The sequence below is a fragment of the Haloarcula laminariae genome, assembly GCF_025457605.1.
GTDB lineage: Archaea > Halobacteriota > Halobacteria > Halobacteriales > Haloarculaceae > Haloarcula > Haloarcula laminariae.
Genome location: NZ_JAMZFY010000004.1, coordinates 57,672 through 101,936, shown reverse-complemented (window position 1 = coordinate 101,936; position 44,265 = coordinate 57,672). Strand labels below are relative to the sequence as shown.

Sequence of the window (44,265 nt, the reverse complement as noted above, 5' to 3'; positions counted from 1 at the left end):
GTGGGACGCAAATTCCGAGAGAACAGCCGCTATCGACGACTACTGGTCGTCGAGTCAGTCACAACTCTTCACAATGAGGACAGTGCTGAGTACCGACTGTCGAAGACTTCGAATACATCGCGCGGGAATTAGCGCGCGTGTTCATAAGAACGGTCTGCGGACAGTTGGTGACCCCTCGATGAAAGACTTCGGAGGATGAGCCCTCGCTGGAAACCCTGCTAAGGGCTTCCTTCGCGCGAGCGTACTGTTTCCCGAGAGCCAAAGCTCGAAATGGACAGTCTTGTTGAAGTCTTATGACTTCGAGGTGGCCAAATTCGGCCGCGATAAGGGCCGGCCAGCGGCTTCCCCATTCGGGGAACCTCACTGACCGAACCGCCTCAATTACGCATATTGTCGCAAGAAGTACTTAAAAGACTGCGTATGATCGTCAGAGATGCTCTACCGGCAAAGATCAACAGGCAGCCTACTGCAGTGGCTGGTTCTCCCGCTCGAAGTATCCGATTCGTTTGAGTTCCGCTTTGACGAGTTGGGTCACGCTGTAATGATCATCATCGGAGACGCCATGCAGGGTGCAGAGATCGTTGAAATCCGAATTTTGGCTGAAGCGATCCGGAAAATCCTGCTGGCTCGCCTCCGATAGATCCACCTCTGTCGGGTCATTTCCTTGCAAAAAGTAACGTCTCCGCTCACGATTGACGACAATCCCGATCGTACAGAGGGCAACCTTCTCGATCCGTTTTTGCTGCCCGAAACGGTCGAGGTTCATCTGGCTCATCGCAGCGACGGCCCGCCGTTGCTGGTAGGTAGGAACGTCGAGGGTCGAACAGAGTGATCCAGTGATGCGTTTCTTATCGCGTGCGGCCTCGCGAGTGCTGTGATCGCCGTCGCTGTGGTGACGACCCTCGTTCAGTCGGATGAGTCGCTCGATGTTCCCGTTCGCCGTCCCGACCCCAATCCGTGTCTCTCCGAACGGATCATATCCCGTCGTGTAGGCGTCGGGCTGGTGGTCGCGCAACTGCTGTGCGGACGGGACCAGTTCCGGATCCTCATCCACCTCGTTGTCAGTCTCCGTCTCGTTCGTCGCTTCGGTAGCCTGCACGCGTTCTCCGGCCATCGGTATCTTGTCGCCGTCTGGTAGAATTACGGCAGTCCATTTAGTCTTTGAGTCAATTGACGACTTGTCCAATATGCCGTTTGACGACGACTGGGTATGAAATGTGTCGGGGATGAAATAGCGTATATGCCAGTATGTCCCGAATGTGGTCAAGAAAACTCAAGACCAAATCATAAGCAAATCGACCCAAACGACAAAGCGCACATCGATACTATAGAACCAGACAGTGGTCATAGTACTGTAGGACCAGAAGACGACTCACATATAGACATTTCAGCACCACCAATAATATGCTCCAATTGCAGCGAAACATACTACCGCTAATATTTTGTGGCTTTGTCTGACGTACTGTAATATATTCATTCTTCGAGATGTGTCACGGAGTCCGGCGAACGTCGTAGTTTGGAGTAAACCCCGACGTTCGCACAGTAACGGCTTTCCGAATAAAGCGTTGGAATAGATCGTTGACGTCGAAATAGATCGCCAATACCGCTGATTAGCGCACGCACGCGCGTGCGGGAACCTTTAGGCCCCTCAGGGCAATGGATTTGATAACAGTGGCTGAAAAGGACTATATCAAGTCGGCTGGCCTGTCACACCTCCGACTGCGTTTTCATCTTGTCACATCAGATGGAGAAGTTTCAGAGTTTTTGATACAGCTTGAATACAATCACCAACTGGTTGACACAGGCCCAGACAGTTGGTGTGCCATTGCGAGATTTGATCATAACCCACAGGCGCCAGATGGTCATGACGTGACGGAAGAGGGGTTGCATCTAGATTTACTCAATCCAGATGGCTCGAAATACGACGTGCGGCGTGGGTTCGGACCAGTCCTACTCGGAGATTGTCCGACCTTCTGTGAAAACTATCTTTTGAGCCGAGCAGAGAAGCTTCTAATCAACTACGAGAAGCGGAATGATATTTCGGACGGTCTTTTCCGGTCGTAACTACCACTCGTCTTCCGGCACGGATTCGAGCTCATCTAAATCCGGATAGTCGTATTCACCGTCAAGCTCGAAATCAGATTGAGGGCGACCAGTCATCTCAGCAAGAACAGCCGCTACTGGCTCGTCTCGCTCTTCTGGCTCGGGTTTCGGCTGGAATTTTGCCATTGCTGAGTTCCTTTTTTAGAGGGTCTGTCTGTGGATAACTCGAAGTACTCCACATGAAGCAGGCCTCTTACGCTTGTTACTGAACAGTAATAGCTTCTCATCGTACAAAAATGTGCCGTGTGGCGTGCACAGTGTAATGAAATATTCGCTGAGTGGTCAATTCCCTACGAAACTCGTATTACGACTTATCCGAAAAGTCGTAATAGATTATCCGTCTATCAGGGCCTATACCGTACAATACGGGATTAGTGGCTCTTGATAGGGTAGCGTAGTTACGGTTCCTAGACTAATCGTAATAGCCTCTTAGGGTATGGACGTTTACTTTAGAGCTATTTGATTAAATCATTCCGCGAACCGCGAACATCGTCTTCATTGAATATACTACTGCGTTGTTTGATTCGTTCAGGAGAGATGGTCTGCTTTGTGCCGTCCCACTCGATTTCCTCTTCTCGTGTGTGATCTTGGAACAGTGAGTTCTCTCGCAGTTCCTTGGGGTTAGTCGTCCACGTTCGTATCCACCCTTCAAGATGTCCTCCGTGATCGTCTTTGAGTATCACTCGGACCGGAATATCTGAGACTTCTTGATTCAGACCACCCGATTCAGAATATATCGAGTGGTCGTTGATTGTATCGGGGTATCCGGCTGGATGTATGCGTAGGCCTCGGGAATCGTTTGTCGCGGGATTCAGACAGTGTAGGATATCGGACGTATCTATCCGATCAATCAACGTCCACACAGCCATCCCACCGGCCAATTTTTCAGGACGGTCAGCACCGATCTTATCATATACCGAGTCAATCTCATACATACTGTATATCCTCTCTTCCTGATAAATTATCTTTGGGGACGGTCAAGAATACAGTTCGTGGATCCGACGACAGAAACGAAGCGCCTCGACGAACTTGAAACTGGTTGGATTGATTATGGGACAGAACTGTAGTCCTCTCCCAGATGGGAGTTAATGCAATTCTTTAAACATAGACCGGGTATGGGAGAATACATGGCCGTCGCTACCTACGTTCGTGTCTCGACGACCGACCAAAACCTCAACCGGCAACTCCAAGCCACCCACGACTACGCAGTCGACGAACTCGGTGTCGAACCCCCCGCCATCGAAGTGTATCGCGACAAGTCTACCGGGACTGATGTCGAACGGTCGGGCTACCAGGAATTGATTTCTGACGCCGAGGACGGCCGCCTCGACGCCGTCGTCGTGCATGAAGTGTCTCGCGTGGCCCGCAGTATCTCTGATCTTGAACGAACCGTACAACGGCTACGTGAGGCCGGTGTCGCCGTGCATATCGTGTCCGAACGAATGGTCTTGCGGCCCGACGAGGAAGATGAAGATCCCTACCAGCGGGCGTTGTTCCAGATGCTGGGCGTCTTCGCCGAACTGGACGCGAAAATCAAACGCCAGAACATCCGGCAGGGCATCGCCGCCCGTCAGGAAAGCGATGAGTACAACCACGGCCCCGCACCCATCGGCTTCGAAAAAGACAACGGCGAACTAGCTGAGGCCGGCGACTATCATCGCGTCTGTGAAATCCTCGAACGTGTCGCCCGTGACGAAATGAGTCAACGAGAAGCGGCGAAGGAACTTGCCTGTGCCAGAAAGACTGTTCGGACGGCCGTTCGAGATCGGCCCGAGCTGTACGGTATTGCCTAGTCGACGACCCCTTCGCTAATGCGGAACAATTCCTGCGATAGAAGTCGTCTACCGACTGAAAACGAACATTTACACTCTGCAAAAGGGGTGGTCCCCTTGTCCATTTACACTCTGCAAAAGGGGTGTCCCGCTGAAACAAGATAGAACCTCACGGCGGGTTTGTTGCGGCATTCAACGGCTCATAAGAGTCTGCGTGATAGGCAACACGCCAGAGTTTGAGAACAGCACGGGTAACGAGTGCTTCGACAGATTGCTTGATGCAAGATTCTTCAACATCATCTGGGTCAGAGGTGGCTTCAGGGGGCGGGTGATAGTGCTCGAGTCCTGGAACGTTGATGTAATCCCCGCCATGTGGATGGCTGCCCCAGCGGAAGTTCACGCCGTCAGCGTCCGTATAGTGAAATTTGTAGTCTGATCGAGTCGTCCACTGAACGTCAATTCGTGCAGATTCGGCCTCACAGAGGCCGTCATCGAGTGGGACCTCGAGGACTGTCGGATTGAGATAGTCATCAAGCGATGGCGCTGCGAGCGGCTCTTCTCTCTCGATGATGTCACGGACCGTGAGCAGAGCTGGCCGGTCGATCGAGCCCCGTAACGAGTGGAGTTCGTCTGTCTCGTTGCTCTCTCCCATCTCTTAGACGGGGACACCATCGTCAGTTGTTCGTGAGTCACCGTCGACAAATCGCTCGGCGTTCGCGATCGAGAGTGCAGCGTTCGCAAAGGCAAGATTTCGACGCGTCGTTTGCCACTCTTGGAGGGTCTCACTGTCGATTTCAGATTGATTAGATCCAGCCTCTGACAATGTCTGATTTGTCTGCTTGATCGACAGCTCCTCGGGTGAGTCGACGCCGTGTTCTGCCCGAAAGTCATTGAGTTGTTCACGCATCTCTGCGATACGTGTGCTGAGCTCGTCAGTCGAAACGTGTTCGAGGATATCTGCGGCCTGCTCAACGACGAGCGATTCTGGCGACCGCCGATATATTGTCCCACCATGTTCTCCGGTTGCGGTAACGACGAATCCCTCATCTGCGAGTAGGTTCAAGTGTTTTCGCGCTGTTTTCGGTGAGGTCTGTGCGTCTTCAGCAACAGTCTCAGCCGATACTGCCGAGTACGTGTGCGCGATAACGTGACGAACCCGCTCGTAGGGAGTTGTTTCCGATTTCCACTCGTCACTGACTGCCTCATTGATGTCTTCAAACTCGGCCGGGTGGGGTTCGTCGGTCATATCTACACCAACAGCATAAAGAAGTATAGTGCTTTGGTATAGTACCATTCTACGCTTCTGGGGGTGTATTAGTTCACCATGTGGACGCGAGGCGGGCACAGTCGATAAACCATCTACTGCTATAGGCATGTCAGCTACTCGTCTGACGCAGAGTTAAGACAATTCACCCAGATTATCTGGATAAGCTGGGATTTCCAGATATGCCAGATAAGCCAGATATCCGTTCCCCGACACGTATCGCAATCTCGAATCAGAAGGGTGGAGTCGCCAAAACAACCGACGCGATCAACATCGCTGGGGCGCTAGCGGCCCGAGGCCAGCGTGTGCTCCTCTGGGATGCTGATCCACAAGGCTACCTCACGATGGGGGTTGGCTTTGACGATGCCTATACTGCCGATGCCCCCAATCAATACACGGCACTGAAACAGCCGGGCAGTCACGATGTTGGGGATCTCATTCTCACTCATGACGAGTTTGATATCGTTCCGGCGAACATCGATATGTTCCAACTTGAACAAGAATTGGTTTCGGCAATGCGAGGGCGAGAGCGTGTTTCACAGCTCTTGGCTGATGTCGAAGGCTATGACTTCGTTATCATGGACTGTCCGCCGTCTCTGGGTCACCTCACTGACAACGCGCTGCTCGCCTGCGAGAATATCGTCATCCCGGCTGAAGCAGAGGACACCAGTATCCGGGCCCTCGATATCCTCTTCAACCAGATTGATACGCTGGAAGAGAACTTCGACGAGACGACAATTACCGAACAGGCCATTGTCGTTTCGAATATTGACTACCCGCTTGACGGAGAACAGAAATCAATGTTGGAGTGGTTCGACGATACTTTCGGCGATTATATCCCAATCTATGAGTTCCGGAATCGAGCTGCGGTGAAGCGGGCGTTCAACGACGGGGTCTCAATCTTCGGCAGTGACGAGGAGTGTGATCAAGAGGATGAACTCCTCCAATTGGCTGATCATCTCATCGAGAATCGAGGTGAGATGGTATGAGTGACAAGCGTGACGAGAAGCAGAACGATATGAGCAATCGACTCGCCAACCGGTTCGACGATGAAGCAGATAACCAAGATAATCTGGAGCATATTGTATAGAAGAACAAACACAACTATCTCCCGTCTTGCGTTTTGGTATTCTAATACTTACTAGATAACAAACATCTTGCTTACGTACTTTTAATCCTCATATTGAAACAATATTCTATACTTATTCTTGTTTCAATGGTAAAAACTTTTATTGTGACAATCAGTAATACTGAGTATGGTCAGACCTGTCAAAATTACTCTCCCGGAACAGGACGACGAGATTGGGACGAGGTTGCCAGAGCCAGACGGAGAAATGTTCGATAAGTTGAAAGAAAAGTACAACTTCCCTTACGATTCGGAAGCTGCACGATGTTTCCTGAAACTGGGTATGATGTCGGCTGTAGACAACGACCCTCGACACGTAACGGCATCTGAGACAAACGAAGACTTTTCGCCAGTCACTATCCGACAACTAGTACCTGAAGGAGCCGACAATGCTGTCGATATGACCGACGAGTTCTGGGAGCAAATTCTCCGGGATGAGATGATGGATATCGTCGCAGACGACCCGGCGATACATCGAGACGGATTCAAAATCTACAAATGACGATAGAGTTCGACTCTGACACTCGGCCCCGGCGCGACGACGAATCCTTGCTTGAGTACTATCTTCATTTTCGGGGAAAAGAACTCGAACCGAGCTCAAAGAGGGACTACAGGAGTGGCTGGAGCAACTTACAGGATTTTCTCGAAGCGGAAGGCTACACGCTATCTGATATAACTAAACAGGAAGCCCTAGAATGGTGTGAGTTTTTACGGGCGAGAGATATCAAAGAGAGCACCGCTGAGAAATCCGTGAGTGCTCTAAGCAAGATGGTAGATGATCTGAAACAAACGCCAGAGGTCAGAGGGGGGAGCCCATTTCAGGACGCACTTGATACCGACCCATTCAGTTACGACGATTCGACGAACAAACTCGAAGTCCCTCTTGACTCTCTCCGCCGGGCGATCTTTGATATCGGTCATCCAGTCACACTATTCGCGTTCGTTGTGCTGCTGAAGACCGGATTACGATGCTCGGAACTAGTGAATCTCGACGAGCGTGACGTAAATCTTGACCGACCGATTTCGGAAGCCCTAGATGCCCCACGGCCAGAAATACGAGACAAACCGAACACACTCTACATCGATTCAGCAATATGTGAGGGCGATACGGTCAACGGTGAAGTGCGGGAACACGGAAATAAGCCGAAGTCGTATCGTCAAATCCCACTCGATGTAGAGACAGTTGACCTGTTTGAGTGGTATCTCGGGCTGGCTCCGAATTCAAAGTCGCCAGCCAATCCGATTGTCAAAGTGTTCGGGTACGGGAAGAGCAACACAGAAATAGGAGACAGGATGGGATGTCACGGAGTATGGCGTAGAATTGTCGCTGTTGCAGAGGAACACGGTTGGGACGTGGATGATGGGGGGGTGACGCCGCATTGGTGCCGACACTGGTTCACCACGCAATTACGGGGACGGATCGACGATGGCGAGGTGCCCCTCGGTTCAGCAAAAGAGTACGTACAAGGGCTCCGAGGAGACACAGATGACTCGGTCATCAGCACGTACACCCAGGACTGGGATATCAACGAAGACAGCAAGAGCTACCCCGAGGTCTACCGAGATAACATTCCGACATTGCTCAACGACTCGCACGAAGAGGGTGAGATCACATGCCCTTCGTGTGGCCGTGAGCCGCCTGCTGTGACGTTTTCTGCAATGGAGCCTGTTGATGGCGAAGGTGTCCTCTGCAATCCCTGTGCGCGAGAGGAGTATGTCTCAATCTAGCTATCAGATATATCGAGAATCTACAGGTGATATCGAATATGAATCATAAAGACGAGACCTTGCCGACGCCGGGTCCGAACGAACCAGTCCCGGCGTGGAATGAGTACCGCCAGCTGCGCGAGGCCGTCCACGACTATCTGGACCACGACCCGGGCGACCCGGCGTGGGACGACATCTGGCGGGCGCTCGGCGCAATCATGGGCGAGTTTCAACGCGATGCCTTCGCCCAAGCGTTCGACCTCGACGAGCCTGCCGAGCAAGCCTGCATACGCCGGCTCATCACGGGCGATGAGGAGTGCCCCCACTCACCGCTGGAAGCCGACAGTGACCCGACTGGGCCGCCTCACAGCCCGCCAGCAGACGACCATTCAACACTCTGGCTCGACGATGGAGATCCCGCGCTGTATTCGATGCACGTCTATCCGGGGAACATCGAGCGGTTGGATTCCAAAGAGCCGCCGCATAACCTCTGGTTCGACGTCTTCGAGTTCGCTGCCGAGTGGGGCCTGGAAGTCTCGATCCTCCCGAAGTCCTGGTACAGTCTCGGCACGGCTGTTCAAATCGTATTCTACCCGCCGGAACGGTATCGGAACAACGAACAGAATTAGTCTCGGTACAGATGTAGAAATTGAGCGCTAACCGAAGACACCCCTCGTTTGGAGTGAGATCTATTCGAGACTCTCCCTGAGGACCCAAAAATTCGTGTTTTGATTCAGGCAGCAATACTGATAACATTGGCCTGATATCTAACTGATAGGTCCATACTCACGATATGCCTTTCACCGCGACTCGAGGGTCCGAACGTATCCTCCCCCACGAAGCGAGCGCCACTGATTCGCTTGTGTGTCCCGTCTGTGATGACGATATGAGTGTCGTGGAGGGCCATCACAGAAAGAGTGGATTTGTTGCTCGTCATTTCCGTCATCAACTCAACGATGACTGTGGTGGGGAATCGATTCCCCACCTCCGAATGAAGTCCATTGCGTACTCGAAACTCGTAGCAGAATATCCCGAGGCATCCATCGCTGTCGAGGAGTCAATTGGTACTCGTCGGGCAGATATTCTCGTGACATTTCCAGCTCCGCAGCAGCCGCTCGGGCAGGGCATCGCTGTTGAGGTTCAGCACAAAAACAACTCGAAAGACCTCTTCGCGACTGATCAGGATTACTATGAGGAAGGGTACAGCGTCCTCTGGTTGTCCAAACAGCACTATTCCGACTACGACGTAACGATAGACCATATCCAGCCTGTGTGGCCCAATGCGCTCCCTCAGCTCCGGGGATACGACGGTCTTTCTTGGCCAGCTTCGGAGTCGACGCCGTCTCTCGAGATGGACGTCCCACTTCCCCCTGATTATCTGGAGGAACACCGATCGTCGCTTCGCGAAGCATTCGAACGAGGGCAACGCCAGCGTTCAAACCGGTCATGGACGACACACCAGCACATATGGTTGAGCAAACCTCACCAGCCGACAAACCGGTCGCTGCAATTTGTCGAAGCTCCTGCTGGGGGGTTCCATCTGAAATTGAGTAAGGGAAAGAAGGGGGAGCGCCCGGATTTTGTCCATGTCCCGCTCAATGAGGGTGATCTCGATAGTCTCGAGAACGTGCATACAGTCATCACGGCAGCACTTGAGGAAGACCAAACCAAGGGCGAATGGCAGGACCTCGCTGTTCGATGGCCGAAAGCATACGATGCTCCGGTAACAGCTTGGTTGAAGGTTGTCTCAACTCCCGACAACAGCTATCTCCTGGAGCTGGGAAAGAAGGACAAAAGCGGACAGCCAGACGATGTAAAAACGGCTTTTAATCCTTCTGAGGGGTTTGAGAGCCGCCTTCGTGACTTCTTCCAAGATATTGAACCGTACCTCGCAGAGGGATAGAATCCAGTGCGCTAATCCTGTTAGCGAGATAATCTTCAGCAATCTATCTCAATCCGCTTCTTCGACCAGTGTTTCGAGCTCTGCTAACCGCGGCAGTTCTGTGATGCCACTGAACAAGACGAGTACTGACAACTTGGACTGGCTCGGTGTCGGCATATCACCGCTCCGTATCTCCGGTGACTGCAGTTCGTCCGCGAGCCACTGCTGGCCATCGGTAACCGCATCCCGAAGCAACCACGCGGGTGGCCCGGCAAACACGGTCAGGGCACTATCAGCCGAGTCCAGCGTACATTCGGCCGTCAGTTTACCACGCACTGCCCTGCGAAGTGTCGTCTCGACGGCATCGTATGCTTCAATTTCATCAATATCGTCAGATTCGTCGGTGAAAAACTGATTCCGAATTCGATCGATGACAGTGCCTTTACCGGTATCCTCACCCGTTTCCAGTTCCTGACTGGCGTAGCCAAGCGTTGCGAAATCCGCGTCTGAGAGGGTGTTAATTATTTCACTGGCATCGACGACACTCTGGCCGACAGATTCGGACTCCGTGGTCTCACCTGCCGCAAATAGTGCCCCGAGTCGAGTCACAACTGTCTCATTCAGTGACTCGGCAGCTTCATCAACTGTCTGCCCGCTGGGGAGCCAGGCTTCGTTGTCGAACAGAATCTGCGCGTCAACAGTTGCCTCCAGCGTCCGGAGTGCTTGCATCGCATTCACGGCTGCTTCGGCGTCCCACCCGGCAGGTAACACGGACACACAGTAGATTGGAATCGCGTAAATCTCTTCGAGCGCGTCGGCGATGTACGCGGTGGCTCCACCTCCTGTCCCTCCTGCCAGCCCGGCCACGAGGACGATAGCGTCGACATCGCTGGTCACCAGTGGATCAATCGCCCGCCGTACTTCGAGCCGTTCATCTTCGATGGCGGCGATGCCGTTCGTCCGATCCCTGTCTGTCCCGTTCCCATCTGTTTCGAGGAGTCCGAAGCTATGCCGCTGGTCTTCTGGGAGAACATTGAGTTCCTCGAGCGCTTGGGTATCCGTGTCGACGGCACAGGCCGCGCCGAGATACGTCGTCTCACGCTGCTCATTGTCTCGCCACAGTCGATCGACAATCCGACCCCCAGCACCACCAATTCCGACTGCCGCGACTCGCATACTCTATGTCTGGTGTCGACTGATATTAATAATCCGACATCAGTTCTTCTTCACGCGTGCAGTTGGTGATTCATGCGAGAAGCACGACCAGTTTCTTCGAGAGAGATGTCAACTCTGATTAGCGTGAGACGTATGAGCAGAAATTGACTACACAGACACGGAGCCAGCGGATAGCTCCTAAAGAGTTAATTTCGGATTTTTCGGCCGGCCCAGCAACTCAGAGGATTTGTGCACGGGCTGCAGCGATTGTGCCAGCTTCAAGAGATATTCCAGTAGCCGTGCAAGATACAGGGCGCATAGTCAGCGCTAAAGAACCCGGTCGTCAAGCCTTACAGTATACTGGCGTCAGATTCGTAGTTACTCTGGCGCTTTGCTCTCAGCTAGCAGGGACGATATGATGAGTCGCCTGACGCCACGTCGGAGGAGACCACCTGCTGCAGGTTGCGAGATATCCAGCTCAGCGGCGACTTCGTCGAGTGTTGCGCTCCGTGGTTCTTCGAAATACCCTGTTTCGAGTGCGACGAGGAGTGCTTCCCGTTGACTATCGGTCAACCCAGTGTCCGTATTTCCTAAACTCGCGTATTCGTTCACGCGAAGTAACTCGATGTCAATGTCGTTCTCTTGGGCGTAGTCCCAGATATGATGCAGGTCTGCTCGTTCTGTCAGCCAGATTGTGAACAGCCAAGCGCTTCCATTATTTTCCTTATCGAGGATAACACCGTTCGCGTCCGAAATCACCGGTGAGAGAAGTATCCCTTCGCCACTGTATTCGACGCAATATATCGCCTCCTGATCTCTGGTTTCGATGACCCGTTCGAATTCAGCAACGGTATTATCCTTCCGTAATCCCTCTTCGAGTCGGTGGAAGTCGGACGATTCGATGTAGTAATAGAAGGTTCTAGATGTTGGGTCAGTTCCCGCCTCTGAGACCGACATCACTTTCGAACTTTGGTCGTACATGACTGACTTCGTACACACTATGTCGGGATGCTCGACCCGTATGTCGGCTTTAATATCGGTCACTGGTTTCAACGTGGCATTTTATCATCTAGCTGCGAACCTATTTTCCGATACGTGACGGTAACTTATGTTACTGTGCTGGCGGCCGAGATTGTCACAATGTTAGCGTGGTCAGACAAGTAAGGTGGTGATTTCCGCTGTCGTCTCAGGGAAGCGGCCGAACAGGTCCTGGCAGTCCTAACGATGTTGTTGACCGATTGTGGTGGGCAGGAAATACTATGAGTTATCTCACGTCAAGTGTGGTTTTTGAAGTCGGTGGTCACGTTCGGAAGGGCCAGAACCGTACAAAATTTTCGCAACCCCATATAAATACGTTATACGGATAACCTACACAACAATCCAGTTCGAGGTGCTTTTTCTCGTATAATGGCTGCAGGAGATCTAGTGCTGACAGGGCTGATGGCCGTCCTCCTCGTCGGCATCACCGCAGTACTCACGCGTATCGAGAACTGGCGGTCATACACGCCACTGGCCGGCGGTGGAACAGCGACCGGTGAAGATTCTGTCGTCCTCAACCGGGAGAAACCCACTGGGCTAATTCGCTGGCTAACGACCGTTGATCACAAAGACATCGGCTTACTGTACGGATTGTACGCCATCATCGCCTTCGCCGTCGGGGGGATCATGGCGATGCTCATTCGCATCCAGCTCATCGTCCCTGGCGGGGCGATTCTGGGAACGAACGCGTACAACTCTATCCTAACGAGTCACGGTATCACGATGCTGTTCCTCTTCGGGACACCCATCATCGCGGCCTTCGCGAACTACTTCATCCCGCTGCTAATCGGAGCCGACGACATGGCGTTCCCGCGTATCAACGCAATCGCCTTCTGGCTGCTTCCGCCCGCCGCCCTCCTCATCTGGGCCGGCTTTTTCCTCGCCCCTGTCACTGAGAATATGATCGAACCGGCCCAGACCGCGTGGACGATGTACACGCCGCTGTCTGTCGAGCAGACTAACCCCGGCGTGGACCTGATGTTGCTGGGCCTGCACCTCTCCGGTGTCGCGACGACGATGGGTGCCATCAACTTCATCGTGACCGTCTTCACCGAGCGGGGTGAGGACGTCAACTGGGCGAACCTCGACATCTTCTCGTGGACTGTCCTCACTCAGTCGGGGCTCATCCTCTTTTCATTCCCGCTGCTGGGCAGCGCCATCGTTATGCTCCTGATGGATCGCAACCTCGGGACGACGTTCTTCGCCGTCGAGGGCGGTGGTCCGCTCCTGTGGCAGCACCTGTTCTGGTTCTTCGGCCACCCCGAGGTGTACATCCTCGTGCTGCCGCCGATGGGGCTCGTCTCCCTCATCTTGCCGAAATTCTCCAGTCGGGAGCTGTTCGGCTTCAAGTTCGTCGTCTACTCCACGCTGGCTATAGGCGTGCTTTCCTTTGGCGTGTGGGCCCACCATATGTTCTCAACGGGGATGGACCCACGCCTGCGGGCCTCCTTTATGGCTGTCTCGATAGCTATCTCGATACCCAGCGCGGTCAAGACGTTCAACTGGATTACGACGATGTGGAACGGTCGCCTTCGACTGGCCACGCCAATGCTGTTCTGCATTGGCTTCATCTCAAACTTCATCATCGGCGGCGTCACTGGCGTTTTCCTCGCCTCGATACCCATCGACCTGATTCTGCACGACACCTACTACGTTGTCGGCCACTTCCACTATGTCCTAATGGGCGCTATCGCTTTTGGTGTCTTTGCGGGCATCTACTACTGGTTTCCCGTCTTTACCGGCCGGATGTACCAGCGCAAGCTCGGCAAAGCCCACTTCTGGCTCTCGATGATCGGGACTAACCTCACGTTCTTCGCGATGCTGGCACTCGGTTACCTGGGTATGCCTCGCCGGTACGCGACTTACCAGCTTGACGGCGCTATCGCGCCGCTGGCACAGGTCTCGACGTTCCACCAACTGGCCACTGCCGGCGCATTCATCCTACTGGTCGGCCAGCTTATTTTCGTCTGGAACCTTCTCCAGTCCTGGTTGGAGGGGCCAAAAATCGAGGACGGCGATCCGTGGAACCTCGAACGCGACGGGATGCTCGACAAGGAGTGGACCTGGTTCGACCGCAAGCTGGAGACGGCTATCACCGACGGCGGCGAGGACGAGGAGGAGTCCACGTTGACCGACGGAGGTGAGCCGAGCGAAGCGAGGCGAACCTCATCGGACGTGTCCGATGGCGGTGAGCCAAAGGACGACTGACGCTGCTAATATTGATGACTATGCTCATTTTGCTAATATCCGCTTAAGTATTACAGTACGTTGTATACTCTGAATCGAATTCTCGTGGCGGTGGTTGCTGGAATTGTGAACCCATCTCCTTCGATGTATAGGGGTTTTCCAACACGGTCAATAGCCCCTTGAATTTCGATAGACTCTCAGTTTCGAGATACGCATCCAGTGCCTTTTCGACCAGGTAGTTGCGGGGGATATACCTCGGATTGGCTTCCTGCATCAACTCTTTATCTAGACCGACAGCAGCCAACTTATTCTTCAACTGTTCGAACTCTGCAGTTGCAAACACGGGGTCATTAAACGTACCAGGCGTCTCTAATTCTAGGAAGGTATTGGTATAGTCTGCGTTCGATTTGCGAAGCCACTCTATGAATTCATCGACGAGCTCGTCCTCACCATCTGAGTTGATTCCCAGTTTCTTCCGCATCATCGTGTAGTATTGCGCATCAAACCGATTCTCAAATTCGTCCAGTTTGCCTTCGAGTTCATCATATGTGAGCGCTGATTGCGTACACAGCGGTTGGAGTGCCTCTGCAAACCGTTCAAGATTCCACCGCAAGATGGGTCGCTGGTTGCCGAATGCATATCGGCCGTGCTTGTCGATCGAGCTGAAGACCGTCTCCTCATCATAATAATTCATGAACGCACAGGGTCCGTAATCAAATGTTTCTCCATCGACACTCATGTTGTCTGTATTCATGACCCCATGGATGAATCCGACACGCAGCCAGTCCACAACCATCTCAATCGATGACTGCATGACTGCATCGAAGAACTCTAGATACGTGCGATCTTTCGCATTTAGCTGCGGGTAGTGCCTGTCGATAACATAGTCAGTGAATCGCTGTAGTTCGTCGGATGCTTGGCCTGCAACATACTGGAAGGTCCCATATCGAATGTGACTATTCATCACTCGGACAAGGATGGCCCCAGGTTCTGTCCGTCGTCGTTCGACTGGTTCGTCAGTTTCGACGACTGCCAGACTTCTCGACGTCTTAATGTTTAGATTCTGCATCGCATACGAATACAGATACTCTCTGAGCATCGAGCTGACAGTCGCGTCGCCATCGCCTCTTCCGGAGTACGGCGTTCGACCAGACCCTTTCAGTTGAATATCGTATCTCTTACCATCGTGCACATGTTCGCCGAGTATCATCGCTCTCCCATCGCCCAGAACTGTAAAACTTCCATACTGGTGGCCTGCATATGCTTGGGCGATTGGCTCTTCCAAGAGATCTTGGCCTGCTAGAATTTTAGCATTGAGCTCTGCTGTATCCAATCCAAGATCAGCACATAGCCCGTCATTGAGAAGCAAAATCTCGGGGTTAGCGATACTTTTGGGCGTTACTCTCGAATAGAGGTTCGAGTCTAAATTTTTGTAAGTGGTATCAAACGAATAGGGCATTTTGTTTCATTTAGTGTATCTTGCTTGCTTTAATAAGCTCATTTTTCATCTCCCTGTAGAGAGTCACACAGAGAAGCCGGGTCGCCGGTCCTCTGTGCCACTCTGATAGGAGTTGGGAAAGACTACGGCTCCCGGTAGCTGGGGCAATCCCCGGGTGCAATTGTCTGTCTTTCCCATACCAACCCATATTTCGAGGACAGAAAAATATTTTCGGTTTAAAAAATAGTATACGATACAGACAAAATAATACCTCTAATTCACCTAGAAATTTTTAACCCCTCGCTTCAATATCTGATACATGAGCTCAGATCAGGACCATCTCAAAGAGACCGACACCGAAGCCCGCTTTGAGTTCAAGAAGGAGGAAAAGTCCGCCTTCCAGACCGAGAAGGGCCTCACCGAGGAGACCGTCCGAATCATCTCCGAAGACAAGGACGAGCCCGAATGGATGCTCCAGCGCCGACTGCGCGCTCTAGAGCAGTTCCAGGAGATGCCGATGCCGACCGGCTGGCCCGGCGCGCCGGACCTCTCGGAAGTCGATATCGCCGACATCGTCCCCTACATCCGCCCGGACATCGAGACCCGTGGCGGCGCCGAAAACTGGGAAGACCTCCCCGAGGAGATTCAGGACACCTTCGACAAGCTGGGCATCCCGGAAGCCGAGAAGAACGCGCTCTCGGGCGTCGGCGCCCAGTACGAGTCCGAAATCGTCTACCAGAATATGCAGGAGCGCTGGGAGGACAAAGGCGTCATCTTCTGTGACATGGACAAGGCCGTCCAGGAGCACGAAGATCTCGTCAAAGAGCACTTCATGACGAAGTGCGTCCCCCCGAGCGACAACAAGTTCGCCGCGCTCCACGGCGCCATCTGGTCCGGCGGCTCGTTCGTCTACATCCCGGAAGACACGACAGTCAACATGCCCGTGCAGGCGTACTTCCGCATGAACTCCGAGGGGATGGGCCAGTTCGAGCACACGCTCATCATCGCCGAGGACAACTCCGAGGTCCACTACATCGAGGGCTGCAGTGCACCCAAGTACTCGGCGTTTAACCTCCACAGCGGCGGCGTGGAAGTGTTCGTCGGCGAGAACGCCCACGTCCAGTACTCCACCGTGCAGAACTGGTCGAAAAACACCTACAATCTCAACACCAAGCGCGCCATCTGTGAGGAGGAGGGAACGATGGAGTGGGTCTCGGGTAGCATGGGCTCGAAAGCCACGATGCTCTACCCCTCGACCGTCCTCAAGGGCCCCGGCGCGACGGACAATCATATCACCATCGCCATGGCCGGCGAAGGGCAGGACATCGACACCGGCGCGAAGGTCTACCACAACGCGCCCGACACGAAGTCCACCATCGAATCGAAATCCATCGCGAAGGACGGCGGCCGCACGAACTACCGCGGCCTGGTCCACATCGCAGACGGCGCCGAGAACTCCTCGACCTCCGTCGAGTGTGACGCCCTGATGTTCGACAACGACTCCACGTCGGACACTATGCCGTACATGGAGATCCAGGAGTCGAAAGTCGACGTCGCCCACGAAGCGACTGTCGGAAAGATCGGCGACGAGGACGTCTTCTACCTCCAGAGCCGCGGTCTGGACGACGACGACGCAAAGCAGATGATCGTCGCCGGCTTCATCGAGCCGATCACGGAAGAGCTGCCCATCGAGTACGCCGTCGAACTGAACCGACTCATCGAGCTGGAGATGGAGGGTTCGCTCGGGTAACAATCCCAGTAAGCATTCTATCAGACATCATCTCAAAGAGAATCTCTCAATGCCAGGTAACCCACTAGTCGAACCAAGTCGTGATATCGGAGAGGGGGACGAGCGTCATCCTATCTGGAGTCGGCTCGATGAACCAGAGCAACGAGGCACCCACGAATCCGGTATTCTCGCAGCGGTCGGGAATATCAATGTCGGTTCTGGACGTGTGAGGTGGCTATAGCCGGGAGCGACAATGATGATTCTGACACTCCAGTGCTATCGGTGCGGGACAGAATATGACTACGTCGGCGTTTCGCCACACCCGGCGCAGTGCCAAGCATGTGGCTCTTCGTGCGTGCCCCCGGCTGGGGCGGTTACAGTGGAGAACCGTGTTCACTGGGAGAGCGCTAACGGGTTGTCGAAAATGTGGATACAGGCTGTCGATGACCGTGACCGACCGTTCGAATTCGAAGTTGCTGCTCACGGTAGTCGTGGGAAGCTATCGGCACTCAAGATCGATGGTGTTTCTGTTGACCCACAGATTGACAAGACGCTCGAAACGCTTCCGCCGACGGTGACAGCTGAACTCGCCGATATCGGGGTTATGGAGGTCACGACTGGTGCGATGAGGCATTCAAAACGATGACACCACATGTGTATATGCAACTCACACCAGCGTCTGATGTCAAGCGGGTGTCACCTAGGCCCACGATGAGTGATATCGCTAGTGCTGGTGTCGGGTTCCAAGACTCATATCTCGGCCGAGGTTGCCTCAGTCGTTACGTCTCGGGTGTGCGCGTGTTTCCGCTTGAGGGAGATGAGTAACTTGTATGCCGGAATGCAGTACCTGCAGCGGACACGTCTCGGACCGGTTCGTGCGAGTTTTTGGGGATGAGGAGGGACTGGTCCACGCGTGCCCCGCCTGTTCAGCTAACGCGGGTATCGGAGAAGCAACACGAGAGCGGAATGAGCGACTATAGAGCATAGTACTGCGATTGTCACCAACTCACCGCTGAAGTAGTGGCTTGCTGGTGTACTCCCGAGTTTTGCGCTTCCAGAGGAACACTCCAAACCCAACCGGCCATATGTCGCGCTATTCGGGACGGGAGCAACGTTGGCCTTGGCTATCGAGCTAAACCGCTACGGACTGGCGTTGAACTCCCCGTATTTCATCCCGAAAAAGAACGCGATGACTGAGAAGACGATCATCGAGGGCAAGACCATCATGAAGACCGTCGAGGGAGTCATCACGGACGTGAGCGCGACTGTCGCAACGGCGACAATTACGACGAGCGGGACCACTGAAGGCAGGAAGTCAAATTCCATATCCGGATTTTTGGCCGGACCGAGAAAGTCTTTAGCAAAACAAATCCGCGGGATAACTGATTGAACTGTACTAGTCTGCCGTCAGCAGTAACCGAGTGCTGCACAGAACCGCTTTCTCCGTCGTGCGGGTAGTGACAGACACTGACTCATGAGATAATCACGAATAGATAGCTTGGATTACTGTTCGAGGTAGGCCGTCACCTGTTCCTGAAGATGCCTGAACGCATCCTCGGCAGGGTCCACGTCAGAAGCCCCTGTGATGACTATTTTCCCGTTGGCAAAAACCAAGAGAACGGCCGGGTGGTCAGCGGGCCGATAGATGAGACCGGGGAACTGTTCTGGCTCATATTCCACAGATTCCAAGCCCAACGCGATAGAGAGTGTATTCAGATCGACCGGGTCGTCCAGCTGTGCCGTACAGACGACGTTCTGTACCGTGAATCCGGTTTCAGTCTCTGCCTCTACGATGTTCAACTCGGATAGTGTCGTGAGGAACGCATCGTTCGTCTCGTACAACTGTTCGAACGTAGAGCACCCACTGATGATGTATTTCCCACTCCGATAAACCGTGATGAGAGGACCACCATCAACAAGCCGAAGGTAAAGGCCATGGTAGTTCGAGGGGTCGTATTCGGTGTACGGCAGGTCCAAATCGGACTCGACCTCGGCGACATCGAGTTCCACACCCAAATCTCCCGACCCGACAGCGTTCGCAATAGAGATCATTCGTCCTTTGCCTCTGTATGAGAGACGACGTACGCCGCTGTTACTAATTGCGGTTCTTGGGGAGTAACGTGCTTCTCTTCCTCAAGCCGGGATAACTCCTCTTCACGCTCTCGTCGCAGACTTTCGAGCTTCTGCTTCGCGTTCCCAATCGGCGCGGACATATCCGCACCCTGCTCAGCCCGCTGTTCGTACTGCTCTAACCGCTCTTCCCATTCTTCGATTTGCTCTTCGAAGTATCGCTCAGCGTGCTCGCGTTTGATTTCGATCTCCCGTTCTCGTTCGGTTCGGGCCTCCTCGGCGAACGACTCAACGTGCGTCCATGCTTCCATCTCTGCCGCCTCGTAGAGGTCCTCCGCCATACTCGAGAGCCGATCAACCTCGTGAGACGATGGGATCTCGTTGGGAGCGGTCGTCTTCGAGAGCTCAGGAACATCAGTCGTTACACTACCATCCGGGCGAACAAAGAGACGAACCAACTTCTCGGTCACCACATCCCCGGCACCGGAGACGTAGCCAAGACGGTAATTGAACAGGATTCCAGGGGTTTGAGACGCCGTCGCAGCGACCTTCGTCGCAATTTTACCCTGGATCCGGTCGCTGTCCAAGCAGAATTCGATGAGCGACTCAACGAGAGGATGGTCAAGCGAGATGAACTCAACATCATCCTCCTCCATCGCGATATCCTTGGTGAACGTGGCGCGTGGGTACTGTCGTGCCACCTGATTTCCACTAAGGACCTCAGGGACATCCAACTGGAACACGTCCCCTTCCATCCGGGCCGGTCCGGGTCGAACACCCTTGATAGAGCTGCCGAATTCGTCGAAGAACACGCGCACGAGCGTCTCGATATCGTCCTCAGACACCTTGCCGTGTTGACTGCGTTCGATCACGTCGAGAATCTCGTCGTCCTCGCCAGAGAGGTCGAAGCGGTCGCGAATCAGGAACTCGTTTTCGACGGTCTGAATCGCTTCGCGTTTCTCCTCGATGGTCGCCTCGATATCGGCGACGACACGTTCAGTCGGCTCGCCTTCAGCGATGGCCGCCATGATCGTCTCGTCCAGATCGACATCCTCGAGGACGCGACCGAGGACATCCGAGCGCATCCCGAGGTCCGACTCGATCTGGTTCGTCTTCTCGATGAGCAGGTTGAGGATCTCGCTCTCGCGGGTATCGGCGAAGAAGAGATTCCGAATCTCGACCGTGTGCTCCTGGCCGTAGCGGTGGAGCCGCCCCATCCGCTGGTCGATCCGGATGGGATTCCACGGGAGGTCGTAGTTCACCATGATGTGGGCGAACTGGAGGTTGAGTCCCTCCTGGGCGGCGTCGGTGGCGAGCATCAGGTTGGCCTCCTCCTCGAATTTGCTCATCTCTTCCCGTCGACGGGACTGCTCGAGGTCACCGTACACCTGGGCGACGTCGTGGTCAGCGAAGACCTCGTCACGTAGATACTCCAGCGTGTCCGTGTATTCGGTAAAAATCAGGATTTTCTCGTCGGGATCCTCTGAGAGAATGCGGTCGACGAACTGCCGGAGCAATCGGGCCTTCGAGTCCGTCTCGATGTTCTTGGCCTGCTGCCAAAGTTGTTTCACGCGGTCCAGCTCCTGCTGGACTTGCGACTGATTGAGCGTAATCGTGACCGTTTCAAGCGCCTCCTCGACCCGAGCACGTTCTGCGTCGGTGAGCGTCTCGGGTTCGGTACTATACCGCGGAATAAGATCCTGAACCTCATCGGGGAGGTTTTCGGCAACTGCGTCGTTCTGAATCGCCCGCATCCGGTTTTCGAGGGACTTCCGGATCGCGTAGATACTCGAGACCAGCCGCTTCTGGTAGATGACCATCGTGAACCCTGCCGCCTGGTTCTCCTCCTGCTGAGCAAGGTTGTAGTATTCGCGGATGTACTCGGTGACGTCGTCGTACAGCTTCCGCTCCTCGCGTGTCATCTCGACCGGGAGTGCCTCGATGTTCTTCTCGGGGAACATTCGGGTCCCGTCAGTCTCGTACATATCGTCCTTCAGCCGCCGGATCATCAGGTCCTCAAGCGCTTCGGGACTGATCTGCGACTCGTGGCTGAAGCGATACGGGTCGAGCAGACTCACGAGGAAGTAGAACTGGTCTGATTTCCCCTTGTGTGGGGTCCCGGTGAGTAGCTGCAGCGCATCGGAGTTGTCGGCGACGGCCTCACCGACCTGATACCGCTGTGTCCGCTCGATTGAGTCGTCGCTCGACCGTCTGGCCGTAAGGTGATGGGCCTCGTCGAAGACCGCAACGTCCCACTCCTCGTCGAGATTCTGGAGGGCATCGAGGACGGAGACGCGGTCCGACTCGGGGTCGTCTGTGGTCTGCTTCGCGAAGTCGATGGAGGTGATGATGAGGTCCTCTTGCTTCCAGACATTCTGGTTGGGGTGGGACTTCCGGTGTGTACGAACCGTCTCGCGGTCGTAGATGACGAAGTTGCGGTCGAACTTCTCGCGCATCTCCTCCTGCCACTGGACGGTCAGCGGCGCCGGGGCGACGATGAGCACCCGGTCGGCTCGGTCACGTGCGATGAGTTCTTCGATAACGATGCCGGCTTCGATGGTCTTCCCGAGGCCGACCTCGTCGCCGATGAGGTAGCGGTGGTCATAGGAGTTGAGGATCTCGTAGGCGGCCTGTACCTGGTACGGTTCGATCTCGATGCGGTTGCTGGTCAACGAGAGGAACCGGTCGTACTTGTAGGCGAGATCCAGCCGGATCGCCCGCTCTCGAAGGTCGTAATGGATCGGGGCGTCGGATTGGCCGGCCGCGAGGCGGTCGACAAGCGAATCGAGTTTCTCGATGTGAGGGAGGCCGCTAGGGAGTTTGCGGAGCTGGCCCTCCGAGGTGTAGACGTGGAGGAGATGACCGCCGTTGGGACGATCCTCGATTTTCGTGATTTCTCCACGCCCGCCGGCGAACTTGACTTCATCGCCGACCTCGAAGTTAGTCATTCCTCAATCAAATCAGTTAGTGCATCTTCGATAAGAACTCTCTCTTCATCGGATATATCGTAAAGTGTGAAAACGAGGTCATCTATCTGTTTTTCTGCTTCTTGAGTCCGCTCTTGAATCTCCTCTGACCTTGATTTCACATCGGTAAATCGCTCTAACCCTTGTCGACAACTCTCGACACCCGGAAGTGTCAAGTTTGCTAATCTATCTATCAGTGAGTTCGTTGAGGTAGCGGTTTCTCTGAAGTCTGCGAAGCCCCCAGCCTCTTCTACTGCAATGGGCATGAATTCACTGAGTAAAACACGATCTATTTCGGACAGGTTTGTGAATTTCATTGCAGGCATCAGATCAGTCTCCGTGTATCCCCATTGATCGGTTTCAAATTCTTCTGGCTCCTCAGGCTTGTACCGCGCTGAAGCTAGAAGTGCGATGGTGTCATCACTCTCCCTTAGTTCAATATCTCCTAGTCTTAGACTGTCTCTCTCATCAGTAGTGTCCGTTAGAATTGAATCTGAGACCCCTTCGGCTGGAAGATAAATATCACCTAATGTATCGCCATCTTCATATCCACCAATATAATCAAGAAGATCAAGATTCAAGCTCTCGAATTCGTCATTTAGCTCCAGTAATTCCTGTGCGAGTTCTTCGATTTGACCAGCTATTTCTTTATCACTCGTCCCATTTGAATCATATATTCTCTCATCGGGGCTAATGTCCTTAATTGGCAGACTCCCCACATACTGGGCTTTAGGACGAAGGTATCCGCCTCGGGCTTTAGCACATTCAACAGCTAGGATCCACTCCAACAAGGCAGAATTGAGTAAACCCAGATAGTACCGGTCCGAGGATTGGAGTATAAAACCAGTTGTAGTTACGACGCTACCACTAGAATCAATCGTATAGTGTGCTCTACGGGATATATCAGGATAGACGATTTTCTCTTTAGAAGGCTCAACATTTTTGTTCACCTGCTGTAGCTCATACCATTCCATCTCCCCCTTCGGGTATTTGTCTTCAATAATCGCCCGGTCAACTAGATTCTCTTTGGACTGCTCAAGGTAGTTTGAGGTCACCTCATAATTATCTAAATCTGCGACTTTCACCCCCTCCTCAGTCCGAACATAGGGGTACATGATATAGCTGTTCGGTTTTGGAGGTCTGAATCGCTTGATTTCCTTTCCGAAGATGATTGGGCGGAAGAGTTCAGTATTTTCCGTGCTCCCGAAGAGTTCAATTATCTTCTCCTCGTCAACAATGAGAACGTCATTTAATCCGGATTTCACACCAACTAGAGGGTCACCTATTGCGTCAATGACTGGCTCCCCAATTTTCGAGACTCTCTCCTTCAGTTCCCTTTCTTTTTGACCAAGGAAAGTCCATTCATCATCCGAGAAATAGGATTGGTCCACTTCTTTTTTGACCCGTTCGACTCGATCTGGAAGTGAATTGAAATCTAAATCGTCTATTTGAGCATATTTGAAAGGGTTTGAAGCGGGGTTTTTTGATAGGATCATAATCGCAGGATAGGTACTAACATCCGGACCGAATACAGGGAGGTCCTGGAAATCAATAAACTCCTCAATTTGATGATCAGCGACTAATTTTCTCAGTCCCTTCCCAGATTTGACTTTTGTAAATTTATGTGACAGGATATAGGAGAGACGCCCTTGATTGCGGACAAGTTCGGTTGCCTGTTCAACGAAATATGCATAGATGTCAGCCCGGCCATGGTAGACGGAGAACTCCTTCTGCAGATAGTCTTTGAAGCTAGTAATCAACTCTTGGCGAACATACGGTGGATTACCGATGACCGCATCAAATCCCGGAGATTCCCTATTCTGTCCGTTAGTAGTGTAATAGACTTCTGGGAACTCTAGTTTCCAATGGAAGTACTCATCAGCACTAGCCCACTTTTGCGCATCTTTGAACCATTGCATGTCCTGGATCCCACTCCACTCCTCGTCATCTTCAAGAGCGGCTGCCATCCGCTTGTAAGCGTCAGACGGGAGATTATCTAATCCAAAGTCCTCGGCAGTATGCACATTTGTCATCGCCTCAAGTCGCTGCCGAAGCTTGTTCCGCTCGAACTCGTCGTACTTGGCCTCCATCTCCTTGACGTCAGCGAGTTCCTGGTTCTCGATGGCGATGAAGTCCTGATAGATCCGCATTAGCTGTTCGATGGTCCCCTTCCGGGCCACACCGAAGTCGGCGAGTGTCGCGTTCTGTCCGCCACCGCCGGCATCAGATTCCAATTCCTCGATTTCCTCGATGTCGCTGCCGACCAGCGAGTTCCCCGTCTTCAGGTGGTGATCCAGGAACGCTAGAGGCTGTTCAGCCGCGAGCGTCCGAAGCCAGAGGGATACCTTCGCGAGCTCGACAGCCAGCGGGTTCAGATCGACGCCATAGATACAGCGCTGGGCGACCTGCCGACGGGCCCAGTTGATGTCGTGCTCTTCGTCGACGGTCTCAATGCCCTGCTGGGCGGCCTGCTTTTCTTGGGCGTCGATGATCTCTCGAGCAAGGTAGTCGATTGCGCTCGTGAGGAAGTGACCACTCCCCATTGCTGGGTCAAGAATCTTCAGATCGAATATCCGATCTGCGAATTCCGCTGCAAAGCCACGCTCACCCCGGGCACTTTGTGCCATAAGATCGTTCCGGATGTCCGTGACGAGCGGTTCCAGCGTCTCCTCGACGATATACTCAACGACGTACTCCGGTGTGTAGTACGAGCCCGTGGCTTTGCGTTCGCCAGACCCAGTCGTCAGGTGGACTTCACCCTCCTCGACGATCACCTCGTCACCCTCACCGGCGGGGACGTACTCACCATCTTCCAGTGCGAGCGGTTCATCGGCGACGTCGAGCTGATACTCGAGAAGCCCCTCGTAGATGCTTCCAAGATGGCGGACGTCCAGCGATGAGTAGTCGACGAAGATCTTCCCACCGCCGTTGCCGTTCTGACTCCGGGCCAGCAGTTCGATGACTTCAGCGAGGTAGGCGTCGCCCACCTGATGATTCGCGAGGAACCGGGCTTCGACGCTGTCGTCCTCGTCCGGATCAGTTCTGAACAGCCCGCCGTTGTACGCCGGGATGTAGAGGTCTTCCTCCGGGATACCGCGTGACTTGCTCCCCTGGTCGATGAGTTTGAACAGCTCGTCCAGTCGGTCCCAGAGGTTGTCTTGCCAGTCGCGATACTTCGGATTCGGACTGTCTAATTCCTCCGCCACTTCCTGCTTGAGTGTATTCAGACTGTAGGATTCCTCGTAGATCTCGTTGTTCGTGTCCAGCAGGTCACGACCCTCACTCTCGGCGTAGAGCACGAATATGAGCCGGTAGAGGTAGATGAGCGAACTGTCGTGAATGAGGTCGAGGTCGTCCTCGGAGAGGTCGTTGTCCGGGTATTGCATGAACCCCTCGGAGAGGACCTTGATCGCCTCGTAGATGTTATCCTGGAGATCTTCCCCCAACTCCTGGGCGAAGACGTTGGACTCGTCGTAGATTTCGTCCAAGAAGCACTCGCCGCTGGAATCCTCCAGGAATGCGCTGTGCCTGAAGAAGAGGTAGAAGTATTTGAAGTCCTCAAGATCCCCCTTTTCGAGAACGGTCGGCAGGTCGATCTCGTAGTAGGAGTCGAGGCGATGGCTCGTCGGGCCGTAATAGAGCCGCCATTTCTTCCCGTCGGTGAGGACGGCCCACCGCGCCGGCGTCTCCTGCAGGTAGACGTGAATCTGGTAGCTCGGGTTCTCGAAGTCCCGCTCGTGTTCTCCACTCCCACGGGTGTCGAGTGGACGACCCCAGCGCTTGGCGTCCGCGACGGCGACGGCGTCCTTGTAGAAATCGCCACCTTCCTCGCGGCGCTCGAACGCACCGCGTGCGGCGTCCGCGGATTCGAAGAAGCCGTAGTCGGGCCGACGTTGGGTCCGGCTGGTGCTCTCCTCAACCTCGAAGGGGATACCCAGTTTCCGGAACATCGGCCGGATGAACTTCTCCTCGAGCTGGGACTCGTTGCGCTTGGGAGCAGTTCCCTTCTCCCGCTCCCACAGATCCATAATGTCCGCTTTCGCTTCACGGAGTTCGTCGTCGCTAAGCTCGTCCCACGCCTCGGTCTCAGGGAGGTGCTCGTCTAGGTAATAATTCGAGAACAGGTCGCGATTCGTCCGGTAGGTGAGTGCCGTTTGCATGCGTTATAGTGGAGTGACAATGAGGAACCGATCCGTGTCCTTGCTGTCGATGATAGCGTGAGCGACTTCCTTCGTATCGGCAACGTCGACATCGACATCGTCGCCGATACCGACTTCGAGTTTTTTCAGTTCAGAGCCAGAGACATTAACCCGCCCGGAGTTGCCTGAGTTTCGGGCAATAGTCTTTCGAGTCATTCGGGATGCTTGACCAAACAGAGTGTTATGATATAGTCTTTACTTAGACTAATTTAAATTTAGAGACAAGAAAGCCATCCGTCATTAGGAAAGTCAGTATATCAAGGCACGTTTCCACAACGTCTACAGAAAGGAAATCCTTTCTACGGACCCCGCAAAAGGTGGATAACTTATACACTCGGTTGCGGCCGCAAGAAGTATGCCCGAGATTGGCATCTACGCCCGTGTCTCAACGACAGAACAAGACCCGCAACGACAGCTCGACGAACTTCGAGAGTTCGCCAAAAGCACGTACGACGAGCCAGAGATTCACACCTACGTTGATATCATCAGCGGGACTGAAACTGAGCGTGGTGAAGAATACCAGCGACTCCGTGTAGATATCAAAGACGGGGCCTTGGACGTCGTCGTTGTCCACGAACTCTCACGTCTTTCTCGACTCGGCGCCGGCGAAATCCACGAGTTCCTCGAGTTCTGTCTCAGTCACGAAACGGGCATCCAAGATTTAGAAGTCGGACTCGAAATCAGCCTTGAGGATGACCTCGTCGACAGAGCGGTGAGTCAGCTTATCGCCGGTGTGATGGGCGACCTCGCCCGGGTTGAGCACAAACAGAAGCTCCGCCGGATTCAATCAGGTATTGACGCTGCGAAAGAGGCCGGCCGATGGATTGGACGGCCGCCAGCTGGGTTCGATGTCGAAGACGGCTATCTCCAGGTCAACGCTGACGAGTTCCTGACTATTCGACGTGCACTCGAACGCGTCGAACACGGCTACACCTACGCTGAAGCAGCTGACGGAACACCTGTTGCCGAGTCAACGCTGCGAGCCCTCTACGACGACCGACTTGACCTCTATTTCTACGCCGAAGCTGAAGATGAACGACTCCAAGCTGCCGCTCAGGAACTTGAACCACTCGAGGAACCGGCTATTCCCGATGACACAAGCCTCCCGGAGCAGGAAATCAGGGCCATCGTTCGCGATGAGATCAACCGTCATCAGCAGTAAGTCTCATGCAACTGATTCCGTACTCCCTACTCGGTACCGCCCCAACAGTTATTACTCAATACATGAATTATGAATTGTATGTCGAAAGCTGCGGGCGATCCGGAACGGGCTATCAACGGTCTCATGTCGATTGCACAGCTGCTGGAAGAGCCACGGCTGGCCCGGCTCTACACGTTCGTCCTTCGCGATGGAGAGGCCACTATCGACGATATCGTTGCAGCGCTAGATATGCCTCGGACGACGGCGTATTCGGATATGGGGACGCTCGTGGACCTCGGTGTGGTCACACGAGACGAGGCCCAGAAAACTCACACGTATTCTGCAGTCCCGATCACGCTTACTGCGGATCTCGACGGTGACGAGTACACTGTCACTCCAACTCTCATCGAGGCTGTTGGCCGCTCACCTCAGGATCAGGATCTCGACCTACTCTTGGAAAAATACGGGCTTGGGAAGCTTGCGGCTGCACTCACGTATGCAATCCCCTATGCCGATGGTGGGATGTCCGAACGGGTCGCAGCTCGCGAACTCGATTTGCAATACGCCTTTGCGATTGCTGTGTTACAAGCACTCCAAGAGGTCGTTCAGGATATGGAGTCTGCTGACCCCTACTTCGAAGATATTCGGAACGCTCGCGATCAGTCTCCGTCAGCGGAGGACTGACGGATTGACATAAGTGATCCATTCGACCCCTTTGACGAGTCTGTGTTGTGCTACGGATAGCAATGCCAGCGAGGGCATCCCCGCTGCAATGGCGGCTACCGGTTTCGTAGGCCAAATTCACTTCAAAGACGGACAGGAGCTGATTGACGAGATTATTTGACTTACCGGTCAGAGACGAATTCGGTACACCAGACGCTTGTGTGCGCTTTCACAATAATATGGCATGCATCCGGCACATGAACTCAACGAACTCCTCTCTGATGGCGAGACGCTCACCATCGTCTGTCACAACAACCCGGATCCTGATTGTCTCGCAAGCGCGTTCGCGTTAGGTCGGATTGCGATGGCCGCCGGCATTGACGAACACCACATTCTGTACAGCGGTGATATCTCCCATCAGCAGAATCGGGCATTCGTCAACCTCCTTGATATCGATGTGAAGCCGTTCGAGCCCGGGGTCGTCCAAGACCGCCCCGAGGGGTCACTGCTTGCGTTCGTCGATCATTCGGTTCCGGGGGCGAACAATCGGGTCCCGGAGGCAACCCCGGTCGATATCGTGATCGACCACCATCCGAGCGAGAAAATCGAGGCGCAGTTCATCGATCATCGTGAGCAGGTCGGCGCGACGGCGACGATTCTGACGGAGTACGTACGAGAATTAGCTACCGAGATGGATGCCGCCCTCGGCACGGCGCTCCTGTTCGCAATCCGTCGCGAGACGCTCGGGTTCCTCCGCGGCGTGACACGCGACGAGTACGACGCTGCGGGCTGGCTCCACGACCACGCCGACAGTGCGTTACTCCGGACGCTCTCGAACCCGTCGGTCACCAGCGCGACCGTCGACGCCATCGCGGAGGCGATCACGAATCGGAGCGTCCGTGGCTCGGTCCTCATCTCGGGGATTGGTCGGACCAGCGAGCGTGACGCGTTACCCCAAGCGGCCGACTACCTCGCGACCTTGGAGGGTGTCGAGACGGCTATCGTCTTCGGTATCGTCGAGGACGGGGTTCAACTGTCCGCCCGGTCGACCGATTCTCGGATCCACATCGGCGACGTGCTCGACAAGGCATTTTCTGACGTCGGCAGCGCCGGCGGTCACCGCGAGATGGCCGGTGGCGAAGTGCCACTCGGTATTTTCGCGGACTATACCACTGACGATGACCAGCTGTTCGCAATCGTTGAACAGGTTATGAGTGCTCGTCTCATTGCCGAACTCAATCTCACGGCAGAGACGGAGACACAGACCAAACTGGACGGTGAAGACGCTTGACATCCTCCCCGCGCTATAGCACGGGGCTTTCTCTTCGACGACAATCTTCGCAACGTTTGCGATTCGAGAACTGAACCCCCGGATCGAAATCATCGTCCGTGCCAACGAACGCGAGAACGCGTCGAAACTGTATCGCGCCGGAGCAGACCACGTCCTCTCGCTCGCCGCCGTCAGCGGGCGAATGCTCGCGTCGATCGTTCTCTATGAAGAGATCCTGTCTCCAAGCACGCAGCTCAAACTCGTTCGAACGGAGGCTCCGGGTGTGGTTGGCGAGTCGCTCGGTGAGGCAGACATCCGGAATCGAACGGGATGTACCGTGATCGCCGCCGAACGGAACGGGACCGTCATCACCAATCCCGGTGCCCCTTTTGTGATCGAACGTGGTGACGAACTCGTCGTCGCCGGCGTGTTCGGGGGGATAGACACATCGATAACGCTGTACCACGTCGCCGAGGCGGAGGAAACGGACGAAGACATTGGGACACTACTCGATGGGATGGTCGATCGGCTGGGTGATCTCGGTGTCGATGAACCGAGAATCGAGACGCGGGTTGAGCGAGATCAGGGGCCCCTTGATGCGATCGTCGATGCAGCTGAGGCGTTCGATGCCGTCGTGATGGGTGAAACGGATCCGTCGCTCGTGACGTTCGTGTTCGGGATGCCGGCCGACCAGGTCGCAGACCAGTTCCTCGGACCCGTTCTGGTTGTCCAGCGTGAACCGGCGGCAAATGACGAGGACGCATCACCTACACATCCCAAATGAGACTGCGTTCGTGAAACATCGGTCCAATCAGATAGTCAATAAGAGGCTCGTACTCATCACCAGAGGCCGAGAAATCGACAACGCCGCCTTCTGAATACACGGTTATGTCTCCCTTGTTATTCTATTCGTTGCTCACAGGAGAGTAAGAACAAAATCGAGAGACTGCGGAAGAGTAAATCGGAGAGCAGCTCCCCCGAAACCCAGTCCAATATAACTCACCAAAATAACGAACTGTGACCGCTGGTCCTCGACACCCGTGAGAAACTTGTACAGGATGAGTGATCCGGTGGCTTGAATGATGAATATCGAAACTACTGCTATTGAACAGAAAAAGTATGGATCATTTTCCATCGACAGAAATGACTGTGGAGCCAATGGGCTATTGACAACAGTGAGCAAGCCACCGATAACAAGATAACCCATGGCGACTGTTCCAGATGCTACCATACCTTGGACGCCGATGAACACAGACTTCTTGAGATATCTCTCTAGAACATCCGCAATACGGGCGGTCTTGGAACGTGTGAATGTCATATTGTCGTCTCCCCATCAGCTCCGGATAATCTCAAGACCTGAGTGAAATCATGAAGACCCATTTTCAGACTCGCCACTGTTGTCTCCTTTCTCAATACCCCGTTTCCACCGGTAGTAGAGTGAACGCATGGTCTGATCAGAGTCACGCGACATGAGTACGGTTGCCCGACTGAGATCAGAGAGCGTATCCTCTACAGACCCGTAGATTACTTGTTCTAGGCGGGATTTCTCCTCCGGCGCTCCTATCGATACGAGGTCATGCGACTTGGCTTTCTCGACAATCGCGTCAGTCGTATCAGCAGCCTCTTCGAGTTCTGTTGCAGTCGCCACGTCAGGTCCAAGAACGTATTCAGCGAACCTCAGCAGATCTTCACCGTCACTCCCGGCATCAGTAGCTGAATCGGGAGCGATGACGTGGAAAACGGTGACCGATGCGTCAGCGGCATGTGCTACTGCACGCGCTGCTTCTGCAGCAAGGGCAGAGTGTGGGCCCGCTCCAACAGGTACCAGTATGGAGTCTATCGTTTCCGCTTCCGATTCGGCGAGCGATGCCACAATGTGCTCATCGGCACTCGGGACATACAACGCGTTCTCCCCTCCCTGTGCCCCCATTTTTTCGACAAAAACGTCACACTCAGCGTCAGCAAGAATCGTGTCAATCGAACTTCGATTGAGTAACCAGCCCTCGTCGAGCCCGGTCCCACGCGGCAGCAGGACAGCTGTCTCGGTCTCACCGTCTAGAACATCGAGAATACCCTCCGTTAGATCAGTTACAGTCCGGACGGCTGCACCGACTGGAACACTCGGGGTGAGTTCTTGCGCCACATCAACCATCTCCGCTAACTGTCTCCGTCTCTCTTCGATGGTTTCTATGGGGGTGTCTGGCTCGTCCTCACTCGGTTGCCCCGTTTGTACGTACTCCCGAACGGTTTCCAACGCCGCTTCGTCGCTAACAGTCTCGACGGCGAGTAAGAGCACCCGGCCGTCGTTCTCAGCTGCCAGTGCGACCGCTGTCTGGAGGAACCGGCGGACGTTGATCCCTGTATACGTGTCGAGCAGCGTCTCGGTGACAGGAACGATGATAGTGTAATCCGGCGCCTGGATAAGCGGGCCGCTACGGAGGTATGACTCATCATCCGAGTCGGACGATTGCTTTTGAGTGGTGATTCGAACTTCAGCCTGCTCAGAGTCATCAGACATCGTTATGACCCTGTGAATACGTCGGTAATCTGGCTCGTCGCCCCGTTTCTGGCGAAAATTGTGACGGTGTCACCAGCACGGATCTCGGTCTCTCCCTGTGGAATTAGCAGTTCGTCGTCGCGGACGATGGCGACAATAATCGTCTCTTCAGGCAGCAGGTCGTCGTTGTCGGCCTCGATTAGATTGAGGCCGTCAATTGGAGCGCCCGTATCGACTGTCGCCTCGAAGATTTCAGCTTGGCCGGCGATGGGCATGAAGTCCTGAATCGCTGGATGCTGGACTGCCCGGTAGAGATACTGACCATTGAGACGATGGGGACTCTCGACGATACTCACGCCAAGGTCCTCAAATAGTTCCATATGCGCGGGGTCGTTGATCGAACTCACGAGCGTCTCGACCCCGTACTGCTTCCCGAACATGGTCACCATGAGGTTCACCGAGTCGCTCTCTGTCGTCGAGATGAGTGCGTCCGCCTCCTCGATGCCGGCTTCGAGCAGGATGTCTTTCGACGCCGCGTCGGCGTTGATGACCATGCAGTCGTAGGTCGCACTCACTTCCTCGGCTAGTTCGGTGTCGCGTTCGATGACGACCACCTCGTGGTCGTCCTGCGTTGCGAGATTGGTAACGGTGCTACCTGTGCGGCCTGCGCCGATGATGATTACATACATTGGTCGTGGTATCGTGATGGTGTTAGTTGCAAAGCGGTACGAGTGGGTGAGCCGAAGCTCAGTGGCGGGCCGGGGACATCCAGCACAGGCGGACGGAATCTAATCTGGTTGCACATACGAGTCACCGCCTGAAGAGCGCGTTAATCAGGACGAGGACGGGGATAATTTCGAGCCGCCCCATCCACATCTGGATGATGAACAGGACTTCAGCAGTGACCGGCATATCCGGGCCAGTAATCCCCGACGACAGACCGACAGTCCCCTGTGCCGTCGCTACCTCGAATATCCCATCGGCAAGTGTGAAATCCGCCGGGAGCACTGCCAACAGGACGAACAGCGAGAGGACGAGCAAGACGAGGTACACGAACGCAAACGTCGTCGCGGCGCGGATCTCGTCGTTTGCCTCATCGGTTTTGAATATCCGCTGGCCGATACGGAGGTCGTCGATAGCGTGGTCAGGGAGGAACACGCGAGTGACCTCCCAACTGATGCCGCGGGCGATGATGTAGCCACGGAGGAGCTTGATACCGCCGACCGTCGCACCGGCGGAGCCACCGAGCAACATCGCGCCGAAGACGATGAACATGACCGCGCCGTTGTTCCAGTCGCCAATGGCGGATGTCTGCCACCCCGTCGTCGTCTGTGCGCTGATAAACTGGAAGAGCCCGTCACGGAACGCCTGGCTCGTCGCCACACGTCCGACGTACGCTATCGGGTCACCGTTGTAGGGCACGCCGACCCACCGAGCGAGGAACGCCGTCAGACCGACCACACCGACGACGAAGAACCCAAACAGCACTCTGACCTGCGGGTCACGCGTGAACTCCCGGATGTCACGCTCGGAGAGCACCCCGTAGTAGACCGGAATCGAGATGGCCCCGGTAATCATCGCCGGGATGTGAACGAGCTCCATGGCGTAGGAGTCGTAGCCGGCAATGGACGCATCAAGTGTGCTGAATCCGCCAGTCGACTGGCCAGTCATCGCGTGATTGACCGCGTCGAAGAGCGTCGGCTCGATGCCGTAGCTCGGAGTCACGAGGAACGTCGCCGCCGCCAGATAGACGGCGACCAGTGCGGTGACGCCGACGTAGATCTTCCAGATTTCACGCGCGGTGCCCACGATGCTCGGCCGTAGCTTCTCGCTTCGGGCTTCCGACTGGTACAACGAAATCCCGGCAGTTCCGTGGGGTTGTCGGAGAATCGCCAGCGAGAGGACGATCATTCCCGCGCCGCCGATCCACTGCATCTGCGAGCGGTACCAGAGGAACCCGTGGCCTACCGACGGTTCGTGAACGCTCATCGTCAGGCCCGTCGTCGTATACCCGCTCATGCTCTCGAAGAAAGCGTGGAGCGGATTCTGGAAGTTGAGGAGACTAGACTGATAGCTCGCGCCTGCCGGCACGAAGGATTCGAGTACTGCCGGCGGCGTGATGTAGGCCGCGATAACGAACGGCAGGGCACCGAACGCTGCCGTAGCGACCCATCCGAGGGCCGCGACGATCATCGCGTGATGGCGTTTGGGTTCAGGGGCATCCTCGCACACCTTGTACGCTGCCCCGCCAGCGAGCGCAGTGAGGCCTGCAGCGATTAGGAAGGATAGTGCGCTGTACCACTCTTGATAGACCAGCGAGACGAGCAACGGTGCCAGCATCAGCCCGCCGATGAGTACTTGCAGGGCACCGATGTCTCGACAGACTGTTTTCGAGGCAGTCAGGAAGCCAGGCCGACCGACGGATGAATTGGACATTGTTTTGAATTCTCCCTCGATTACACCGTTCGGTCTTCGTAATGGCCGAAGATGTCCGTGAGCGCTGGGTTTGCACCGGCTGCGGAGTAGACTGTCAACAGATCGCCGGGCTCGATTCGCGTATTCCCGCGCGGTGTCAGTGGCCTATCTTCGCCCTCACGGGCGATGGCTACGATCAAAACATCATCCAGAAGTATACCCTCCTCACCCGCCTCTGTGAGTGACTTGCCAGCGACTGGCGCGTCCTCCGTCACTGTGATTTCGAACACCTCCGCGTCATCACCGATTCGCATGTAATCGACGATAGCTGGTCTGGCAACCGCACGATAGAGATGTTCGGCGATGAGTTGCTGTGGGTTTTCAATCGTGTTCACCTCGATCTGGCGGAAGAGGTTCATGTGCTCCGCATTATGAACGACTGACGTGACTGCCGGAATGTCGAACTCTTTCGAAAGCAGACAGACCATGACGTTGGTCGCGTCCTGGTCCGTCGTCGAGATGATGGCATCAGCCCGGTCAGCTCCAGCATCCTGCAGCGTCTCTTTGGTGGTCGCATCCGCATTGAGAACCAGGCAGTCGAACTCGCTTGCTATCTCGTCGGCTTTGCCTGTGTCTTCCTCGATGACGACGACCTCGTTTCCGGTTCGCGTGGCGATGTTGATCAGTGGTGATCCGATATCGCCAGCGCCAACGATTATGATGTACATGTATAGTTTCCGTTAGTGGTTTGTTGTCGATTCGGCCACCTGTCTCCGGGCTATACTCACGCGCCGCTCACCTCACGGTCGGGGAGCGCTAGAATCGGGATGTCGCTGTTGTTGACGAGATTGTGCGTAACGTCCCCGCTCAACAGTTTCCGCCATCGGCTCCCGCCACGGGGCGTGAACACGATTGCACTGGCGTCGAGTTCGTGTGCTGCATCGATGAGTGTCGATGCGATCTCGGTGCCGTAGAGGAGCTCTGTTTCGAGTGCGATATCAGTATCAGCGAGCCCATCGGTAACGACAGCGAATACGTCTCTCGCAAACTGTTCTCGCTGTTCGACTGACGCCTTGTCCGGTGCTCCACCGGCTTTCTCGATGACGTGGGCGGCAATTACAGTGCAATCTGACTCCGCTACGTACGGGCGAAGGGCGGCAACTGTTGCCTTCGCGTCGTCTTCGTTGGCGACTGGCACGACGACGCGCTGGAAAAACGACGGGGACATCTCAGTCACCCCCGTCCGCACCGTAGACTTTGCCGAGGTAATGCCACCGGTACTTCCCGTCCTCGTCGCCGATACCGTGTTCCCAACCGACTCTGTAGGCGAACGGCCCACGTGCTTTGCCCGTTTCGTCCGGGCGTTCGACGATGACAATCGTGTACGCTCCGTGGTCCTCCGTTCGAACGAGGTCTTCACCCGCCCGTGATTCGATCGCGTCCGTGAGCGGTGGATGCTCCCGCAGGAGCTGCTGTGCGTAATGGATAATCTCCCTGAGTTGGGAATCACTGCTGGCTTCTAGTGCCGTCGTGATTTCCTCCGGGATATTGTCGGGGGGAGCTGTATCAGGTTGGGTCATATGTTATTCCGGTTACTGCTGTTTCTGGCCCGCTAAGCGGTCGGTTCAGGCCGGTGAGCCGGTCTTCGAACGACCTGGTTGCTCTCGCGGGAGCGGTCTTCTCTGCTCTAGAAATTGCGCCACCTTATAAAAATTGGTGTCTAGATTCCTTATACAGTTCTATATTCGAGTTTAATTACTTATACCGAAATCATACCAGAAATCTGAAGTCTCTTTCGTCTGGTGGGTTCCCCATCGAACTCAGATGATTCAAAGCTGGGAGGAAGCGCTTGGCCGGAACGCTGACAGGCCAGACGTAGTTGACTCACAGCGGCAGTCAGAGATACTGTGACGTGCAGTCACTGTTTCGAATCCTCCGCTACCCCTGCTCGAAGCTGAATCCAGAATCACCGTTTCGCTGTACTGTAAGGACGGCGTTTTCCGACTCTTTGGTCACAGCTGCTGTAATCGAGCCCGTAACGAACTCCCGGAGACCGCTTTGGCTCGGTTTGCCTATTAAAGTCACGTCGTAATGTGCGGACTCGTTGATGATTGCCTCGGCGACGTCGGGCGCTTCGAGGTGCCATGTGTCCAGTTCGACCGATTCAGGGAGGCGGTCCCGAGCCCGTTCGAACAGGTCCGAGACCCGTGATACTTCAGCATCGGTTTTCTCCTCGGACACGTGAAAGAGGTCGACGGGTGCGTCCGCACCCACTCCGAGGGCGCCCCCGACGATGACACCGAGGCCAGAATGTTTCCCCTCGGCGACCGGGACGAGTACTGATGCGATACCCGGACCGGCACGAGAGTATGTGACCGAAAGGACGTCACACGATGCTTTTTTTCTCATCCGGTCGGCCGCGTCACCGCGAAGCCCCTCCCCGAACAGATCGGGAGTGTGTTCATCAAGGACGACAAGCTGGATATCTCGTTGCTGCGCTACTTTGATCGCTGTTTTGAGTGGACTGCTCGTTTCCTCGACAATCAGGTGAGCGTCGGCCGTGTGGTTCTCGTCCAGGTTGGCTTGCAGTAGCTTTCGACCGACATGAGTGATCTCTGCACTCTGGAGGCTGTCGTCTGTAAGCAAATCCAGTACGATGAGTTTACCCCCCACGCCCTCTGCGATATTCAATGCAGTCTCGAACGTGAAACTATCGTGTGAACTGAAAATCGGATACAGAATACGTGGTGGAGCATCTGGAGTCTCGGACCGTTCCAGAAACTCTTTGAGACTCGTTTCAGCGTGAGCCATGCAACTACTGCTTTTCTATCCGTAATAAATCCACAGCATTGTTCCGCATTCCGCAGCTAGAACAATATATACTCCCTATACGATGAATTGGTAACGCCGGAGACAAACAATTGATTAACCAGTCCCGTAGACTATGGAGTATGGTTCGGAACACAATTACCGGAGGGTATCATACTCGATGCGTTGGCACTAGATTGGGGAGGGTGTAACATGTCCACGTCGTTGTTCACCCATGCACTGGTGCCCGTGGCCTCACCGGAAGACGCTGAAGCAACGATGCGGGCTATCCGACCGTATCTAGAATCAACCGGGGGCGACGTGACTGTTATCAACGTGATCGAGAAGGCCGGTGGTGCACCGGACAAGGCCTCAGTCGAACAGCGTGAAGAATACGCTCACGAGATATTCGATAGCGCCCGTGGCGTATTTGTGGACTCCGACATCACCGTCACAACTGATATTCGCTACGGGACTGACGTTGCAGAAACGATTATCCAAACAGCACACGACATCGACGCGAGTGCTATCGTCTTCACTCCACGTGGTGGCAGTCGGTGGATCCGTCTGCTGACCGGTGACGTGGCGCTGTCACTCGTCTCGGAGAGCGACTTGCCTGTTATCACACTACCAGACCATGACTGACCAGGAACTCGCACGCGACCTCGGCTTCCTCGAAGCGTACACTATTGGACTCGGGACGATGATTGGTGCCGGCATCTTCGTCCTGCCGAGTATCGCCGCCGAACAGGCGGGTCCTGCAAGCATGATCTCCTTCTTCGCCGGCGGGCTTGTCTCGCTGCTCGCGGCGATTTCGCTCTCGGAGCTTGCCACCGGGATGCCGAAAGCCGGTGGGAGCTACTATTACGTCAATCGAGCACTGGGCCCATTCTTCGGCAGTATCGTCGGATGGGGGATGTGGGCCGGGTTGACTTTCGCCAGTGCCTTCTACATGATTGGGTTCGGCCAATACCTGCTACCCGGCCTTGGTCAGTATGTCGGCTTCCTAGCCGGATGGGGCGAGATTGGGATTACTGTCGCTGCACTCGTCATGGCAGCACTGCTGACCGGCGTCAACTACTACGGCGTCAAGGAGACCGGCGCACTGCAGAACGTTATTGTCCTCACGCTGGTCGGTCTCATCGTCACCTTCCTCGGCATCGGAATCGTCGATGGCCCGACTATCGGGGATTTCAACCCCAACGGGTGGCCGGCCGTCGCGGCCACCATCGGAACCGTCTACGTGACGTTCATCGGCTTCGAGGTGATTGCAACCAGCGCCGAGGAGATCAAGAACCCAAGCCGGAACCTCCCTTTGGCGATGATTGCCGCGGTTGTGACGCCCACGCTGATGTACGTGGGTGTGATGTTCGTCTCGACGGGGACGCTCTCCATCGAGGCGCTCGCAACCTCACAGATTCCGGTCGCTGACGTGGCGACCGAGTTCATGGGCTCCATCGGCGCGCTGGCAATGATTGTCGGTGCTGTTCTGGCAACGGTGTCGAGTGCGAACGCGAGTATCCTCTCGGCGGCCCGCGTGAACTTTGCCATGGGTCGTGACAAGATTCTCATTAACTGGCTCAACGAGGTTCACGACCGGTTCCGAACGCCGTACCGTGCAATCACCGCGACAGGTATCATCACGCTGGTGCTCATCGCCATCGGCGTCGGTATCGGAACACTCGCTGAAGTGGCGAGTTTCATGTATCTCGTCACCTACGCGCTCGTCCACGTCGCGGTCGTCGTCCTGCGACGTGCCGACCCCGAGGCCTATGACCCGTCGTTCCGGATTCCGAGCGTTCTGTATCCGATTGTCCCGATACTCGGATTTATTGCCTGTATCGCCATTCTGCTCCAGATGAGCCTTATCGTGCAGGCTATCGGCGGTGTCATCGTCGTCTTTGGGATCCTCTGGTACGCCGTCTACGCACGCGACCGGGCGCTCAGCCAGAGCTTGGTCGGGGAAGCAATCGCGCCGGGTCCGACGAAAGTTACCGACGGACAGGGGCGCTACCAAGTCGTTGTACCGGTAGCGAACCCCGAAACCGAACGGGACCTGCTCCGGATGGCAGCGGCCAGTGCACACGCTCACGATAGTGAGACGGCCGAAGTCATCGTGGTGAATATCATCGAAGTCCCACAGCAGACCTCGCTAGCGCAGGACCTCACTTTCGAGGAAGCACGTGTTGAAAGACAGCAGGAACTGCTGGACTCCGCGCGGGACATTGCCGACGAGCTCGATGTCGGTCTACGAACTCGCGCAATCGTCGGCCGCAACGCCGGTTCGGCGATTCTGGACGTCATCGAGGAGGAAGACGCCGACCACGTCCTGCTGGGCTGGAAAGGCACACGGAGTCGGCGCGAACACGTCCTCGGCTCGACTATCGACCCCGTCATTGGCCGCGCTTCGTGTGATGCGACGCTCGTGAAACTCTGGCCCGAGGACGGGCGCGGAGAGGGAGATATCATGGTCCTCGCCGGTGAGGGCCCCCACGCACCAGTTACCGCCCGGCGGGCAGCGGAGTTTGCTGAGGCGTCCGGCGAGGATACCTCGTTGACGCTGTTCAACGTCCAGGAACCAGGCGACGATGACGAAGGTGCGTCGCCACAGGAGCGCGGGGAGGTGCTCATTGAGGAGTTCGTCGAGCGGGCCGGTCTCGAAGCGACTCAATACGAGAGCCGTATCGAGGTCGCCGAGGATATCGAGGGGACGATTCTCGATGCGGCCTCGGAGTACGATACTATCTGTGTGGGTGCAACCCGCACTGGTGCGGTGTCACAGGCCGTCTTCGGCTCATTACCCGAGACGATTGGTGAACAGGCTGATCGGACTGTGGTCATGGCTCGGGGTCCCGAAGAGTCCGCGATGTCGGTCCGTCAGGCCATCGTCCAACGCCTCGAATCGTAGACACTGGCAGAAGGGGAAAAAGGGATTGGCGCGCGCCCTGTAATTCCCCTATGAGTCGTCGTCTCGACGAAATTGACAAGCGCATCATCCACGCGCTACAGCAGGACGCACGGAACATCTCGGCCCCGATGGTCGCGGAGGAGATGGATGTCTCTCCGGGGACGATTCGTAACCGCATTGACCAGCTCGAAGAGGCGGGAATTATCAAGGGGTATCACGCGGACATCGACTACGAGCGGTGTGAGAGCCGCATGACCAATCTATTTGTCTGTAACACCTCTGCAAGTGAGCGAGAGAATCTCGCCAGAAAGGCGCTCACCGTACCCGGTGTCGTGAACGTCCGGGAACTCCGGACAGGGCGTGGCAACCTTCAGGTCAAGGCCGTGGGTGAAGAGATGAGCGACCTGACGCGGATTGCACACCAGCTCAGCAAGCTCGGCCTGGAAATCGAGGACGAAGACCTGATTCAGGAGGAGTATTTTACGCCATACGAGCCGTTCGGACCGGACGGCGCGAGCAAGCAGGGTGCCATGACCGACATGGTGTCACTCTCTGGCGGCGCCGAAGTGGTGGACGTGACAGTCAGCAAGGACGCACCGATTGTCAACACGACGCTACGGGAAGCCAACGAACAATCGCTGCTTGGCAGTGAAGTCCTCGTAATCGCCATCGAACGGGGGGAAGAAATGATTACGCCGAAAGGTGACACAGAGATCCGTTCTGGTGACCTCATCTCCGTGTTCGCCCGGGACGGCGTGCCCGAGTCGACACTAGAAGCCTTCGGCAATACGAACAAGCCGATGACACCCTCGTGATGACACGATTGATTTTATATCACTCTTATTCTGGTGGTAAAGTCAATACCACTCCCGAATACTGACCTGAAGCCCCATATTATACTGATACCGCAAGATAGCGGAGTTTTTATTCTAGGACCGTAATCTACTGCCAAGTGACTACGAACTTAGGTCCGCAATGTCAGGTTAGCAGGCAGCAGGACAAGCACTGCGTTCGGCATCCTGACCACGAATTACGCAGCGCAAACGGCACCAGTAGGAGTGAAAGTACATGTATATAATCACTGTCGGAGCCGGCGATATCGGAACGCCGCTCATCGAAATCGCAACGGGAACCGGAAACGAAGTCGTCGTCATCGAGAAAGACGCAGCCAGGGCAGACGAGGTCGCCAGTGAGTTCGACTGCATGGTGATCAATGCGGATGCCACAATCAAGGAGACGTTAGAGGATGCCGGGGCCGAACGCGCAGACGCCATCATCTCGACGACGGACCAGGACGCGACCAATGTCATGATTTGCCTGCTCGCACAGGAACTCGAAATCCCTGGCATCGTCTCGGTCGTCCACAATCCGGAGCACATGAACCTCTTCCGGCAAATCGGCGTCAATACGATGGAGAACCCACAGCGCCTCATCGCCGAATCGCTGTTCAGATCTGTGGACCGCCCCTCGATTGTCGATTACATGCGGGTCGGCGATGTCGCCGAAGTGTTCGAGATAACTGTCGCCGAGGACGCACCAATCGCCGGCCTGACCCTCATCGAAGCGGACGAGGAAGGATTACTCGACGAAGACACGCTCGTTGTGGCGATTGAACGGAACGAATCGGATTCGCCCATCACTCCGCGTGGACAGACTCGTATCGAACAGGGAGACCTGTTGACGGTGTACTCCGGAACCGGGGCTACACCGGAAGTGACCGACATTTTCGGCCATTACGAGGACCACGAAACGAACGATTCGAACGGATTCAGCCTGTGAGCAGTCCTCAATTATCCTGAGATGATCGTAAACAGACGAACCGTCGGCCGTGACGTCGGTCGCATCGTGCAAGCTATCTCGTTTATGATGATGATTTCTGTCCTCGTCGCGGCAGTAAACGGCGAGTTCTTTGCGATTCCGGCCTTCCTCATCTCGGCGCTGATTATGGCCGGTCTCGGGAGTCTGCTGGTTTGGCGCTACGAAGACGCTGACCCGCCGGAGAAACGCGAGGCGATGGTTACCGCAGCTACTGCATGGGCGCTCGTCGGCGTCCTCGGCGGGCTGCCCTTTCTCCTCATCGCGTGGACTATCCAGCTCGACCCGCTGCCGATCTGGATGAACACGCCGGCAATGGACGAGACGACGGCTATCTTCCTCAACCCACTGGATGCGGTGTTCGAGAGTATGAGCGGCTTCACCGGCACCGGGCTCACTGTAGCCGCTGTCGAAGAAAAACTGCCGCGCTCGCTGCACTGGTGGCGGTCGTTCATCGAGTGGGTCGGCGGCGTCGGCGTCATCGTCCTGACGGTTGCTATCCTCCGACGAGGAGGTAGCAGTGGCTCCTACACCCTCTACGAGAGCGAAGCACGCTCGGAGAAGATCCATCCGAGCATCGTGACCACCGTCCGCGAGATCTGGAAAATCTTCGTCGGGCTCACGCTTGGGTCGATTGTCTTGTTCCTGCTGGCCGGCATGCCGCTGTGGGACGCTATCAATCACGGGATGACTGGTATCGCTACCGGTGGATTCTCCGTTCACGCAGAGTCTATCGGGTACTACGACAGTCCGCTGATCGAGTACGCGACTGTGCCGATTATGGTCGCTGGCAGTATCGCCTTCCCGATCCACTACCTCATATTCAAAGGCGAGGTGCGGAATCTGTACACCGATCTCCAGACCCGATGGGTGTTCATCTGGTTCACTGTCGGCTCGCTTGTCCTTACGGCAATCCTGTACGCGAACGGTCAGTACGCGACGCTTGAAGAGACGTTCCGGGTCGCGCTCTTCCAGTTCGTCTCCGCAACGTCGAACACTGGCTTCGGAAGCACGGCAATCGGTGGCGGAACCGAGCAAGTCTGGAGTGCTGGTGCTACGCTGTGGGCCTGTCTCGGCATGCTCACTGGTGCTGCAGCGGGGTCGACTGTCAGCGGTCTCAAGCTCATCCGCGTGATAACGCTGATCAAGGGGACTGTCTGGCAGATACAGGACGTTTTCCGCCCGCAGTCCGCCATTGCGTACCTGCAGATAGGTGACCGGAAGCTCAGCGAAGAACAGGCCCAACGCGAGTACACTGAAGCGACGGTCGTGTTCATCCTCTGGATTACATTCCTCGTTATCGGCGTCGCAGTGTTGCTCCGTGTGCTCTCACCGGCCCACCCGCTGGAGTACGTCATCTTCGACGTGATGAGCGCACAGAGTAACGTCGGCCTCAGCAGTGGTATCACCGGGCCGGATATGCCCGATACTGCGAAGGCCATGCTGATACTCAATATGTGGGTCGGGCGGCTCGAAATCATCCCCATCGCCGTACTAGTTGGATCAGTCCTACAGCGGCTCAATATGTACCGCTAAATTAGATGTAATTTAGATTTGACAAAATAGCCATCTGAAATTGTTGCACGGAACTCGACTAACCAGAGGTTGTGTTACGGCCTAGCAGTCACCTCCCGTGGGGAGTCAGTCGTCGGTCTTATTGATGTGTACCTCACTCTACTGTCACAAAAATAAGAAACCCCACGACGATTAGAGCGAACCCGAAATATCTCATCCCTGCTAAGATACTGCTGTATCCTAATTCGGGTCCCAAGGCGAGGCTGATGAGTATACTACCGATGATACACAGAAGACCAGTAAACATGATGTAACCAGGCCATTGAGGCTCCTTTCCTCCTGCTTCCATATCTCGGTGAGACATACGTCAGTGTTGATGATTACAACAGAGGACATTCACTTCAACAGCGCGGTGTCAATTTCATCTATTCCGTTGAAATTTTGCATATCTGTGTTGTCGCCGTCTGATTGTCCAGTTGAATTAATTGTAATACGGTGATCCTTTCGTAATAGCTTAATCCCTGACTCGAGTGAAAATAGTATAGCGGTATATGATATATAAATAATAAGCAAGCGAAAAACGACTTTCATAGGCCT

40 protein-coding genes and 1 pseudogene are annotated in these 44,265 nt (G+C 55.0%); 21 read left to right on the top strand and 20 right to left on the bottom strand.

The features are described 5' to 3' along the window. Window positions 1-463 precede the first annotated feature (463 nt). Entirely contained in the window at window positions 464-1,114 is a 651-nt protein-coding gene (locus NJQ98_RS18525) for a DNA-directed RNA polymerase subunit epsilon (RefSeq protein WP_262181350.1), read from the bottom strand. Window positions 1,115-1,656: 542 nt separating this feature from the next. Here NJQ98_RS18525 and NJQ98_RS19175 point away from each other — a divergent pair. Beyond that, on the top strand, window positions 1,657-2,064 hold the full coding sequence (locus NJQ98_RS19175) for a DUF7718 family protein (RefSeq protein ID WP_431357507.1): 408 nt from the start codon (window positions 1,657-1,659) through the stop codon (window positions 2,062-2,064). Here NJQ98_RS19175 and NJQ98_RS18520 read toward each other — a convergent pair whose 3' ends face one another. Next, window positions 2,065-2,229 carry a hypothetical protein gene (locus NJQ98_RS18520; protein WP_262181348.1) on the bottom strand — a complete coding sequence of 55 codons (165 nt, stop codon included), beginning with the start codon at window positions 2,227-2,229 and terminating at the stop codon, window positions 2,065-2,067. A gap of 329 nt (window positions 2,230-2,558) precedes the next feature. Next, window positions 2,559-3,038, bottom strand: coding sequence for a hypothetical protein (locus tag NJQ98_RS18515; RefSeq protein WP_262181346.1), 480 nt, complete (start codon window positions 3,036-3,038; stop codon window positions 2,559-2,561). Between the two features lie 180 nt (window positions 3,039-3,218). On the opposite strand from NJQ98_RS18515, the gene NJQ98_RS18510 reads away from it, so the two are divergent. Then, window positions 3,219-3,896: a recombinase family protein gene (locus NJQ98_RS18510; protein ID WP_262181343.1), complete on the top strand. Its 678-nt coding sequence runs from the start codon at window positions 3,219-3,221 to the stop codon at window positions 3,894-3,896. Window positions 3,897-4,044: 148 nt separating this feature from the next. Here the strand turns inward: NJQ98_RS18510 and NJQ98_RS18505 are convergent, their stop codons facing one another. After that, entirely contained in the window at window positions 4,045-4,527 is a 483-nt protein-coding gene (locus NJQ98_RS18505; protein WP_262181340.1) for a toxin-antitoxin system TumE family protein, read from the bottom strand. Window positions 4,528-4,530: 3 nt separating this feature from the next. Then, on the bottom strand, window positions 4,531-5,121 hold the full coding sequence (locus NJQ98_RS18500; protein ID WP_262181337.1) for a DUF7342 family protein: 591 nt from the start codon (window positions 5,119-5,121) through the stop codon (window positions 4,531-4,533). 200 nt (window positions 5,122-5,321) lie between these two features. Here NJQ98_RS18500 and NJQ98_RS18495 point away from each other — a divergent pair, with 200 nt between their 5' ends. The 5 genes from NJQ98_RS18495 (at window position 5,322) to NJQ98_RS18475 (ending at window position 9,875) form a co-directional block, all read left to right on the top strand. After that, window positions 5,322-6,128 (top strand): ParA family protein, encoded by an 807-nt coding sequence (locus NJQ98_RS18495; protein WP_262181334.1) that lies wholly within the window; start codon window positions 5,322-5,324, stop codon window positions 6,126-6,128. A gap of 267 nt (window positions 6,129-6,395) precedes the next feature. Next, entirely contained in the window at window positions 6,396-6,767 is a 372-nt protein-coding gene (locus NJQ98_RS18490) for a hypothetical protein (protein WP_262181331.1), read from the top strand. After that, window positions 6,764-7,993, top strand: coding sequence for a tyrosine-type recombinase/integrase (locus NJQ98_RS18485; RefSeq protein ID WP_262181329.1), 1,230 nt, complete (start codon window positions 6,764-6,766; stop codon window positions 7,991-7,993). Before NJQ98_RS18490 ends, NJQ98_RS18485 begins: the two co-directional genes overlap by 4 nt. Before the next feature lie 38 nt (window positions 7,994-8,031). Then, on the top strand, window positions 8,032-8,601 hold the full coding sequence (locus NJQ98_RS18480; RefSeq protein WP_262181325.1) for a hypothetical protein: 570 nt from the start codon (window positions 8,032-8,034) through the stop codon (window positions 8,599-8,601). Between the two features lie 257 nt (window positions 8,602-8,858). Further along, window positions 8,859-9,875, top strand: coding sequence for a competence protein CoiA family protein (locus tag NJQ98_RS18475; protein ID WP_262181323.1), 1,017 nt, complete (start codon window positions 8,859-8,861; stop codon window positions 9,873-9,875). Window positions 9,876-9,923: 48 nt separating this feature from the next. On the opposite strand, the gene NJQ98_RS18470 is transcribed toward NJQ98_RS18475, so the two are convergent. Together NJQ98_RS18470 and NJQ98_RS18465 are read right to left on the bottom strand one after the other, a co-directional pair. Next, window positions 9,924-11,030 (bottom strand): tubulin/FtsZ family protein, encoded by a 1,107-nt coding sequence (locus NJQ98_RS18470; RefSeq protein ID WP_262181320.1) that lies wholly within the window; start codon window positions 11,028-11,030, stop codon window positions 9,924-9,926. Between the two features lie 357 nt (window positions 11,031-11,387). Next, complete coding sequence (locus NJQ98_RS18465) at window positions 11,388-12,053, bottom strand: helix-turn-helix domain-containing protein (protein WP_348533591.1); 666 nt, start codon at window positions 12,051-12,053, stop codon at window positions 11,388-11,390. A 363-nt stretch (window positions 12,054-12,416) separates the two neighbouring features. Between NJQ98_RS18465 and ctaD the strand changes: the two genes are divergently transcribed. Next, complete coding sequence (ctaD, locus tag NJQ98_RS18460; RefSeq protein ID WP_262181315.1) at window positions 12,417-14,255, top strand: cytochrome c oxidase subunit I; 1,839 nt, start codon at window positions 12,417-12,419, stop codon at window positions 14,253-14,255. A gap of 43 nt (window positions 14,256-14,298) precedes the next feature. Here ctaD and NJQ98_RS18455 read toward each other — a convergent pair whose 3' ends face one another. Further along, window positions 14,299-15,693 (bottom strand): protein adenylyltransferase SelO, encoded by a 1,395-nt coding sequence (locus NJQ98_RS18455; RefSeq protein ID WP_262181312.1) that lies wholly within the window; start codon window positions 15,691-15,693, stop codon window positions 14,299-14,301. Window positions 15,694-15,991: 298 nt separating this feature from the next. On the opposite strand from NJQ98_RS18455, the gene sufB reads away from it, so the two are divergent. From sufB to NJQ98_RS19170, 3 genes are all read left to right on the top strand, one after another. Next, complete coding sequence (sufB, locus tag NJQ98_RS18450; protein ID WP_262181489.1) at window positions 15,992-17,422, top strand: Fe-S cluster assembly protein SufB; 1,431 nt, start codon at window positions 15,992-15,994, stop codon at window positions 17,420-17,422. 358 nt (window positions 17,423-17,780) lie between these two features. Then, window positions 17,781-18,047, top strand: coding sequence for a hypothetical protein (locus NJQ98_RS18445; protein WP_262181487.1), 267 nt, complete (start codon window positions 17,781-17,783; stop codon window positions 18,045-18,047). 184 nt (window positions 18,048-18,231) lie between these two features. Beyond that, a complete protein-coding gene (locus NJQ98_RS19170; protein WP_431357508.1) occupies window positions 18,232-18,381 on the top strand; it encodes a DUF7563 family protein in 150 nt (49 codons plus the stop codon). 160 nt (window positions 18,382-18,541) lie between these two features. Here the strand turns inward: NJQ98_RS19170 and NJQ98_RS18440 are convergent, their stop codons facing one another. From NJQ98_RS18440 to NJQ98_RS18425, 4 genes are all read right to left on the bottom strand, one after another. Beyond that, the gene (locus NJQ98_RS18440; protein ID WP_121578184.1) at window positions 18,542-18,727 is read right to left on the bottom strand and encodes a DUF7333 family protein; all 186 of its coding nucleotides are present in this window, start codon (window positions 18,725-18,727) and stop codon (window positions 18,542-18,544) included. Between the two features lie 177 nt (window positions 18,728-18,904). Continuing rightward, window positions 18,905-19,453, bottom strand: a complete 549-nt coding sequence (locus NJQ98_RS18435; RefSeq protein WP_262181483.1) for a TATA-box-binding protein — start codon at window positions 19,451-19,453, stop codon at window positions 18,905-18,907. Then, window positions 19,450-22,419, bottom strand: a complete 2,970-nt coding sequence (locus NJQ98_RS18430; RefSeq protein WP_262181481.1) for a DEAD/DEAH box helicase — start codon at window positions 22,417-22,419, stop codon at window positions 19,450-19,452. Before NJQ98_RS18430 ends, NJQ98_RS18435 begins: the two co-directional genes overlap by 4 nt. After that, complete coding sequence (locus tag NJQ98_RS18425) at window positions 22,416-26,597, bottom strand: class I SAM-dependent DNA methyltransferase (protein ID WP_262181479.1); 4,182 nt, start codon at window positions 26,595-26,597, stop codon at window positions 22,416-22,418. The genes NJQ98_RS18430 and NJQ98_RS18425 overlap by 4 nt, the downstream gene beginning before the upstream one ends. Window positions 26,598-26,991: 394 nt before the next feature. Here NJQ98_RS18425 and NJQ98_RS18420 point away from each other — a divergent pair, with 394 nt between their 5' ends. The 5 genes and pseudogenes from NJQ98_RS18420 (at window position 26,992) to NJQ98_RS18400 (ending at window position 30,494) form a co-directional block, all read left to right on the top strand. Beyond that, window positions 26,992-27,798: a recombinase family protein gene (locus tag NJQ98_RS18420; protein ID WP_262181476.1), complete on the top strand. Its 807-nt coding sequence runs from the start codon at window positions 26,992-26,994 to the stop codon at window positions 27,796-27,798. 78 nt (window positions 27,799-27,876) lie between these two features. Beyond that, entirely contained in the window at window positions 27,877-28,461 is a 585-nt protein-coding gene (locus tag NJQ98_RS18415; RefSeq protein ID WP_262181473.1) for a helix-turn-helix domain-containing protein, read from the top strand. 223 nt (window positions 28,462-28,684) lie between these two features. Further along, window positions 28,685-29,731, top strand: a complete 1,047-nt coding sequence (locus tag NJQ98_RS18410; RefSeq protein ID WP_262181470.1) for a DHH family phosphoesterase — start codon at window positions 28,685-28,687, stop codon at window positions 29,729-29,731. 43 nt (window positions 29,732-29,774) lie between these two features. Continuing rightward, window positions 29,775-29,879: pseudogene (locus NJQ98_RS18405) on the top strand (NAD-binding protein); the annotation flags it as partial. 33 nt (window positions 29,880-29,912) lie between these two features. Continuing rightward, on the top strand, window positions 29,913-30,494 hold the full coding sequence (locus NJQ98_RS18400) for a TrkA C-terminal domain-containing protein (protein WP_262181469.1): 582 nt from the start codon (window positions 29,913-29,915) through the stop codon (window positions 30,492-30,494). A gap of 132 nt (window positions 30,495-30,626) precedes the next feature. On the opposite strand, the gene NJQ98_RS18395 is transcribed toward NJQ98_RS18400, so the two are convergent. The 8 genes from NJQ98_RS18395 to NJQ98_RS18360 form a co-directional block, all read right to left on the bottom strand. Further along, window positions 30,627-31,028 carry a hypothetical protein gene (locus NJQ98_RS18395; RefSeq protein WP_262181466.1) on the bottom strand — a complete coding sequence of 134 codons (402 nt, stop codon included), beginning with the start codon at window positions 31,026-31,028 and terminating at the stop codon, window positions 30,627-30,629. Window positions 31,029-31,076: 48 nt separating this feature from the next. Then, the gene (locus NJQ98_RS18390) at window positions 31,077-32,228 is read right to left on the bottom strand and encodes a universal stress protein (RefSeq protein WP_262181463.1); all 1,152 of its coding nucleotides are present in this window, start codon (window positions 32,226-32,228) and stop codon (window positions 31,077-31,079) included. 2 nt (window positions 32,229-32,230) lie between these two features. Then, window positions 32,231-32,896, bottom strand: coding sequence for a potassium channel family protein (locus tag NJQ98_RS18385; protein WP_262181461.1), 666 nt, complete (start codon window positions 32,894-32,896; stop codon window positions 32,231-32,233). Window positions 32,897-33,017: 121 nt separating this feature from the next. Then, the gene (locus NJQ98_RS18380; protein WP_348533593.1) at window positions 33,018-34,547 is read right to left on the bottom strand and encodes a TrkH family potassium uptake protein; all 1,530 of its coding nucleotides are present in this window, start codon (window positions 34,545-34,547) and stop codon (window positions 33,018-33,020) included. 116 nt (window positions 34,548-34,663) lie between these two features. Then, on the bottom strand, window positions 34,664-35,350 hold the full coding sequence (locus tag NJQ98_RS18375; RefSeq protein WP_262181458.1) for a potassium channel family protein: 687 nt from the start codon (window positions 35,348-35,350) through the stop codon (window positions 34,664-34,666). Between the two features lie 56 nt (window positions 35,351-35,406). Continuing rightward, window positions 35,407-35,850 (bottom strand): universal stress protein, encoded by a 444-nt coding sequence (locus NJQ98_RS18370; RefSeq protein ID WP_262181456.1) that lies wholly within the window; start codon window positions 35,848-35,850, stop codon window positions 35,407-35,409. 1 nt (window position 35,851) lies between these two features. Continuing rightward, window positions 35,852-36,202 carry a hypothetical protein gene (locus NJQ98_RS18365; protein ID WP_262181455.1) on the bottom strand — a complete coding sequence of 117 codons (351 nt, stop codon included), beginning with the start codon at window positions 36,200-36,202 and terminating at the stop codon, window positions 35,852-35,854. A gap of 358 nt (window positions 36,203-36,560) precedes the next feature. Next, the gene (locus NJQ98_RS18360; RefSeq protein ID WP_262181453.1) at window positions 36,561-37,433 is read right to left on the bottom strand and encodes a universal stress protein; all 873 of its coding nucleotides are present in this window, start codon (window positions 37,431-37,433) and stop codon (window positions 36,561-36,563) included. Window positions 37,434-37,643: 210 nt separating this feature from the next. Here NJQ98_RS18360 and NJQ98_RS18355 point away from each other — a divergent pair, with 210 nt between their 5' ends. The 5 genes from NJQ98_RS18355 to NJQ98_RS18335 all read left to right on the top strand — a co-directional run bounded on the left by NJQ98_RS18355 (window position 37,644) and on the right by NJQ98_RS18335 (window position 43,689). Beyond that, window positions 37,644-38,075: a universal stress protein gene (locus tag NJQ98_RS18355; RefSeq protein WP_262181450.1), complete on the top strand. Its 432-nt coding sequence runs from the start codon at window positions 37,644-37,646 to the stop codon at window positions 38,073-38,075. Beyond that, window positions 38,068-40,338: an amino acid permease gene (locus NJQ98_RS18350; RefSeq protein WP_262181448.1), complete on the top strand. Its 2,271-nt coding sequence runs from the start codon at window positions 38,068-38,070 to the stop codon at window positions 40,336-40,338. The genes NJQ98_RS18355 and NJQ98_RS18350 overlap by 8 nt, the downstream gene beginning before the upstream one ends. A gap of 50 nt (window positions 40,339-40,388) precedes the next feature. Continuing rightward, window positions 40,389-41,153 carry an Lrp/AsnC family transcriptional regulator gene (locus NJQ98_RS18345; protein ID WP_262181445.1) on the top strand — a complete coding sequence of 255 codons (765 nt, stop codon included), beginning with the start codon at window positions 40,389-40,391 and terminating at the stop codon, window positions 41,151-41,153. 253 nt (window positions 41,154-41,406) lie between these two features. After that, the gene (locus NJQ98_RS18340) at window positions 41,407-42,117 is read left to right on the top strand and encodes a potassium channel family protein (protein WP_262181443.1); all 711 of its coding nucleotides are present in this window, start codon (window positions 41,407-41,409) and stop codon (window positions 42,115-42,117) included. A 21-nt stretch (window positions 42,118-42,138) separates the two neighbouring features. Next, entirely contained in the window at window positions 42,139-43,689 is a 1,551-nt protein-coding gene (locus NJQ98_RS18335; RefSeq protein ID WP_262181440.1) for a TrkH family potassium uptake protein, read from the top strand. The last annotated feature ends 576 nt before the right edge of the window (window positions 43,690-44,265 follow it).

What these genes read in the sequence shown, in the direction of transcription:
- NJQ98_RS18455 (WP_262181312.1), bottom strand. Translation starts at nt 15,693, where the DNA reads ATGCCCTATTCGTTTGATACCACTTACAAAAATTTAGACTCGAACCTC.
- NJQ98_RS18505 (WP_262181340.1), bottom strand. Translation starts at nt 4,527, where the DNA reads ATGGGAGAGAGCAACGAGACAGACGAACTCCACTCGTTACGGGGCTCG.
- ctaD (WP_262181315.1), top strand. Translation starts at nt 12,417, where the DNA reads ATGGCTGCAGGAGATCTAGTGCTGACAGGGCTGATGGCCGTCCTCCTC.
- NJQ98_RS18350 (WP_262181448.1), top strand. Translation starts at nt 38,068, where the DNA reads ATGACTGACCAGGAACTCGCACGCGACCTCGGCTTCCTCGAAGCGTAC.
- NJQ98_RS18515 (WP_262181346.1), bottom strand. Translation starts at nt 3,038, where the DNA reads ATGTATGAGATTGACTCGGTATATGATAAGATCGGTGCTGACCGTCCT.
- NJQ98_RS18390 (WP_262181463.1), bottom strand. Translation starts at nt 32,228, where the DNA reads ATGTCTGATGACTCTGAGCAGGCTGAAGTTCGAATCACCACTCAAAAG.
- NJQ98_RS18370 (WP_262181456.1), bottom strand. Translation starts at nt 35,850, where the DNA reads ATGTCCCCGTCGTTTTTCCAGCGCGTCGTCGTGCCAGTCGCCAACGAA.
- NJQ98_RS18385 (WP_262181461.1), bottom strand. Translation starts at nt 32,896, where the DNA reads ATGTATGTAATCATCATCGGCGCAGGCCGCACAGGTAGCACCGTTACC.
- NJQ98_RS19170 (WP_431357508.1), top strand. Translation starts at nt 18,232, where the DNA reads ATGCCGGAATGCAGTACCTGCAGCGGACACGTCTCGGACCGGTTCGTG.
- NJQ98_RS18470 (WP_262181320.1), bottom strand. Translation starts at nt 11,030, where the DNA reads ATGCGAGTCGCGGCAGTCGGAATTGGTGGTGCTGGGGGTCGGATTGTC.
- NJQ98_RS18415 (WP_262181473.1), top strand. Translation starts at nt 27,877, where the DNA reads ATGTCGAAAGCTGCGGGCGATCCGGAACGGGCTATCAACGGTCTCATG.
- NJQ98_RS18425 (WP_262181479.1), bottom strand. Translation starts at nt 26,597, where the DNA reads ATGCAAACGGCACTCACCTACCGGACGAATCGCGACCTGTTCTCGAAT.
- NJQ98_RS18435 (WP_262181483.1), bottom strand. Translation starts at nt 19,453, where the DNA reads ATGATCTCTATTGCGAACGCTGTCGGGTCGGGAGATTTGGGTGTGGAA.
- NJQ98_RS18340 (WP_262181443.1), top strand. Translation starts at nt 41,407, where the DNA reads ATGTATATAATCACTGTCGGAGCCGGCGATATCGGAACGCCGCTCATC.
- NJQ98_RS18440 (WP_121578184.1), bottom strand. Translation starts at nt 18,727, where the DNA reads ATGGAATTTGACTTCCTGCCTTCAGTGGTCCCGCTCGTCGTAATTGTC.
- NJQ98_RS18345 (WP_262181445.1), top strand. Translation starts at nt 40,389, where the DNA reads ATGAGTCGTCGTCTCGACGAAATTGACAAGCGCATCATCCACGCGCTA.
- NJQ98_RS18510 (WP_262181343.1), top strand. Translation starts at nt 3,219, where the DNA reads ATGGGAGAATACATGGCCGTCGCTACCTACGTTCGTGTCTCGACGACC.
- NJQ98_RS18380 (WP_348533593.1), bottom strand. Translation starts at nt 34,547, where the DNA reads ATGCTGGCACCGTTGCTCGTCTCGCTGGTCTATCAAGAGTGGTACAGC.
- NJQ98_RS18335 (WP_262181440.1), top strand. Translation starts at nt 42,139, where the DNA reads ATGATCGTAAACAGACGAACCGTCGGCCGTGACGTCGGTCGCATCGTG.
- NJQ98_RS18500 (WP_262181337.1), bottom strand. Translation starts at nt 5,121, where the DNA reads ATGACCGACGAACCCCACCCGGCCGAGTTTGAAGACATCAATGAGGCA.
- NJQ98_RS18480 (WP_262181325.1), top strand. Translation starts at nt 8,032, where the DNA reads ATGAATCATAAAGACGAGACCTTGCCGACGCCGGGTCCGAACGAACCA.
- sufB (WP_262181489.1), top strand. Translation starts at nt 15,992, where the DNA reads ATGAGCTCAGATCAGGACCATCTCAAAGAGACCGACACCGAAGCCCGC.
- NJQ98_RS18430 (WP_262181481.1), bottom strand. Translation starts at nt 22,419, where the DNA reads ATGACTAACTTCGAGGTCGGCGATGAAGTCAAGTTCGCCGGCGGGCGT.
- NJQ98_RS18495 (WP_262181334.1), top strand. Translation starts at nt 5,322, where the DNA reads ATGCCAGATAAGCCAGATATCCGTTCCCCGACACGTATCGCAATCTCG.
- NJQ98_RS18525 (WP_262181350.1), bottom strand. Translation starts at nt 1,114, where the DNA reads ATGGCCGGAGAACGCGTGCAGGCTACCGAAGCGACGAACGAGACGGAG.
- NJQ98_RS18490 (WP_262181331.1), top strand. Translation starts at nt 6,396, where the DNA reads ATGGTCAGACCTGTCAAAATTACTCTCCCGGAACAGGACGACGAGATT.
- NJQ98_RS18365 (WP_262181455.1), bottom strand. Translation starts at nt 36,202, where the DNA reads ATGACCCAACCTGATACAGCTCCCCCCGACAATATCCCGGAGGAAATC.
- NJQ98_RS18375 (WP_262181458.1), bottom strand. Translation starts at nt 35,350, where the DNA reads ATGTACATCATAATCGTTGGCGCTGGCGATATCGGATCACCACTGATC.
- NJQ98_RS19175 (WP_431357507.1), top strand. Translation starts at nt 1,657, where the DNA reads ATGGATTTGATAACAGTGGCTGAAAAGGACTATATCAAGTCGGCTGGC.
- NJQ98_RS18395 (WP_262181466.1), bottom strand. Translation starts at nt 31,028, where the DNA reads ATGACATTCACACGTTCCAAGACCGCCCGTATTGCGGATGTTCTAGAG.
- NJQ98_RS18355 (WP_262181450.1), top strand. Translation starts at nt 37,644, where the DNA reads ATGTCCACGTCGTTGTTCACCCATGCACTGGTGCCCGTGGCCTCACCG.
- NJQ98_RS18485 (WP_262181329.1), top strand. Translation starts at nt 6,764, where the DNA reads ATGACGATAGAGTTCGACTCTGACACTCGGCCCCGGCGCGACGACGAA.
- NJQ98_RS18360 (WP_262181453.1), bottom strand. Translation starts at nt 37,433, where the DNA reads ATGGCTCACGCTGAAACGAGTCTCAAAGAGTTTCTGGAACGGTCCGAG.
- NJQ98_RS18420 (WP_262181476.1), top strand. Translation starts at nt 26,992, where the DNA reads ATGCCCGAGATTGGCATCTACGCCCGTGTCTCAACGACAGAACAAGAC.
- NJQ98_RS18400 (WP_262181469.1), top strand. Translation starts at nt 29,913, where the DNA reads ATGCTCGCGTCGATCGTTCTCTATGAAGAGATCCTGTCTCCAAGCACG.
- NJQ98_RS18475 (WP_262181323.1), top strand. Translation starts at nt 8,859, where the DNA reads ATGAGTGTCGTGGAGGGCCATCACAGAAAGAGTGGATTTGTTGCTCGT.
- NJQ98_RS18410 (WP_262181470.1), top strand. Translation starts at nt 28,685, where the DNA reads ATGCATCCGGCACATGAACTCAACGAACTCCTCTCTGATGGCGAGACG.
- NJQ98_RS18520 (WP_262181348.1), bottom strand. Translation starts at nt 2,229, where the DNA reads ATGGCAAAATTCCAGCCGAAACCCGAGCCAGAAGAGCGAGACGAGCCA.